51 protein-coding genes and 1 riboswitch (2 of these 52 running past the window's edge) are annotated in these 57,292 nt (G+C 64.9%); of the genes, 24 read left to right on the top strand and 27 right to left on the bottom strand.

Translation table 11 applies throughout. The features are described 5' to 3' along the window. The 8 genes from ACSU04_RS05910 to ACSU04_RS05875 form a co-directional block, all read left to right on the top strand. On the top strand, positions 1–1,127 hold the 3' portion of the coding sequence (locus tag ACSU04_RS05910; protein ID WP_439283809.1) for an MFS transporter. It extends 247 nt beyond the left edge of the window; 1,127 of the gene's 1,374 nt are visible here — the last part of the coding sequence; the start codon falls outside the window, past its left edge; it ends in the stop codon at positions 1,125–1,127. A gap of 63 nt (positions 1,128–1,190) precedes the next feature. Then, positions 1,191–3,044, top strand: coding sequence for an FAD-dependent monooxygenase (locus ACSU04_RS05905; RefSeq protein WP_439288737.1), 1,854 nt, complete (start codon positions 1,191–1,193; stop codon positions 3,042–3,044). A gap of 118 nt (positions 3,045–3,162) precedes the next feature. Continuing rightward, on the top strand, positions 3,163–4,119 hold the full coding sequence (locus ACSU04_RS05900; RefSeq protein WP_439283805.1) for an ABC transporter ATP-binding protein: 957 nt from the start codon (positions 3,163–3,165) through the stop codon (positions 4,117–4,119). 2 nt (positions 4,120–4,121) lie between these two features. Beyond that, complete coding sequence (locus ACSU04_RS05895) at positions 4,122–4,883, top strand: ABC transporter permease (RefSeq protein ID WP_439283803.1); 762 nt, start codon at positions 4,122–4,124, stop codon at positions 4,881–4,883. 10 nt (positions 4,884–4,893) lie between these two features. Further along, entirely contained in the window at positions 4,894–6,075 is a 1,182-nt protein-coding gene (locus ACSU04_RS05890; RefSeq protein WP_439288736.1) for a sensor histidine kinase, read from the top strand. Continuing rightward, positions 6,072–6,692: a response regulator gene (locus ACSU04_RS05885; protein WP_439288735.1), complete on the top strand. Its 621-nt coding sequence runs from the start codon at positions 6,072–6,074 to the stop codon at positions 6,690–6,692. The genes ACSU04_RS05890 and ACSU04_RS05885 overlap by 4 nt, the downstream gene beginning before the upstream one ends. An 80-nt stretch (positions 6,693–6,772) precedes the next feature. Further along, on the top strand, positions 6,773–7,153 hold the full coding sequence (locus tag ACSU04_RS05880) for a VOC family protein (RefSeq protein ID WP_439283797.1): 381 nt from the start codon (positions 6,773–6,775) through the stop codon (positions 7,151–7,153). A gap of 115 nt (positions 7,154–7,268) precedes the next feature. Beyond that, positions 7,269–9,029 carry a Na+/H+ antiporter gene (locus ACSU04_RS05875; RefSeq protein WP_439288734.1) on the top strand — a complete coding sequence of 587 codons (1,761 nt, stop codon included), beginning with the start codon at positions 7,269–7,271 and terminating at the stop codon, positions 9,027–9,029. Positions 9,030–9,047: 18 nt separating this feature from the next. Here the strand turns inward: ACSU04_RS05875 and ACSU04_RS05870 are convergent, their stop codons facing one another. Then, positions 9,048–10,781, bottom strand: coding sequence for a thiamine pyrophosphate-binding protein (locus ACSU04_RS05870; RefSeq protein WP_439288733.1), 1,734 nt, complete (start codon positions 10,779–10,781; stop codon positions 9,048–9,050). A 151-nt stretch (positions 10,782–10,932) separates the two neighbouring features. Here ACSU04_RS05870 and ACSU04_RS05865 point away from each other — a divergent pair, with 151 nt between their 5' ends. Continuing rightward, positions 10,933–11,436: a phosphoribosyltransferase gene (locus tag ACSU04_RS05865; RefSeq protein WP_439283791.1), complete on the top strand. Its 504-nt coding sequence runs from the start codon at positions 10,933–10,935 to the stop codon at positions 11,434–11,436. Positions 11,437–11,486: 50 nt separating this feature from the next. Here the strand turns inward: ACSU04_RS05865 and ACSU04_RS05860 are convergent, their stop codons facing one another. Next, positions 11,487–12,344, bottom strand: coding sequence for a MurR/RpiR family transcriptional regulator (locus ACSU04_RS05860; protein ID WP_439283789.1), 858 nt, complete (start codon positions 12,342–12,344; stop codon positions 11,487–11,489). A 140-nt stretch (positions 12,345–12,484) separates the two neighbouring features. Between ACSU04_RS05860 and ACSU04_RS05855 the strand changes: the two genes are divergently transcribed. Continuing rightward, the gene (locus ACSU04_RS05855) at positions 12,485–13,381 is read left to right on the top strand and encodes an N-acetylglucosamine kinase (RefSeq protein ID WP_439288732.1); all 897 of its coding nucleotides are present in this window, start codon (positions 12,485–12,487) and stop codon (positions 13,379–13,381) included. Then, the gene (gene murQ, locus ACSU04_RS05850) at positions 13,371–14,306 is read left to right on the top strand and encodes an N-acetylmuramic acid 6-phosphate etherase (RefSeq protein ID WP_439288731.1); all 936 of its coding nucleotides are present in this window, start codon (positions 13,371–13,373) and stop codon (positions 14,304–14,306) included. Before ACSU04_RS05855 ends, murQ begins: the two co-directional genes overlap by 11 nt. Here murQ and ACSU04_RS05845 read toward each other — a convergent pair. Beyond that, on the bottom strand, positions 14,299–14,952 hold the full coding sequence (locus ACSU04_RS05845) for an HAD-IA family hydrolase (protein WP_439288730.1): 654 nt from the start codon (positions 14,950–14,952) through the stop codon (positions 14,299–14,301). The two genes, murQ and ACSU04_RS05845, sit on opposite strands and share 8 nt — an antisense overlap. A 126-nt stretch (positions 14,953–15,078) precedes the next feature. Here ACSU04_RS05845 and ACSU04_RS05840 point away from each other — a divergent pair, with 126 nt between their 5' ends. Then, positions 15,079–16,527 (top strand): glyceraldehyde-3-phosphate dehydrogenase, encoded by a 1,449-nt coding sequence (locus ACSU04_RS05840; RefSeq protein WP_439288729.1) that lies wholly within the window; start codon positions 15,079–15,081, stop codon positions 16,525–16,527. 42 nt (positions 16,528–16,569) lie between these two features. Beyond that, positions 16,570–17,637: a winged helix DNA-binding domain-containing protein gene (locus ACSU04_RS05835; RefSeq protein WP_439288728.1), complete on the top strand. Its 1,068-nt coding sequence runs from the start codon at positions 16,570–16,572 to the stop codon at positions 17,635–17,637. A 93-nt stretch (positions 17,638–17,730) separates the two neighbouring features. On the opposite strand, the gene ACSU04_RS05830 is transcribed toward ACSU04_RS05835, so the two are convergent. Then, entirely contained in the window at positions 17,731–19,173 is a 1,443-nt protein-coding gene (locus tag ACSU04_RS05830; RefSeq protein ID WP_439283777.1) for a helix-turn-helix domain-containing protein, read from the bottom strand. 109 nt (positions 19,174–19,282) lie between these two features. On the opposite strand from ACSU04_RS05830, the gene ACSU04_RS05825 reads away from it, so the two are divergent. Further along, positions 19,283–21,148, top strand: coding sequence for a phosphoenolpyruvate carboxykinase (GTP) (locus ACSU04_RS05825; protein ID WP_439288727.1), 1,866 nt, complete (start codon positions 19,283–19,285; stop codon positions 21,146–21,148). 207 nt (positions 21,149–21,355) lie between these two features. On the opposite strand, the gene ACSU04_RS05820 is transcribed toward ACSU04_RS05825, so the two are convergent. The 5 genes from ACSU04_RS05820 to ACSU04_RS05800 form a co-directional block, all read right to left on the bottom strand. Continuing rightward, a complete protein-coding gene (locus ACSU04_RS05820) occupies positions 21,356–23,251 on the bottom strand; it encodes an ABC transporter ATP-binding protein (protein ID WP_439283773.1) in 1,896 nt (631 codons plus the stop codon). A gap of 101 nt (positions 23,252–23,352) precedes the next feature. Next, positions 23,353–24,021, bottom strand: coding sequence for an NADPH-dependent F420 reductase (locus ACSU04_RS05815; protein ID WP_439283771.1), 669 nt, complete (start codon positions 24,019–24,021; stop codon positions 23,353–23,355). 88 nt (positions 24,022–24,109) lie between these two features. Next, positions 24,110–24,616, bottom strand: a complete 507-nt coding sequence (locus ACSU04_RS05810) for a hypothetical protein (RefSeq protein ID WP_439283769.1) — start codon at positions 24,614–24,616, stop codon at positions 24,110–24,112. Then, a complete protein-coding gene (locus ACSU04_RS05805; RefSeq protein ID WP_439288726.1) occupies positions 24,616–24,810 on the bottom strand; it encodes a hypothetical protein in 195 nt (64 codons plus the stop codon). The genes ACSU04_RS05810 and ACSU04_RS05805 overlap by 1 nt, the downstream gene beginning before the upstream one ends. Positions 24,811–24,837: 27 nt before the next feature. After that, on the bottom strand, positions 24,838–25,281 hold the full coding sequence (locus ACSU04_RS05800) for a VOC family protein (RefSeq protein ID WP_439283765.1): 444 nt from the start codon (positions 25,279–25,281) through the stop codon (positions 24,838–24,840). A gap of 122 nt (positions 25,282–25,403) precedes the next feature. On the opposite strand from ACSU04_RS05800, the gene ACSU04_RS05795 reads away from it, so the two are divergent. Next, positions 25,404–25,952: a CGNR zinc finger domain-containing protein gene (locus tag ACSU04_RS05795; RefSeq protein WP_439288725.1), complete on the top strand. Its 549-nt coding sequence runs from the start codon at positions 25,404–25,406 to the stop codon at positions 25,950–25,952. Positions 25,953–25,968: 16 nt separating this feature from the next. Here the strand turns inward: ACSU04_RS05795 and ACSU04_RS05790 are convergent, their stop codons facing one another. After that, complete coding sequence (locus ACSU04_RS05790) at positions 25,969–26,175, bottom strand: AsnC family protein (RefSeq protein WP_439288724.1); 207 nt, start codon at positions 26,173–26,175, stop codon at positions 25,969–25,971. Positions 26,176–26,285: 110 nt separating this feature from the next. Between ACSU04_RS05790 and ACSU04_RS05785 the strand changes: the two genes are divergently transcribed. From ACSU04_RS05785 to ACSU04_RS05775, 3 genes are read left to right on the top strand one after another with little or no spacing between them, the layout of a single operon-like run. After that, positions 26,286–26,549, top strand: a complete 264-nt coding sequence (locus ACSU04_RS05785; RefSeq protein WP_439283759.1) for a FitA-like ribbon-helix-helix domain-containing protein — start codon at positions 26,286–26,288, stop codon at positions 26,547–26,549. After that, the gene (locus tag ACSU04_RS05780) at positions 26,543–26,920 is read left to right on the top strand and encodes a type II toxin-antitoxin system VapC family toxin (RefSeq protein WP_439288723.1); all 378 of its coding nucleotides are present in this window, start codon (positions 26,543–26,545) and stop codon (positions 26,918–26,920) included. The genes ACSU04_RS05785 and ACSU04_RS05780 overlap by 7 nt, the downstream gene beginning before the upstream one ends. A 43-nt stretch (positions 26,921–26,963) precedes the next feature. After that, complete coding sequence (locus tag ACSU04_RS05775; protein ID WP_439288722.1) at positions 26,964–27,992, top strand: S66 family peptidase; 1,029 nt, start codon at positions 26,964–26,966, stop codon at positions 27,990–27,992. A 2-nt stretch (positions 27,993–27,994) separates the two neighbouring features. On the opposite strand, the gene ACSU04_RS05770 is transcribed toward ACSU04_RS05775, so the two are convergent. The 12 genes from ACSU04_RS05770 to ACSU04_RS05715 all read right to left on the bottom strand — a co-directional run bounded on the left by ACSU04_RS05770 (position 27,995) and on the right by ACSU04_RS05715 (position 40,198). After that, a complete protein-coding gene (locus ACSU04_RS05770) occupies positions 27,995–29,218 on the bottom strand; it encodes an alpha-hydroxy acid oxidase (protein WP_439288721.1) in 1,224 nt (407 codons plus the stop codon). After that, on the bottom strand, positions 29,215–29,940 hold the full coding sequence (locus tag ACSU04_RS05765) for an ABC transporter ATP-binding protein (protein WP_439283752.1): 726 nt from the start codon (positions 29,938–29,940) through the stop codon (positions 29,215–29,217). The genes ACSU04_RS05770 and ACSU04_RS05765 overlap by 4 nt, the downstream gene beginning before the upstream one ends. Before the next feature lie 2 nt (positions 29,941–29,942). After that, the gene (locus ACSU04_RS05760) at positions 29,943–31,685 is read right to left on the bottom strand and encodes a branched-chain amino acid ABC transporter ATP-binding protein/permease (RefSeq protein WP_439288720.1); all 1,743 of its coding nucleotides are present in this window, start codon (positions 31,683–31,685) and stop codon (positions 29,943–29,945) included. Next, a complete protein-coding gene (locus ACSU04_RS05755; RefSeq protein ID WP_439283748.1) occupies positions 31,685–32,560 on the bottom strand; it encodes a branched-chain amino acid ABC transporter permease in 876 nt (291 codons plus the stop codon). Before ACSU04_RS05755 ends, ACSU04_RS05760 begins: the two co-directional genes overlap by 1 nt. A gap of 27 nt (positions 32,561–32,587) precedes the next feature. After that, complete coding sequence (locus ACSU04_RS05750; RefSeq protein WP_439288719.1) at positions 32,588–33,772, bottom strand: ABC transporter substrate-binding protein; 1,185 nt, start codon at positions 33,770–33,772, stop codon at positions 32,588–32,590. Positions 33,773–33,968: 196 nt separating this feature from the next. Beyond that, on the bottom strand, positions 33,969–34,319 hold the full coding sequence (locus ACSU04_RS05745; protein ID WP_439284009.1) for a Fe-S protein: 351 nt from the start codon (positions 34,317–34,319) through the stop codon (positions 33,969–33,971). 167 nt (positions 34,320–34,486) lie between these two features. Next, complete coding sequence (gene ribH / locus ACSU04_RS05740) at positions 34,487–34,963, bottom strand: 6,7-dimethyl-8-ribityllumazine synthase (protein ID WP_439288718.1); 477 nt, start codon at positions 34,961–34,963, stop codon at positions 34,487–34,489. Then, positions 34,960–36,234, bottom strand: coding sequence for a GTP cyclohydrolase II (gene ribA, locus ACSU04_RS05735; protein WP_439288717.1), 1,275 nt, complete (start codon positions 36,232–36,234; stop codon positions 34,960–34,962). Before ribA ends, ribH begins: the two co-directional genes overlap by 4 nt. Then, positions 36,231–36,860, bottom strand: a complete 630-nt coding sequence (locus ACSU04_RS05730) for a riboflavin synthase (RefSeq protein WP_439288716.1) — start codon at positions 36,858–36,860, stop codon at positions 36,231–36,233. Before ACSU04_RS05730 ends, ribA begins: the two co-directional genes overlap by 4 nt. Further along, complete coding sequence (gene ribD / locus ACSU04_RS05725) at positions 36,860–37,918, bottom strand: bifunctional diaminohydroxyphosphoribosylaminopyrimidine deaminase/5-amino-6-(5-phosphoribosylamino)uracil reductase RibD (protein ID WP_439288715.1); 1,059 nt, start codon at positions 37,916–37,918, stop codon at positions 36,860–36,862. Before ribD ends, ACSU04_RS05730 begins: the two co-directional genes overlap by 1 nt. Before the next feature lie 54 nt (positions 37,919–37,972). After that, positions 37,973–38,117, bottom strand: a riboswitch (FMN riboswitch). Positions 38,118–38,262: 145 nt separating this feature from the next. Continuing rightward, complete coding sequence (locus tag ACSU04_RS05720; protein WP_439288714.1) at positions 38,263–39,126, bottom strand: Fpg/Nei family DNA glycosylase; 864 nt, start codon at positions 39,124–39,126, stop codon at positions 38,263–38,265. Positions 39,127–39,190: 64 nt separating this feature from the next. Continuing rightward, positions 39,191–40,198, bottom strand: coding sequence for a LacI family DNA-binding transcriptional regulator (locus tag ACSU04_RS05715; protein WP_439283734.1), 1,008 nt, complete (start codon positions 40,196–40,198; stop codon positions 39,191–39,193). 116 nt (positions 40,199–40,314) lie between these two features. Between ACSU04_RS05715 and ACSU04_RS05710 the strand changes: the two genes are divergently transcribed. From ACSU04_RS05710 to ACSU04_RS05695, 4 genes are all read left to right on the top strand, one after another. Further along, positions 40,315–41,427 carry a carbohydrate ABC transporter permease gene (locus ACSU04_RS05710; RefSeq protein WP_439288713.1) on the top strand — a complete coding sequence of 371 codons (1,113 nt, stop codon included), beginning with the start codon at positions 40,315–40,317 and terminating at the stop codon, positions 41,425–41,427. Then, complete coding sequence (locus ACSU04_RS05705; protein WP_439288712.1) at positions 41,424–42,311, top strand: carbohydrate ABC transporter permease; 888 nt, start codon at positions 41,424–41,426, stop codon at positions 42,309–42,311. The genes ACSU04_RS05710 and ACSU04_RS05705 overlap by 4 nt, the downstream gene beginning before the upstream one ends. Before the next feature lie 85 nt (positions 42,312–42,396). Continuing rightward, positions 42,397–43,770 (top strand): extracellular solute-binding protein, encoded by a 1,374-nt coding sequence (locus tag ACSU04_RS05700; protein WP_439283730.1) that lies wholly within the window; start codon positions 42,397–42,399, stop codon positions 43,768–43,770. 83 nt (positions 43,771–43,853) lie between these two features. Continuing rightward, positions 43,854–46,472: a glycoside hydrolase family 2 protein gene (locus ACSU04_RS05695; RefSeq protein WP_439288711.1), complete on the top strand. Its 2,619-nt coding sequence runs from the start codon at positions 43,854–43,856 to the stop codon at positions 46,470–46,472. A 6-nt stretch (positions 46,473–46,478) separates the two neighbouring features. Here ACSU04_RS05695 and ACSU04_RS05690 read toward each other — a convergent pair whose 3' ends face one another. Beyond that, positions 46,479–47,093 (bottom strand): TetR family transcriptional regulator, encoded by a 615-nt coding sequence (locus ACSU04_RS05690; protein WP_439288710.1) that lies wholly within the window; start codon positions 47,091–47,093, stop codon positions 46,479–46,481. A gap of 72 nt (positions 47,094–47,165) precedes the next feature. Next, positions 47,166–47,735, bottom strand: a complete 570-nt coding sequence (locus tag ACSU04_RS05685; protein ID WP_439288709.1) for a GNAT family N-acetyltransferase — start codon at positions 47,733–47,735, stop codon at positions 47,166–47,168. Positions 47,736–47,785: 50 nt separating this feature from the next. Here ACSU04_RS05685 and mfd point away from each other — a divergent pair, with 50 nt between their 5' ends. Beyond that, the gene (gene mfd, locus ACSU04_RS05680; protein WP_439288708.1) at positions 47,786–51,310 is read left to right on the top strand and encodes a transcription-repair coupling factor; all 3,525 of its coding nucleotides are present in this window, start codon (positions 47,786–47,788) and stop codon (positions 51,308–51,310) included. A gap of 24 nt (positions 51,311–51,334) precedes the next feature. Beyond that, positions 51,335–51,931 carry a gamma carbonic anhydrase family protein gene (locus ACSU04_RS05675; RefSeq protein ID WP_439283718.1) on the top strand — a complete coding sequence of 199 codons (597 nt, stop codon included), beginning with the start codon at positions 51,335–51,337 and terminating at the stop codon, positions 51,929–51,931. Positions 51,932–51,956: 25 nt separating this feature from the next. Here the strand turns inward: ACSU04_RS05675 and ACSU04_RS05670 are convergent, their stop codons facing one another. The 3 genes from ACSU04_RS05670 to ACSU04_RS05660 all read right to left on the bottom strand — a co-directional run. Next, positions 51,957–53,069, bottom strand: a complete 1,113-nt coding sequence (locus ACSU04_RS05670; RefSeq protein ID WP_439288707.1) for a hypothetical protein — start codon at positions 53,067–53,069, stop codon at positions 51,957–51,959. A gap of 168 nt (positions 53,070–53,237) precedes the next feature. Further along, positions 53,238–54,605 carry an NADP-specific glutamate dehydrogenase gene (gene gdhA, locus ACSU04_RS05665; protein ID WP_439283714.1) on the bottom strand — a complete coding sequence of 456 codons (1,368 nt, stop codon included), beginning with the start codon at positions 54,603–54,605 and terminating at the stop codon, positions 53,238–53,240. 143 nt (positions 54,606–54,748) lie between these two features. Beyond that, positions 54,749–57,292, bottom strand: the 3' portion of a protein-coding gene (locus ACSU04_RS05660; RefSeq protein ID WP_439289432.1) for a phosphoenolpyruvate carboxylase. It continues 54 nt past the right edge of the window; only the last 2,544 of its 2,598 coding nucleotides appear in the window; its start codon lies off the right edge, out of view; the stop codon is at positions 54,749–54,751.

The raw sequence follows: 57,292 nt of genomic DNA, 5'->3' as shown, positions 1-57,292 counted from the left end.
GTCACTTCGGCGACAAGCTGGGACGCAAGCGAGTGCTGATGTGGACGCTGATCCTGATGGGGGCCGCGACAGCCCTGATCGGCGTCTTGCCGACAGACGAGGTCATCGGCATCGGTGCCCCCATCCTGCTCGTGATCCTGCGCATTCTGCAGGGCATCTCGGCGGGTGGCGAATGGGGCGGCGCCGTCCTGATGGCCGTCGAGCATGCGCCGAAGAAGCGCCGCGGCATCTTCGGTGCCTCGCCGCAGATCGGCGTGCCGCTGGGACTTCTGCTGGCATCCGGTGTCATGGCGATCATGACCGCGATCGCACCCGGGGAGCAATTCCTCGCGTGGGGCTGGCGCATTCCGTTCCTGCTCAGCGTCGTACTGATCCTGGTCGGCTACTACGTGCGTCGCAACGTCGAGGAGAGCCCGGTATTCCTTGAGCTCGCCGAGCGCAAGGAGAAGGCGAAGATGCCGATCGTGCAGCTGTTCCGCAAGCACACGCCGCTCGTCATCATCGCCGCGCTCGTCTTCGCCGGAAACAACGCGATTGGCTACATGACCACCGGCGGCTTCGTCCAGCGCTACGCGACTGCCGAGGACGGACCGATCGCTCTCGAATTCGGACCCGTGCTCTGGGCGGTTACCGGCTCCGCTGTCACCTGGCTGCTGAGCACGCTTCTCGGCGGATGGATCTCCGACAAGATCGGTCGCCGCAATACCTATATCACCGGCTGGGTCCTGCAGCTGGTGGGTGTCTTCCTCCTGTTCCCGCTCGTGAACACGGCAAACGTCTGGCTGTTGTTCCTCGGTCTTGCGATTCTCACGATCGGGCTCGGCTTCACCTATGGTCCGCAGGCGGCGCTGTACACCGAGTTGTTCCCCGCATCCATTCGGTTCTCTGGGGTCTCGATCTCGTACGCGATCGGCGCGATCGTCGGCGGTGCGTTCGCTCCGACGATCGCCGCGGCGATCGTGAAAGCGACCGGCTCGACCGACATGGTGACCTGGTACCTCGCCGGGATGACGGTGATCGGCCTGATCGCCACGTTGCTGCTGCGTGATCGCAGTGGTATCCCGCTCGGTCCTGACCACGAGGAAGAGCAGGCGAAGAGCCCGATCTACGGCTTCGCGAGGGCCTGAATCTCATCAGGGGCGGATGCCTGTGGCATCCGCCCCGTCTCTCGATTTTCTGAAGGAGTTTCGATGCAGTTCCACCACCACGGCTACGTCTCGCAGGACCCACGCATCGTCGAGGCGTCTGGCACCGGGGTCGATCGCCCTGGCGAACTGCCGGATGAGACGGACGTGCTCATTGTCGGCTCCGGCCCCGCTGGCATGCTGTTGGCTGCACAGATGTCGCAGTTTCCGGACATCACCACCCGGGTCATCGAGAAGCGCGATGGCCGCCTCGTGCTCGGCCAGGCCGACGGCATCCAGCCACGCAGCGTCGAGACGTTCCAAGCCTTCGGCTTCGCAGAGCGGATCACGGCCGAGGCGTACAACATCGCCTACATGAACTTCTGGGGACCTGACCCGGAGAACCCTGGCGACATCATCCGCACCACGCGTACCGAGGACTACGGCCTCAAGATCAGTGAGTTCCCGCACCTGATCGTGAACCAGGCCCGCGTGCTGGACTACTTCGCGGAGGCCGCCGCGCACGGCCCTGGACGGATCATTCCGGACTACGGCGTGGAGTTTCTCGGGCTGACGATCACAGACCAGGGTGAGCACCCGATCGAGGTGCGCGTGCGGGATGCTGCGGGCGAGCGCACCATCCGAGCCAAGTATGTCGTCGGTAGCGATGGCGCGCGCAGCGGCGTGCGCGAGGCGATCGGACGCACCCACGTCGGAGAGTTCTCCGCGCATGCCTGGGGCGTCATGGACGTGCTCGTGAACACCAACTTCCCGGATTGGCGCACCAAGTGCGCGATCAACGCACAGGCCGGTAACATCCTGCATATTCCGCGCGAGGGCGGCTATCTCAGCCGGGTCTACGTCGATCTGGGTGAGGTCGCCGAGGATGATAACCACCAGGTGCGCCAGACTCCGATTGAGGCGGTCATCGCCAAGGCCAACGAGATCCTGCATCCGTACTCGCTGGATGTGAAGGAGATCGCCTGGTCGAGCGTGTACGAAGTCGGGCACCGCGTCACTGATGGTTTCGACGATGTCGGCGGCGACGTCGATCGTCACCCGCGTGTCTTCCTTACCGGCGATGCCTGCCACACGCACAGCGCCAAGGCAGGGCAGGGGATGAACGTGTCAATGCAGGACGGATTCAACCTGGGTTGGAAGCTCGGATCGGTGCTCGCCGGACGCAGCCCCGAGTCGCTGCTGTCGACGTATTCAGCCGAGCGGCAGCCGGTCGCGCAGCAGTTGATCGACTTCGATCGTGAGTGGTCTTCGCTGATGGCGCGTAAACCGGAGGAGATCTCCGACCCGCAGGAGTTGTCGAATTATTATCTGGCCACGGCCGAGTTCCCGTCCGGTTTCATGACGCACTACACGCCGTCGGCGATTACCGGCTCCGATGAACACCAGGCGCTCGCCGCCGGGTTCCCGATCGGGCGGCGCTTCAAGTCGGCCGAGGTGGTTCGGGTGTGCGACGGGAATATCGTGCATCTCGGCCATCACGCCAGGGCCGACGGGCGTTGGCGTGTGTACGCCTTCGCGGATGCCGCGGGGGAGAAGCTCGCGCCGTGGGCGTCGGCCGTCTCGCCGGTCCTCGCCCGGTACACGCCGGCGGACGCCGATGCGGATGCCGTGTTCGACGTGAAGGCGATTTATCAGCAGGCGTTCGAAGACATCGACATTCTTTCGGTGCCGGCACTGTTGCTGCCGAAGACGGGGCCGCTGGGGCTGACCGACTGGGAGAAGGTCTATACCGCGGCTCCCAATGCGTGGTCGAAGACGGACATCTTCTCTGAGCGCGAGCTGTCACGCGATGGCGTCGTCGTGGTCGTGCGCCCAGACCAGTACGTCGCCGCGGTGCTGCCGCTGGAGGCGACGGACGAGCTGGACGCATTCCTATCGGGGGTCTTCCTCCCCGCCTGACCCGTGCTCCGCCCGTCGCGCTCGGCTGCGAGAAGTCGGTGAGAACGTGACACGTGTCATGTGAACGACGTGACAGCGCCCTCCGGAATCGAGCGGACGCACCAGCCAGGCTGTAAGCATGAGCACAGCACAGGAAACCCTGGCCTCCCCGCGACTCAGCGCCACCGCATCCGACACCGTCATCGCCATCGAAGGGCTGCAGAAGCACTTCGGCGCTGGCGACCGAGCCGTGAAAGCGGTCGACGGCCTGAATCTCAGCATCCGCCGCGGCGAGGTAGTCGCTTTGCTCGGCCCTAACGGTGCCGGAAAGACGACCACGCTCGACATGCTGCTCGGCCTCGCAGACCCCAGCGGCGGCACCGTTTCGGTCTTCGGCGAGCAACCGGCGAAGGCGGCAAAGTCTGGTGCCATCGCTGCAGTGCTACAGACCGGCGGCCTGCTGTCAGACCTCTCTGTCCGCGAGACGGTCGAGGTCATCGCATCCCTGCACGGCCCTGAGGCGCTCGGCCGCGTACCCGAGGTACTCGCCGCCACCGACTTGGAGCCGCTGGCTCGCCGCCGGATCGCGAAGTGCTCGGGCGGCGAGCAGCAGCGTGTGAAGTTCGCACTCGCGCTGGTCGCCGATCCGGACATCCTCGTCTTGGACGAGCCGACCGCAGGTATGGACGTCACCGCCCGTCGACACTTCTGGGACGTCATGCGCGCGGATGCGGATGCCGGGCGCACCATCATCTTCGCAACGCACTACCTCGAAGAAGCAGAACAGTTCGCCCGCCGCACCGTGGTCATGCACCACGGCCGCATCGTGGCGGATGCCCCTACCGCTCAACTACGCGCGAACCTCGGCGGGCGCACACTTGCCGCGAACCTTCCGGCGACCGACGCGGATTACCTGGTGCGGACGCTGAATGAGACCGACGGAATCACAGAAGTGCGCGTCGACGGTGAGCGCGTGAGCCTGCGCGCGACGGACTCGGATGCCGCAGCATCCGTTCTCTTGAATTCTGGGGCGCACGATCTAGAGATCGCCGCACCCACCCTTGAAACCGCCTTCACAGCCCTGACGGAGAACTGATCATGACCATGTCGATCTCACCCACGATGCTGCGCATCGAAGCACTGCGCCAGATTCGCAACCCCTACACACTCGCATTCACGCTCGGGATGCCGGTGGCGATGTACCTGCTGTTCGGCGCGAGCATGTCCTACGGCTCGACGTCCATGGGGCACGGCAACGTCGCGTTCTACGTGATGGTGTCTATGGCCGCATACGGAGGTGCCGTCGCGATGAGCTCGATCACCTCGCTTGCCGCCTCCGAATCGAAGCAGGGCTGGGGTCGGCAGTTGGCGATGACTCCGCTCGGCACAGTGGGGTACGCGCTGACGAAACTGGTGACCGCAGTGGCATTCGCGGCGCTCGCTGTGCTGGCGGTCTTCGCCGCTGGCATGCTGACCGGCGCCGAGAGTACTGACGCCTGGCGCTGGGGAGCATCGGCGGGGATCATCCTCGGGCTCGGGCTGATGTACGGCCTGTATGGACTCGGTGTCGGGCTGTTCTTCAATCCCGACACGGCGGCGGCGCTGGCATCCATCTCGATGACGTTCTTCGCGTTCTTCGGCAACGTCTTCATGCCCCTCGACGGCGTGATGCTCGACATCGCCCGCTTCACCCCGCTGTATGGTTTCGTCTCGCTGAGCCGTTGGCCCCTCACCGATGGCGCGCTCACGACCGGTCAGTCCGACCCGCTGTGGGCGGTCGTGCTGAACATCATCGTGTGGCTCGCGTTGTTCGCTGTACTCGTGGCGGCTGGCATCAAGCGCTCGCGTTCTCGCCGATAGGGTCGAAACCATGACGGATGATGTGACTCAAGGCGCGCGTGAAGCATCAGCGGCGGCCGCGGCCGGTGTCGCGCCTGCCGCGTGGGCGGCGCCGTTCAGCCGTCATGACCGTGCCGGCGCAAGCTCGCCCTGGGAGCGGTTCGGTTGGGTTATGGCGGCCGTCTGGCTGGTCTTCCTGGTGTATCCGGTGTTGGCGCTGCTGCGCGCGGACGCCGCGCCGGCCTGGATCGCTACTGGTTGGGTCGCGCTGGGTGCTTTTGTCGTGATCTACGTCGCCGGCTTCATGAACGGGATGAGCTTCGGCGGCGGCGGACTGACATCGCCGCCGAAGCCGATTCAATGGGCAGTTTTCGCGTCACTGATTGTCTGCACGGTTCTGACGGTTCCGGCAGTCGGCGGATCGGCGTTGAGTTTTCTCCCATTCATCATGTCGTTCGCCTCATACGGACTTACGCGCATCGCACACTGGGTCACCAGCGGTGCAGGTATCGCGGTGACCGCAGCAGTGGTGTTCCTTACTCCAGGCGGGATGACATATCTGACAGTGCTTGCGATCATGGTGCTGCTCGCCGTAGTCAACACCGTTTCGACGACGCTGATCATCCGCTCTGCCGAGGCCGAGAACCTGGGACTCGAGCTCGCGACGAGCGAGGGGCGCGAGGCTGTCGCTCGCGATGTGCACGACCTGGTTGGTCATTCGCTGACCGTGGTGAGCTTGAAGGCGCAACTCGTCCGCAGGCTCATCGACAGCGACCCGGAACGTGCCAAGGCTGAGCTGGCCGATATTGAATCTCTCACGGCAGAGGCCATCGCGGGTGTCCGTGCCACGGTCGCGGGCGTGCGCAGCGCGGCGCTGATCGAACAAATGACCTCGTGCCGCGACGCGCTGCAGTCCGCTGATGTGGCGATGGAGGTGGAAGGGGATGCTCGCGTGCTCTCACCCGCGCAGTCGTTGACAGCGAGCTGGATCCTCCGTGAGGCGACAACCAACGTGCTACGGCACGCAGGAGCGCAGACGGTGACGGTGCGCATCAAACCGGGCAGCTTAGCCGTGATAGATGACGGACGCGGCTTCGCCGGCGGCGAGGGCAATGGTGTGCGCGGGATGCGCGAGCGCGCGACGATCGGCGGCGCAACGCTCACCGTGCGTTCGGGCGAGACCGGTGGTACTCACGTGGAGGTGGCCTGGTGACCGATGCGAAGCAGATCAGACTGGTGATCGCGGACGATCAGGCGATGCTGCGCGGCGCGCTCGCCGCATTGCTGGAGCTTGAGGATGATCTCACTGTCGTGGGTGTCGCCGGAGACGGTGAGGCCGCCGTGGAGCTGGTCGCACAGACGGCGCCGAATGTGTGCCTGATGGACATCCAGATGCCCGGTATGGACGGCATCGCGGCGACGCAGGCCGTGCGTGCTGCCAGTGCGAATACACGCGTCCTCATCGTGACGACGTTCGCCAGGCCCGGCTATCTGCGTGCGGCATTGGACGCCGGTGCCAGCGGCTTCGTGGTGAAAGACGCCCCGGTCGAGCAGCTCGCCGATGCCGTGAGACGTGTGCACGCCGGTCTGCGAGTCGTCGATCCGGCGCTTGCCGAGGCGAGTCTGTTCGAGGGAGCGAATCCGCTCAGCGAGCGTGAGCGGCAGGTGCTGCGGCTCGCCGCCGACGGGCGCAGCGCTGCGGCAATCGCATCCGAAGTATTCCTTTCTGCCGGAACGGTGCGCAATAACCTGTCCGCGGCGATCGGCAAAGTTGGAGCGGCCAACCGCGCGCAGGCCGTGCGGATGGCACAGGACAAGGGCTGGATCTGACGCTGCATCTGTTCGATGTCGGACCCCGCGCGTAACTTTGATGCTGGTCGGGCGACGACGCTCACCAGAAGGAGAACATCATGGATTGGAAAATAGAACTCATCTTTGTGCCGGTCACTGACGTCGACCGCGCGAAAGACTTCTACCTAAAGATCGGTTTCAACGCTGACCACGATCAAACTCCCGTCGAGGGACTGCGCTTCGTTCAGATGACGCCGCCCGGATCAGCCTGCTCGATCGCGTTCGGGACGGGCCTCGGCAACGATCTCGAGCCGGGACAGCAGAACACGATTCAGGTTGTGGTGCCGAACGCTGATGAGGCATTGGCGCAGCTGCGCGAGGCCGACGTCGCGGCTGAGGGTGTCGACGAGCAGGCGTGGGGCCGTTTCGTCACCTTCGACGACCCTGACGGCAACACCTGGACGCTTCAGGAGCTGCCGGACTACAGCGCCTCGAGCTGACCGTCTCGTCGGCGGAAGGCCTTTCGCCGACTGCGGGGTGGGAATACCGTGAGCATGACGGGTGCTGTGTCCTGAGCACGTTGCGCTCGTCTGCGACGGCAGATCGGGTGGCCGCATGGAAGGTCTTGAGATCACGGTCCTGCTCGGGCTGACAATCCTGGCAGGAACGATGCTCGCGCCGCGGGTGCGCCTTGCGCTCCCGCTTGTGCTGGTCATCTTCGGTCTGCTGCTCGGATTCGTGCCGGCGCTACGCGAAGTGCAGTTGCCGCCGGAGACCGTGCTGCTGCTGTTCCTGCCGGTGATGCTGTTCTGGGAGAGCCTCACGACGTCGCTGCGCTCCATCCGGCGGGACTTCCGCTACATCCTGCCGATGAGCACGCTGCTGGTCGTTGCCTCGGCGTTCGCAGTCGCTGGAGTGGCAGTGCTTTTCGGTCTGCCGTGGGAGATCGCCCTCATCCTCGGGGCGGCCGTGGCACCGCCGGATGCGACGGCCGTCGCAGCCCTCGGTCGATTGCTGCCACAGCGTGCATTCATGAAGCTGAAGGCCGAGAGCCTCACGAACGACGGCACCGCGCTCGTGTTGTACGCGATCGCGATATCCCTCGCGGTCGGCGGCAACGTCACACCGCTCATGGTCACCTGGACGGTCGTGGTCTCCTATCTCGGCGGCATCGCTGTCGGGGTGGTGGCCGCTGCGGCTGCCTGGTTGCTGCTGCGGCGAGTGCGTACGACGATCACGATCAACGTGACCATGCTGCTGTTGCCGTTCACCAGTTTCCTGATCGCCGAGATGATCGGGGCCTCCGGGGTGCTCGCTGTGGTGGTCGCGGGACTGATCGCGGCGTACCTCAGCTCGCAGGTCACCACCGCAGCCTCGCGCCGTCAGGCCGAGGCGGCTTGGCCCTTCGGTGTCTTCATCCTCAACGGCGCGCTCTTTGTGCTGATCGGGCTGGAGGTGCAGTGGGTCGTGCACCAGACCTCCTTCCGTATGATCGGATGGCTGACGCTGGCCACGGTGGCTGCCTGGATCACGCTGCTTGTGGTGCGCTTTCTCTTCCAGCTTCTGGCTGTGCCGTTCCAGCTCATCGGCGGAGGCACGGCGCACCCGAGGGGTCTTCGCACTCGCATGCAGATCGTCAGCACCGTCGCCGGAATGCGTGGCGGCGTCTCTCTGGCGATTGCGCTTTCCGTCCCGCTCGCGATGCCCGACGGCTCCGCACTGGTCGGACGCGACGAGATCCTCTTCGTGACCGCCGGCGTGATTTTACTGAGCCTGCTCGTACAGGGGCCACTGCTTCCTGCGGTGGTGCGCTGGGCCGGGTACCCGGTCGATCATGCCCAAGACGAGGAATTCGAGCTCGCCGAACGTGCGATCTCTGGAGCCGCGATGGCCGCACTCGATCAGCTGGCGTCCGAGCACGGAATCAGCGATGAGGTGCGTGATCGAGTTCGCCGCGACGGGTACGAGATGCTCGAATTGGCGAATGCTCGCTCGATGGCCAGGGAGCGCGCGCTCATCGATGCCGAAGTCGGTGCGATGGAAGACCTGCTCGGCGCACCGGATCCGCTCGTCGGTACGTCCGAGGTGCTGGCTGATTCGAGTGGTGGTGTGGGCGCAGCCGTCGGTGACGACGTCGGAGATGGCACGACGTTGCAGATGATCGCCACCTCGACAGACGTCGATATGGCGCAGCGTTCACCACTCACACATCATGAGGAACTCGTCCGACTCAAGCTTGCGGTGCTCGAGCACGAGCGAGTGGTGTTGCGGGAACTGCGCCGCGCAGGCACAGTCGATGATCTCGTCGTTTATCGGATCTCGGCTCGGCTAGATCTCGAGCAGATCCGCATGGAGGGCATCGAGCAGCTCGATTGATGGCTGACCGCGTGCCGATCAGCTGTTCACGCGGATGATCTCCTGCTGGTACGGGGCGACGACGTCGCCGGAGATCCGCAGATCCAGCAGCAGGAAGCGTCGGGTCGTGGCGTCCTCTGCAGCCCACGTGCCCAGACGATCGAGGTCTTCGACCGTGCGCACTACGACGCCTTCTGCTCCGACGGCCGCACCGAACGCCGCGAAGTCGACCTCGGGGATACGCATCGGCGCCTGCGCGAGGCCCTTCAGGCCGTACAGATTGACCTCGGCGCTGTAGGCGGCGTCGTTCCAGATCACCGCGCAGCCGTGCCCGGCGGCGGCGCGAACCGCGGATTCGAGATCGGCGATCGCCATGAGCCCTCCGCCGTCGCCCGAGGTGAGCACCACGGTTGACTCCGGGCGCGCCCTGGTCGCGCCGACGACGCTGGGCCAGCCCTGTCCGATCGCCTGGAACGCGGTGCCGATCATCATCATGCGGTCCGGTGCCGCCACCGGCCAGTACATGTTCGCCCAGCCGATGAAGTGCCCGCCGTCGGAGACCACGACGCGGTCATCCGGCAGCAGCTCGGCGATGCGTCGCGCCGCCGAGCGGGGGTCGAGCCGTCCGTCCGCGGCGAGGTCGTCGCCTGGTTCGTATGCCCGAGCTGCTCCAACATCGACCCGTTCGCGCCAGCCCCCGTGCACAACTTCGGAGCTCGCATCCGACACGCCGTCTTCCGGCGTGGCCGACCCGGCGTGTCCTGCGGCAGCTCCGAAGTTGTGCTCGGCGGGGGCGGCCGTGAGGCGGGCGACCAGTGCGTCGGCCACGACCCGGGCGTCGCCGCGGACGAAACCGCCGACGTGCGCGTGCGTTGCTGCGGGCGTCACATCGACCTGGAACACCCGCGTACCGGGCGCAAACAGCTCGCCGAAGCGCATCGTGAACTGGTTCAGCGAGGCACCGAAGACGACGGCGACATCGGCCTGGCGCACCAGCTCCATCGCACCCTCCGCCCCGAAGCCTCCGGTGACTCCGAGGTCATATTCGGATGCCGGGAAGATTCCGCGACCGAGAGCAGTGGATGCCGTGAGCGCACCCGTCGCGTCGGCCAGTGCGCCGAGCGCGTCTCCCGCACCGGCGAGCCAGGCGCCACGACCGGCGAGCAGGAACGGCCGATCGGCTTCGCGCAGCGCCTCGGCGATGTCATCCAGCATCCCCTCGCTGAACTCGCCCTTCGGAATGAGTGGCGCGGGGACACGGGGCGTGGGCGCTGCGGGAACCGGCCCCGCCTCCAGCGCCGCCACGTCGTACGGAATCGCCAGCACGACCGGGACCCGATACGTGAGGGCGTGCTCGATGGCGATGATGGTGGTCGCCGCGGCATCCGTTCGCCCGACGGTATACGTGCGAGCGCCGACGGCCGATGCGAGCGCGATCTGGTCGACATCCCACGGCCGCGGGCCCGACGTCGGCTCATCTCCGACGACGAGCACGAGCGGGATGTGCGCCTGCACCGACTCGGCAAGAGCGGTCAGCGTGTTGGTGAATCCCGCGCCATAGGTGGTGGTGGCCGCCGCGATGCGGCCGGAGGCGCGGTGATGGGCATCGGCGGCGACCACGGCGCCTTGCTCATGGCGCACCGCCGTGAACTCCGCAGAAGTCTGGCGTTCGAGCGCATCGAGGAAATAGGCGTTCCCATTGCCCATCACGCCGAAGACGGCGTCGATGTGCTGGGCGAGAGTGCGGGCCACATGGGCGGAGACAGAGGGCATGGGAGTGCCTTTCGAGACGGTATCGGTGAGGAATTCCGTATGTGTCTCGCGCGGCGCATCCATGCGTCGTCGACGTCGTGCCCTTTTTTCGAGCACCGGTGGCAAACCGGACGCGTCGATCGTACCGCGTGAAAGGGGAGACAATGGAGACATGACAGCTATCGAGCGGGAAACGCTCACCTGGGACGGATTCGGATCAGCAACACGAGACCTTGCTCGGAGAATTCTCGAGAGCGGTTTCCAGACAGAGGTCGTCGTCGCGATCGCTCGCGGTGGATTGTTGCCTGCGGGAGCAATCGCCTACGGGCTGGGTGCCAAGAACTGCGGCGCGATCAACGTCGAGTTCTACACCGGGATCGGAACGGTTCTGGATGCTCCTGAGGTGCTCCCTCCCGAGCTCGACATGGCGTACCTCGACGGCCGACGAGTGCTGCTCGTCGACGATGTCGCCGACTCCGGTCGCACGCTCGCGCTCGCGGTACAGCTACTCAAGGACAAGGGCGCCGATGTGCGTTCGGTGACGATCTTCACGAAGCCGTCGACGATCATCCAGCCGGACTTCGCCTGGAAGGACACCGACCTCTGGATTGACTTCCCCTGGTCATTCCAGGGCACCGTTCGTGAAGAAGACCTCGGGCTCGCTCCCTCGGCGTGATCGCTGTCGCCGGCACCGTCACACGACGTGCCGGCGCGGAGGCGCAATTTTCAGTCACGCAGCGCGCGGGTGGCCTCGCGAGTGCGCTGTAGTGCGTCGACGGTTTCCGCGAAGCGGCGTTTGGCGACACCCACGAATAGGCAGTCGATCAGTGCCAACTGGGCGATGCGACTGACCATGGCGCCGGCGCGGAATGACGATTCCCGGACCTCGGTGAACAGCGCGTGATCGGCGCCGAGGGCGAGGCGAGAACCCTTTGCCGAGGTGACGGCGATCGTCGAGGCGCCGTTGACGCCTGCGGTGTGCAGAAAGCGCACTGTTTCGTTGGTCGCGCCGGAGTGTGAGAATCCGATGGCGACGGTCGGGCCGGCATTGAGGACAGTTGCGGCGATCGCCTCATGTGGGTCTGTGAGCACGTGCGCGTTCCGGCCGACGCGAAGGAGTTTGTGGGCGAGGTCTTCCGCCACGAACTGGCTGGCGCCGATGCCATAGAGAAGGATGCGCTCAGCGCGGTCGATATCGTCGATCGCCGCTTCCAGCACTTCGAAGTCGAGCTGTCCGATGGTCTCCTCGATGGCGAGCAGCTCGAGGGCCGCGAGCTTTGAGACAGCCTCACGCAGGGAGTCGCCGTCGGAGATTTCCGAACCGGAGGCTCCGCGGGTGGGGAACTGGGCGGCTTCCTTGCCGAGTTCCGTGGCGAGCGCCATCCGCAGGGGGGCGTAGCCGCTGAAGCCGATCGCACGGCAGAATCGCACCACGGAGGCAACGGACGTGCTGCACTCCAGGGCGAGCTCGTTGATCGTCATGTGGATGACGACGGAAGGACTCTCCCGCAGGACTGCCGCAATGCGGGCGAGGGACGGTGGCAACGTCGAAGCGGCGGCTTCGATCGTGGACTGGATGCTCATCCGTGCTCCTTTGATGGTGTGGGATAACAATAAGCCGCTGCCGAGCAGTCGGCGCGGTAAATTCTTTTCATAAAGTCTAACTTGGCTGTAGAGTCTTTTCGAGAAGTGCTGACCAATGTCGTCGATGTGAGAGTTGAGAGATGCCGATCGTGCAGACCACTGTCGCAGTCGATCTCGGTAAATCCCGCTGCAGGGTTGCCGTGATCAGTGCTGAAGGACGCACCGTGCGCGCGGGGACGGGCTCGCCTGGCCTCGCGACGGGTGACGGTGTCGAGACGTCTCTCGCTGCGATTCTTTCGGTGCTTCCGTCGCGCGGAAGTATCAGCAGACTCGGCGTCGGCGCCGCAGGTGCGTGGACCGCACCAGAATCGGCGGCCGAGCTCGCCCGAAAACTGGTTGAAGCGACCGGCGCCCGTGTCGCGGTGACCTCTGACGTGGTGGCAGCGCATGCCGGTGCGTTGGAAGGCGCACCGGGAACGCTCCTGATCGCGGGCACTGGAGCGGCGGCGCTCGGCGTTGACGCGGATGGCGTACGACTCGTGGACGGGTGGGGCCCGGAACTCGGCGACCTCGGCAGCGGATCGTGGATCGGGCGCGAAGGAGTCCGCGCGACGTTGCGATTCCGGGACGTGCTCGGGGCCGAGACCGCGCTCACCGATTCCGTACGTGCACACATCTCGCCCGCCACTGACGTCATCACCTGGCTCGCAGGCGACGTGCCGACTGCGCGCCAGTTGGCGACCGTCGCACCTCTCGTACTCGATGCTGCCGAGGCAGGGGACAGCGTGGCATCCGAGATCGTCTGGGAAGCGCTCCGTCTGCTCACCGCATCCGCTGTCGCCGCATCCGATGTGCCCGATGTCATCGTCCACGGTGGCCTCACCGATCACTCCTGGTTCCGCAGCGAACTCACGCGCTCACTCACGACAGCCGGCCGCACCGTCGTGCCCGCCGTCGGCGACGCCTTCTCCGGCGCCGCACTTCTCACTTGCCGCACCGACCTGCCCCACGAAAGGTTCGTCCACCGTGCCGAATGACTCATCCCGCCTTGACGCTCTGCTCGAAGTGCTCGCGCAGCTGGACACCGAGGCTGTGACAAGCGAGCGAGGCGATCTCGACCTGCTCGACACGGCAGAGCTGGTGCGGCGGATGAACGCGGAAGACCAGGGGGTGTCGATCGCTGTCGCCGAGCGCGCCGACGAGATCGCACGCGCGGTCGACGGGATCACGCAGCGTTTCCGCCGCGGCGGTCGACTCATCTACATCGGCGCTGGCACCGCGGGGCGCATCGGCGTACTCGACGCCAGCGAATGCCCGCCCACGTTCGGCACCGATCCGTCGATGGTGGTCGGACTGATCGCCGGCGGTGACACGGCGATTCGATCGGCGGTCGAGGATGCCGAGGACGATGCCGATGCCGCCGAGCAGGAACTTCGTGCACTCGGGCTCACCGAGCGTGACACGGTCGTCGGCATCTCGGCATCCGGTCGCACACCATACGTCGTCGGCGGGCTGAGATACGCCCGTGGCATCGGCGCGCTCACCGCAGCCATCGCTTCGAACCACAACTCCGACATCGGAGCGGCAGCGAAGATCGCGATCGAAATCGTCACTGGGCCCGAGTTCATCTCCGGTTCGACGCGGCTGAAGGCAGGAACCGCGCAGAAGCTCGTCGTCAACATGCTCACGACACTGTCGATGATCAAACTCGGCAAGACCTACCGTGGCGTCATGGTCGATCTGGTCGTCACCAATGAGAAGCTGCATGCCCGATCGATTCGCACCGTGATGCAACTCGCCGGTGTCGGCATCGATGACGCGACGCAGGCGCTGCGCCTAGCAGGCGGATCGGTGAAACTCGCACTGCTGACGCTGGCGACAAGCGCCGACGTCGAGCGTGCCACGGCCGCGCTGGCCGAGTCCGACGGCATCCTTCGCGAGGCGATCCTCGCGCTCAGCTGATCTGAATCTCGAATCCGCCGGTGCCAGGTGTCGGCGTGATCGTCACATGCGTGAGGTCATCGACGTGATGCGTCGGCGAGAACCGGGGCGCGTGCGCGCCGACGCCGATCACCGTCATGCCGGCCGCCAGACCCGCCTGAATTCCGGCTCCTGAATCCTCAAAGACGACGCAGTCGGCGGGGGCGATACCCAAGACGGATGCTGCGAGCAGGAAGCCCTCCGGATCCGGCTTGCTCTTGGAGACGCTCTCCGCGGTGATCCGCTGCGCGGGGATGTTCAACCCGGCGAAGCTCATCCGTGCGGTCATTAGAGCGACATCTGCGGAGGTGACGATCGCGTGCGGGAGATGCTCGAGCGATTGCAGCAGCTGGGCAGCACCGGGGATTGCGACGACGCCGTCGACGTCCTCGCTCTCGCGCGCGAGCATCTGCACGTTCTCTTCGAGGTTGACCGCGTGGTCGCGCTCCGGCAGCAGGATCGCCATGCTTTGGTGTCCCTGCCGGCCGTGCACAGTTTCCAGCACCGTGTGCCTGTCGAGCCCGTGCGGGGCAGCCCATTCCCACCACAGTCGTTCGACGACGGCCGTGGAATCAACGAGTGTCCCGTCCATGTCGAGAAGTGCGGCGTGCGCGGTGATCGAAGTCATGGCATCAGGCTATCCCGGTCGGCAGTGGGTCATGCGGGCGACTATTCTGGAAGCATCCCCCGATGTTCCACCGGCAATTTGCGCGCTGGACGATCTTCGGCGCGCTTCACACATGCAAGGATGCAGATGAACGATTTCGCAGCGCACCGCGATGACTGGATGGCCAAGGAAGAACTCGCGGAGCGGATGATCCCGCTGATCGGAGCGCTCCGGCGCGAGCACGAAGTGGTGACTTCGTTGCATGGCCACCGTCTGCTCGGGCTCTCGACCACTGGCGTCATCGAAATGCACGAGCGTGTCGCTCAGCTCGGTCACGGACAGCTCGTTCTGGGCGAGACTCTCGCCGTGCTGCAGGCACTGAGCGAAATCGCACCCGGTGCCTCATCGATCGACGTCGCACGCCTGGTGGAAGGCCATGCCGGCAGTGATCAGCCGCTTGACGCGTATCTCCGTGAAGCGCTCGCGCCGGCGATGGGGGCGACACCTGCCGCTCCCACCGACGTCGTGCTGTACGGATTCGGCCGTATCGGCCGCCTGCTGGCACGCATCCTCATCGCCCACACCGGCGGAGGCAGCGGCCTGCGGTTGCGCGCGATCGTGGTGCGTCGAGGGTCGGACGACGACCTCGTCAAACGCGCATCCTTACTGCTGCGTGACTCGGTGCACGGCAAATTCGCCGGTTCCGTCACGGTTGACGAGGATGCCGAGCAGATCATCGCCAACGGCACGCGCATTCAGGTGATCTATTCGGATGATCCCGCCACTGTCGACTACACCGCCCACGGCATCCACGATGCGATCATCGTCGACAACACCGGGCGCTGGCGAGACGAGGAAGGCCTCAGCCGCCACCTGCAGGCGAAGGGTGTCGCTCGTGTGCTGCTCACCGCCCCAGGCAAGGGCGAGTTGAAGAACATCGTGCACGGGATCAACGATTCGACGATCCTCCCCGACGACCGCATTCTTTCGGCTGCATCGTGCACGACAAACGCCATCACACCGGTGCTGAAGGCGATCGACGAGGCTTATGGCATTGTGCGCGGGCATGTCGAGACGGTGCACTCATTCACCAACGACCAGAACCTGATCGACAACTTCCACAAGGGCGACCGCCGTGGACGCTCAGCGGTGCTGAACATGGTGATCGCCGAGACCGGCGCCGCGAAGGCTGTCGCCCGTGCGCTGCCTGAGCTTGCCGGAAAGCTGACCGGCTCTGCGATCCGCGTGCCCACCCCTGATGTCTCGCTCGCAGTGTTGCACCTGACGCTGGAAAACCCGGCCACCAAGGATGAGCTCAACGACTACCTGCGAAGGGTCTCGTTGCACTCGAAGCTGCGTCAGCAGATCGACTATGTCGAGTCTCCGGAGGTCGTCTCCACGGACTTCGTCGGCTCGCACCGCGCGGGCATCGTCGACGGGCTCGCGACGATCGCGAACGACAGCGACGTCGTGTTGTACGTCTGGTACGACAACGAGTACGGATACTCCTGCCAGGTCATCCGTGTGCTCGAGGTCATGGCGGGATCACATCCGGTCGTGCTTCCTCCTCGGCGTGAGGTGACGCTGCGCGCGTAGCGGCATCGCCGGAATGTCGGTGGCAACCGGCATGATGGGGTGATGGATCCGCATACTCTTCGTGCTGAGCGCTTGCGGTCACACCGGCTGACGGCCCCGGCGCGTTCTGTGGCGGATGCTGCGCGTCACATGCTCGCCGTTCAAGCACAGGACTTCTGGGCAGGGCGTTGGGCGCTGGCCGCGCGCACGACGGGCGCTCCGACGCTCCGAACAGTCGACCGGCTCTTCACCAGCGGCGTGCTCGTGCGTGCGTGGACGCAGCGCGGCACGCTGCACATCATTCCCGCCGAAGATCTGGCCTGGGTGCTGAGCGTGACGGGGGAGCGGCAACTGCGCATGGCGGCGCCGCGCTATCGCGAACTTGGGCTCGGCGTCGAAGAGATCGCCACGGTCGAACGCGTCATCCGCGCGGCACTCGAAGGCGGAAATGCTCTGACCCGGAGCGAGCTGCTCGCTGTACTGGAGCAGGCGGGGATCGACCCGGCCAACCAGCGTGGTCTGCACTCCGTGCAAAACCTCGCCATCCGAGGCATCATCTGCCAGGGCGCTGTCGTCACTCGGCCGGATGCTGTCTCTCGCGAGCAGCGGTTCGTTCTCAATGAGGAACACATCACGCACTCGGCACGCACCGAAGCCCCGGCGGCTGAGTTCTTCGTTCGCTACATCATCGGCCACGGCCCCGCCACAGCCGAAGACTTCGCATGGTGGGCAGGGCTGACGCTCGGCGCTGCGCGGGCAGCATCCGTAGCGTCCGCGGATGACGATCGCATTCACCAGGTCGAAGATGGACTGTTCACGGCGCGCACGCGTCCGCGGCGCAGTGCACGTGCGGCATCCGTTCTCGCACTCGGATCATTCGAGGAGTTCTACATCTCCTACACCGACCGCACGATCGCCTGCCCGCCCGAGCATCTGGCTGCGATCGGGCCGGGCAAGAACGGCATGGTGCGTCCGATCATCCTTGCCGACGGTGTCGTGGTCGGTGCCTGGCGGCATTCCACGGCCGTCGGTCGTCACACCGACATCCCGGTAGCAGAGATGTTCGCTCAGGTCGCCCCGCCCGAACTCGCCGCCGCACTATCCCGCTACGCCGCGTTCATCACTCACTGACTACCCCTTGCGAGTGGCCAGTTGTGGCTGTGTTTCCGGCGTGGAACGAGCCACAACTACCCACTCGCAAGGGGTGGAGTGAGGGTTAGGGGATCACTCGGCGGCGTGCTTGGCCAGGAACGCGTACACCTCGTTCTCGTCGACGCCGGGGAAGGAGCCACGGGGGAGCGGCGAGAACATGTGCGTGTGCACACGGGCGCTCGGCCATGCCTTGCTCGACCACTTGTCGGAAAGATCCGGCGCCGGTCGGCGGCAGCAGGCCTCATCCGGACAGGCCGAGACTGCGCGGTCTGCGGTCTCTCGCCCTCGCCACCAGCGGGCATCGTCGAAGGGCACGCCGACGGTGATGGAGTACTCACCGTCGTTCGCAGTTCCGGTCTGCGTCGCACACCAGAAAGTTCCTGACGGAGTGTCGGTGTATTGGTGGCGCTCGGTCGTACGGTTCTGCTGGGTAAACGCGGCCCGCGCCTGGAACTTGCGGCACACCGGCTGGCCTTCGACGGCTCCGGTGACATCCATGGGCAACGGGAGGCCGTCGTTCTCGTAGACGCGCGTGATCGCTCCGGCATCGTCAACGCGCAGGAAGTGCAGCGACATGCCAAGGTGCTCGGTCATCAGGTTCGTCATCCGCATTCCTGCGGCTTCGTGGGTGACGCCGAATGCATCGCGGAAGTCTTCGACGGCGAGGTTTCGATCCTTCTTCGCCTGCTGCAAGAACGCCACACCGGCCGTCTCAGGGATGAGGCAGCACGCGGCGAAGTAGTTGATCTCCAGGCGCTGCTGCAGGAAGTCGGCGTAGTCGGTCGGCGGTGTGTGGCCGAGCAGACGGTGCGCCATCGCCTGCAACGCCATCGATCGCAGACCATGCCCACCGGGAATGGATGCTGGAGGAAGGTAGATTCGGCTGTTTTCTAGATCGGTGACTGAGCGCGTGGAGTGCGGCAGGTCATTGGCGTAGATGAGTTCAAAGCCGAGCTTCTCGGCCATGATGATCACGGTGCGGTGAGTGAGTGCGCCGCTGACATGCCCTGCCGCCTTCAGCTGCTTCTCGGCGAGTTTTTCGATGTCGCCGATGTAGTTGCTCTGCGCACGCATCCGTAGACGAAGTTCGGTGTTCGCTCGTCGTGCCTCTTCGGGAGTCGCGATGGCCTCGCGTTCGCGCCGCTGCAGTTCACGGTGCAGCCCGAGAACCGACTCGATCGTCTCGTCTGGCATGCCTTTGGACACGCGCACGGGTGAAATGCCGAGTTGGCGGAAAACCGGGCTCGCTTGTGCGCGCTCCAGTTCGATCTCGAGGGCAGCACGGCGATTCGGCGGCTCTCCGGAGATGAGATCGGAGACGTCGGTGCTGGTGGCGTGGGCGATTGCCTGCAGCAGCGAGAGCTTGGGTTCCCGCTTGCCGTTCTCGATGAGACTGAGTTGGGAGCCTGCGACCCCGACCTTCGCGCCGAGCTCATCGAGCGTGAAGCCCTGTGCCACGCGATGGTGACGAATGCGATGACCAAGAGTCGTGAGATGTATGTCGGAGCCGCTCATTCCTTGAGCATAGCGAAAGAAGTGCGTTTCTTTAGACGTTGTTTCGCTGAAAGTATGTGTGTTGTCCGCTGAGAATAGACATAGTCATCACCTCTTCAAGGGAGCAGAAATGGTTATGGTCGACACCTTCACACCCCACGTTCCTGCCGTCGCACCGGCACGCGCTCTGGGTACGGCTCCCGCGTATGACACGCCAGCCATGGCGGAGCTGATCGCCTGGGTCGAAGAGATCCGCACGCTCACCCAGCCCGAATCGGTGCACTGGGTCGATGGTTCACCGGCCGAGAACGATGCGCTGCTGAGGGGCCTGGTCTCCGAGGGCAAGCTCATCAAGCTGAACCCGGAGTGGCGGCCGGGATCGTACCTCGCGCGTTCGCATCCCAGCGATGTCGCCCGCACAGAGGCGCGCACTTTCATCTCCTCCGAGCGCGAAGACGATGCCGGACCCACGAATAACTGGGCGCCCCCGGCCGAGATGCGCGAGAAGATGACGGAGATCTTCGCCGGCTCGATGCGCGGTCGCACCATGTTCATCGTGCCCTTCTCGATGGGCGCCGTCGGTGGCCCGCTCTCGCACATCGGTGTGCAGATCACCGACAGTGCCTACGCCGTGACATCCATGAGCATCATGACTCGAGTCGGCGACGCCGTCACCCGGCTGATCGCCGAGGGTGCGCCGTGGGTCAAGACTGTTCACTCCGTCGGTGCGCCGCTCGCTCCCGATGAGCAGGACGTCGAATGGCCCTGCAGCGACGAGAAGTACATCGTGCACTTCCCGGACACATTGGAGGTTTACTCCTACGGCTCCGGATACGGCGGCAACGCCATCCTCGCGAAGAAGTGCTTCGCACTGCGCATCGCCTCGGTGATCGCCCGCGACGAGGGATGGCTCGCTGAGCACATGCTGCTCATCCGCGTCATCGACCCGAAGGGCAAGGCCTACCATGTCGCCGCGGCCTTCCCCTCGGCATGCGGCAAGACGAATCTCGCGATGCTGCGTCCGACCATCCCTGGCTGGAAGGTCGAGACCCTCGGCGACGACATCGCGTGGATCCGCCCCGGCGAGGACGGGCGCATGTGGGCCATCAACCCTGAGGCCGGCTTCTTCGGGGTCGCACCCGGCACCGGCGAATCGACCAATGTCACCGCCGTTGAGACGCTCTGGGGAAACACAATCTTCACCAACGTCGCACTGCGCCCGGACGGAGACGTGTGGTGGGAGGGCCTGACCGACGCCGCGCCTGCGCACCTGATCGATTGGGAGGGCAAGGACTGGACACCCGACTCCGGCCGCCCGGCCGCGCACCCCAACTCACGCTTCACCGTCTCCGCAGCACAGTGCCCGCAGATCTCGGATGACTGGGAAGAAGCCGTCCCGCTCGATGTCATCCTGTTCGGCGGACGCCGCGCGACGAACGTCCCCCTCGTCGTCGAAGCGACCGACTGGACGCACGGCGTCTTCCTTGGCGCGACGATCTCCTCTGAGCGCACCGCCGCGGCGGAGGGCACGCTCGGTGAACTGCGCCGCGATCCGTTCGCGATGCTCCCGTTCTGCGGCTACAACATGGGCGACTACTTCGCCCACTGGCTCAAGGTCGGCCGCCAGCTACGCTTCGATCGCGCTCCGCGCATCTTCCAGGTCAACTGGTTCCGCCGCGGGGATGACGGCCGCTTCCTCTGGCCTGGATTCGGCGATAACTCGCGGGTCATCGACTGGATCATTCGCCGCATCAGCGGTGAGGTGGGCGCCGTCGATAGCGCGATTGGTCGTCTGCCGATCATCGATGACCTCAACCTTGATGGCCTCGACGTCACGCAGAAGGACCTCGATGAGCTGTTCGCCATTGACCCCGATGCCTGGTTGCAGGAGGCGGACTTGACCGAGGAGTTCTTCGACACCTTCGGCGACAAGCTGCCGGCGGCAATGCGCACAGAGCTCGCGTCGCTGCGGTACCGGCTCGCCCGGGTGCAGTAGCCCGCTCACCAAGACCCGCGACGGCGGGATGGCAAGGACATACCCATGGCTGAGTGGTCCCGCCATCCTGTCGGCGCGTATTTTCGGGCGCCCGCGTGCCCCATATGGCTGGGCCTGTCCCGGTCTGCTGACGTTTCGGGGGAATCAGTCAGCAGATCGGGACAGCGCCCGCAGATCGGGCGCCGGTTTCGGGCAGGGCCCCGGATGCTACGCGAGCAGCTGGTGCCGCGCCAAGTCGCGGTACAGCGGCGTGGTTTCGATGAGCTCGGAGTGCGTGCCCTGGCCGACAACTTCACCGTCTTGCAACACGATGATCAGGTCGCTGTCGACGACTGTGGACAGCCGGTGCGCGATCACGATGAGCGTGCGGTCGGTGGCGACCGCGTCGATGGCCTCGCGCATGCGCTGCTCGTTCACCCCGTCGAGTGAAGACGTCGATTCATCCAACAGCAGGATCGGTGCCTCGGTGAGCAGAGCCCGAGCGATCGCGAGACGCTGACGTTCGCCGCCCGAAAGCATCACGCCATCTTCGCCGACTGGCGTCTCGAGACCCAGCGTGCCTCGCTCGAGGACATCGCCGAGGTTCACTGCGCGCAGCACCCGTGCGCAGTCCTCGTCGGTGGCATCGGGGGAAGCAAGACGCAGATTATCGGCGAGCGTACCAGCGAGCGTGGGGGCATCCTGTTCGACGTAGCCGAAGTGGGCGCGTAGCTCGACGCGCGGGTAGGTGCGGATGTCGTGACCGTCGAGGCGAATGGACCCGCCGGTCGGATCGTAGAACCGCTCGATCAGCGACAGGATCGTGCTCTTTCCTGCACCGCTGGGGCCGACCAACGCGATGCGGGACCCTCGGGGGACCTCGAAGGAGACGCCGCGCAGAACGTCGCGGTCGGTGGGCTTCTCAGCATCCGTTTCGCTGACCTTGCGCTCGAGATGCGCGTCTACGAGGACGGTGTGTGCCTCCGTCTCGGCTGCCTCACGCGCGGCGATGACCACGTCGGGGTAGCGGAAGCGAACATCGTGGAAGGTGAGGGCGGCGCCCGACGAATCGACCGGCTCAGGGACAGTGAGCGACGCGGCGATCGCGGCATCCTCCTGGTCTTCGGTGGGAAGATCCAGCACCTCCTGAATGCGGCCGAGCGCGCCCAGCGCCTGATTGACCGAAGTGATGGCACCGAATGTGGTCGCCAGCGGCATGAGCATCATGAAGAGGAACATGACGAAGGTGATCAGGGATGCCACGGTGATGGCGCCGGCGGCGACACGGAATCCGCCCACGCCCAGCACTGCCAGCAACGACAGTTGCAGGGCGACGCCGGAGATCGGCACCACGAGGGCCGAGACCTTCGCGATCTGGACACCGATTCCGTATGCCTCACCGGCGAGTTTCGACACGGAAGCGGTCTCGCGCTCGGTGGCACCGGAGGCGCGCACGGTGCGGATCGATCCGACGGCTCGTTCCACTGCGGACGCCAGTTCTCCGACCTTGACCTGTTGTGCGCTGGAAGCGGAGCGGATGCGTCCGCTCAGGAGCACGACGACGCCCAATGACACCCCGACGACCGCGACGATGATGAGCAACAGGACCGGGTCGATGATGAGCATCGCGATCAGCGCGCCGAGGAACAAGACGCCGCTGCCGACCGCATCCGCGAGTCCCTGCGTGAGTACGGCGTAGAGCAGCGTCGTATCGGTGCCCACACGTGACACGAGATCGCCGGTGCGTCGGGCGTCGAATTCACGAATCGGCAGGTGCAGGATGCGGGCGATGAGCTGCCGGCGGCTGGAGTACACCACCGCGGTGCCCGTGCGCTGCAGCAGATAGTGCTGGTAGCCGGAGATCACGGATGACACGATCACGAAGCCGACGAGCAGCCACACCAGGATTCCCAGAGATCTGTTGGCTTCCACCGACACGATCAGCTGTCCGACCAGCAGCGGCTGCACGAGCGAGGTCGCTGCGCCAATGACACTGAGGATCGCTACGACGATCAGCGTGCGTTTGTGTTCGAAGAGGAACGGAAGAAGCTGACGGAACGTGGCGCGCGGACCAACCTGCGGTGCGCCGCGTCCGCGTCGGCGGCTGGTCGCCGTGCGGGACATACGAGACCTCGATCTGAGAGAGGGGAGTACTACGACCGTACTTGCTGTCTCGCGTTGTTCCTGACAGGTTCCGCGACGAGCGAAGTCCCACTCTCGTTCGCTTAGTGCTGCGTTGCTGACAGGAGGTTGCGGGCGAGGGCGTCGCGGCTCTGTCCTCCCCGAAGCGAGTGGTGCCACACGGGGGTGCCTGGGCCCGATCGCCAGGATTCACGCAGGGGGCTGTTGTCGACCGTGTCGTATCCGAACTGGTCGTAGAGTCCTGTCACGAGCAAAACGGCGTCGGGGTCATCGCTGGAGACCGACAATGCCAGTCGATCGGGGGAACCTGCGGGGCGGGCGAAGCGGAGCAGTGTGGGAGCTTGAATATGGGTGAACGCCTTGGCGATCTTCGACGCCGGCAGGTGCGCCTGGCGTAGCTCGTGCACAGTCTTCTCGCCAGAATCCACAACGGCGAAGTGCCCGTCACGCCAAGGCATGTAGTTGTTGGTGTCGAGCACAATCTTGCCGGCGAGCTCGTCCACAGGCATGTCGTTGACGAGCGTGAGTGGCACGGCGATGATGGCAAAATCGCTTACCGCGGCGGCATCCGAAGCTGTTGCTGCGCGAGCGGACGGCCCCAACTCTGCGATGAGATCGGCCAGGGTCTCCGGTCCGCGGGAGTTGGCGATGACGACTGTATATCCGCTTGCGATGGCTGCGCGGGCGAGCTGGGACCCGACTTCGCCGGCGCCGATGATCCCGATCGTCGTCATGCTGGTCGATTTGTCCATGTGGCAACTTTAAGTCGGTCCAGAGTGGTTAGGGAGGTCCTGTCAGACCCCAGTCTCAGGAGGGCTCTGAGGAGACCGTCAGTGGTGGTCAGTATCCTTCGTAGTCGAAGGCGTAGGGATCCACGTACTCCACGGCGGGGCGCACCTCCATTCCGTTCGAGCTGTCGCCTGAGAAAGCGGTGGGCAAGAACGCGATGCTGGCGACAAGTGCCACGATCGCCAGCGCTGTCCCAGCCAAGATGACGACGGGAGGCATGTCCTTGGAGAGTTCCCCGAAAAGTCGCTTCATCCATCCGCTCCGACCCGCTTCTGGTGCGACGGTGGGGTGTGCGGTGCCGAGGTCCGGCGCGGGAATCGCAGCCGGACCCTTCTTCGCCGGCGCGGCCTCGTCGATGACTGACGCGGCGAGGACATCCACTTGGCGGGGAGTGAGACGTTCGAATGCGTCGATAAGACGCATGTCCAGCGTTCCGTCTGAGTCGCGCAGCGTCACCAGGTACCGGGCAATGGCAGCCCGGTCGATGTCGGTGAGATCCTGATCACTGCTGGCAATGCCCGCGTCTGCTCCTGGCGACGCATCGTCGTCGCGGCGCATCACGACACCCGCGCGATCGTGTAGCTGGCGGCGGCGAGGGCATCCGCCATGTGCTGGGCGTACCAGTGAGCCCACTCCTCGTGGTGCACGCCGCCGAGCACTTCTGCTTCATACACTCCGTGTGCTGCCGCGGCGCCCGTCAAGAGGTCCAGAAACAGGAGTCGGCGTGCCTCGTGGTCGATGTTCATCATCATCTCGCTCTCAGTTCGCGCCTGCTCGACTCAGCGGCCAGGAGCGCGAGTGACGATCTGCTGCAGGATCCACTCATTGCCGTCGGGGTCATTGAATGACGCGAAGGTCGCGTAGCTGTCACCGGCTGTGCTCACACCAGACACGCGGTGCGCACCATCGGCCCAGTGGAAGATGCCGTCCTCGTCGTGCCAGAGATCGCTGATCGGCGCCCCTGCTGCCAACAGCTCGCGCCGCGCTTCGGCGATGTCCGAGGTGATCAGATGAAGCCCCCGGGCCGACCCAGGCTCGGCAGTTGTGAGGTTGTCTCCGAAGATGATCGACGCCTCTGAAGCGGGGGGAGTTACCTGTACGACCCGCAGGCCGCGGTCGGTGGCGAAGTCTGCGTCGAGCCTGAACCCGAGTCCTTCGTAGAACGCCTTCGAGCGATCGACATCAGCGACGGGCAGTACGACGATTTCAAGCTTGAGTTCCATGATTTCCTCCGTTTGATTAGTGTTACCTGTTTAGGTAGTAACGACAATGACAGAGGCTACGTTACCTGTCAAGGGGGTAACGAAAGTTTGTTGAAAAAGATGTCACCGTCTAGAGTGGTGACATGATTCATTCCTTCCCCTGCGGCGACCCGGCCCTCGACTTCGTCGGAACCTGGCAAGCGCGCCGCAATGAGTCACCGGCGGAAAAGCTGGGTACGCCCGCTGGTCTCGACGCATGGTTCGTCGAGTCGACGCTGGCGCCCGACGGCACGAGTCCCACGGCAGAGGATCTGGCAGCTGCGATCGAACTGCGAGAAGCGATCTATGCGCTCGTTCTGGCACGGCTCGAACGACACGATCTGCCCGAAGACGACATGACCACCGTGAACACGTACGCCGCGCACCCGCCCCTGCTGCGTGTTCTTCATCGGGATGGTCGTTCCAAGGAAGGCACCAGCGCGGCCGCGCTGTCCGAGATCGCTCGAGGTGCGATTGAACTGGTCGGCGGATCAGAAGCAGGGTTGCTTCGAGAGTGCGCTCGCCCTGAATGTACTCAGGTCTACATTGATCGCTCGCGAGGGCAGCGCCGCGAATGGTGCTCCATGAAGACGTGCGGAAGCCGAGTGAAAGTAGCCGCGTACCGCTCCCGGTTGAAGGCCGCCAACGGGTGAAGGTGTGGGCGGGTCGCTAGCTCCGGCCGAACCGGCGATGAGCCGCCTGTTTGCTCACGCCGAGGGCGCTGGCGACTGCCTGCCACGAGTAGCCCGCGTTGCGGGCGCGACGCGCCTGTGCTTCCTCGGCGCGGGAGATTTTGCGGCGAAGCTCAGTGAGGCGATGAAGCTCGGCGAGGGGTTCACCCTCCGGGTCGGCGGTGAGCGCGGTGTGTGTACTCATGAAGTCAATCTATGTTGACGTCGATCATTCGTCAAGCAGTGTTGACGCAGATGCGGGTTATCCACAGAATTAGTCACTCGCGCATGTGATCAGCATGCGATGATGGCATTATGTCTCGCATGCTTCAGGTGAGGAATCTTCCCGACGAGGTGCACGCGCGGCTCAAACAGCGCGCGTCAGCTGAGCGCATGAGTTTGTCGGACTACGTCGCCAGACAGCTCACCGAGCTCGTTCGCTATCGGAGCAACGCAGAGATCATCGCTGCATCACGGGCGCGTGCGGCAGCGAGCGGGGAGGCGCTCACGGCCGAACAGATTCTCGCCGCCCGTGACGAGGCTCGCACAGAGCATGACGAGGACGTCTCTGAATGGTGACAGCGGTAGTGCTGGACGCTTCGGCGGCGATCGATGCGAGTCTCGGACGTGGAACCTGGCCGGTGCCGGATTCACTCCACACACATGCAGGTCTCGACATCGAAGTGATGGCAATGCTGCGGCGCAAAGTTCTGCGCAATGAACTGTCGGCGAGCTTCGCCCGCGAGAGCATCGATGTCTTCGCCTCACTCGATGTGGAGCGCCATCCACTGACGCACCTGCTTTCTCGGATATGGGCGCTGCGCCATGACATCTCGGCCTACGATGCTGGGTACGTCGCATTAGCCGAAGCGCTCGGCATCCCCCTGCTGACGCTCGATCGGAAGCTCGCGAGAACGGCCCAACGCTACTGCGACGTGATCACTCCGTGAGCGGAGCCCGCGACTGACCGACGTCGTCCGGCAGAATGAATCGATGCCGTCAAAGCTCTTTCCCGGCGACCGGGTCGCCATACTGTCCCCGGCCTTCGCTGCCCCCGCCGTTGCGCCTGAGCTGCATGAGCAAGCGATGCGCCGGCTCAGTGAATTCACCGGGTTGATCCCGGTGGAGTATCCGACCACTCGCCAGCTCGATGCGAGCCCGAAAGCGCGTGCGGCAGACGTCAATGCCGCCTTCGCTGATCCCACGATCCGGGCAATCCTGGCGACGATCGGGGGTGACGATCAGATTCTCGTCGTCCCGCATCTCGACGCTGCGCTTGCGCAGGCCGACCCGAAGCCGTTCCTCGGGTACAGCGACAACACAAACATCCTGAACTGGCTGTGGCGGCTGGGTATCCCGGGCTACTACGGCGGATCGACTGCTGTGCACCTGGGGCCTGGCCCCGCAGTTGATGAGATCCATCTGCGCTCGCTGCGCGCTGCGCTGATGGGCGGCGGCCAGCTCGAGCTGACGGAACCCGGCGAATCAGAAGACGTCGGCCAGCGTTGGGATGACCCGCGCGCACTCACCGAATACGGCGACCGTATGCCGACTGAGCTGTGGACGTGGTCAGGGCCTGCGGCACATGTCGAAGGGCGAACCTGGGGCGGATGCCTCGAGGTGATCGACGGATTGGCGTTCGCGGATCGCCTGCCTGCGGCATCCGAACTCGAAGGATCGATCCTGATTCTGGAGACGAGCGAGGAGCGTCCGCCTGCCAGCTGGGTGGCCCGTTGGCTGCGCGGGTTGGGGGAGCGTGGCATCCTCTCGGCGGCTGCCGGTGTGATCTTCGCACGTCCGCCGGTGAGCGACTTCGAGTTCCACCCGACGCCCGACGAGGCGCAGGCGCTGCGCGACGCGCAACGTGATGTCGTCACCTCCACGGTCGCGCGTTACAACCCGGATGCCGTGGTCTGTGTCGGAGTGCCGTTCGGGCACACTCGTCCGCAGTGGATCGTTCCGTACGGCGGGCGCATCACGCTGGATGGTGCTGCGCGCACGGTCACTGCCGACTATCGCTGAGCTCAGGTCAGGCGCACGCGCCCACGCAGCTCCGACACGGTCGACACACCGGTCAGCTGCATCGTCCGCACGGCTTCCGCGCGCATGATCTCCAGCATCCGATCGACGCCACGCTCGCCGCCCGCCATCAGCCCGTACAGGTAGGCACGCCCGACCATGCAGGCATCCGCGCCGAGACCGAGCGCGGCGAGTACATCTGCGCCGGACAGGATGCCGGTGTCGAGGAAAACCTGCGCCTTGCCGTCGACGGCAGCAGCCACCTCAGGCAGCAGTCGCAGGGGAGTGGGAGCACGATCGAGTTGCCGCCCGCCGTGGTTGGAGACGACGAGCGCGTCGGCGCCGGCATCCACCACCTGACGGGCATCCTCGACGGACTGGATGCCCTTGACGACGAGCTTTCCCTCCCACTGCTCACGCAACCAGGCGAGATCGGCGAAGCTCAGTGTGGGGTCGAACATCTTCGCGACCAGCTCTGCGACGGTGCCGTCGAACGATCGCAGGCTCGCGAACTCGATCGGATCGGTGGTGAGTACATTGATCCACCAGTTCGGATGCAGCGCGAAGTCCCACATCGTCTTCAGGTTCAGCGACGGCGGGATGGTCAGTCCGTTTCGGGAATCTCGCAGCCGGTTGCCGGCGACGGGGGTGTCGACCGTGAGCACGAGGGTGTTGAAGCCGGATGCCCGCGCCTCCTCGATCAGCTTCAGCGTGCCGTCGCGGTCCTTCCACAGATAGAGCTGGAACCAGTTGTCACCAGGGGCCTCCTGCTGCAGTGCCCGCGGCGAGGTGGTCCCCATCGTCGACAGGCTGTACGGGATGCCTGCGCGCGCAGCCGCACGAGAGACGGCGATCTCGCCCTCGTGGTGCATCATCCGGGTGAAGCCTGTGGGCGCCAAGATCAGAGGGAACGATGCCGGCCGACCGAGGATGGTGGTGGAGGTGTCGACAGCGCCGACATCGCGCAGCACCCGCGGAGAGAACTCGACCGACGCGAAGGCCGACCGTGCACGTCGCACGCTCAGCTCGTCTTCTGCCGCACCGTGCACATAGTCGAACACCGAACGCGGAGTGCGCTGCCTCGCGACGTGGGCGAGGTCCTTTACCGTCAGCGCCGACCGCAGTCTTCTTTCGACAGGATCGAGCACCGGACGACGAAATCCGAGCAGAGGTGCGATCGCGCCCCACGTGGGAATGCGACGACGGATGCGCCGGCGATTCGTGCTCACTTCGTCGTGCCGCCAGTGCCGAGGTAGGCCTGGATGATGTCGTCATCTGCCAGCAGATCGGATGCCGCGCCGGAGCGCACCACTGCACCATTTTGCAAGATGTGTCCCTCGTCTGCGGCCTGCAGCGCCCGCCGGGCGTTCTGTTCGACCAGCAGCACGGTGGCACCGGTGGCGCGGATCTCGGAGATCACCTTGAACACCTCATTCACAATCTTGGGTGCCAGCCCCATAGATGGCTCGTCCATCAAGACCAGGCGGGGCTGCGCGAGCATCGCTCTGGCGATCGCGAGCATCTGCTGCTCTCCACCGGAGAGAGAACCGGCCGCCAGAGCACGGCGTTCGCCGAGCACCGGGAACCGCTGGTACATTTCATCAATCGCAGAGCCTGCGCCACGGCCCACAAAACGGGCGCCCATCTGCAGGTTCTCCGCGATGGTCATAGTTGCCAGAACCTGGCGGCCCTCCGGCACCTGCACCAGGCCACGAGGCACCAGTTTGTGCGAGCGCGTGCGCGTGATGTCATCGCCGTCGTAAGTGATGGTCCCCGATGTGGGGCGCACCAGACCGGAGATCGCATTGATGATCGACGACTTCCCGGCGCCGTTGGCGCCGACGAGCGTCACGAGCGAGCCGGGTGCGACGTCGAAGGAGACGCCGCGTACGGCCTCGACGCGCCCGTACGAGACGACAAGGTCCTTCACGCTGAGCAGTGATTCAGCCATGGTCATCGACCTCCGTCGGTGCTCGGGGCTTCGCGGGTGGCGTCCGCCTCCGCGGAGGCATCCGTCTCGGCATCCTCGGTGCTCTCAGCAGAGCCGAGATAGGCCTCGATCACGCGCTCGTCCGCGGCGATCTGCTCGGGCGACCCGTCTGCCAGCACCTCACCGAAGTTCAGCACGATGATGTGATCGCAGGTGCCGAGCACCATGCCGACGTTGTGTTCGATGAAGATGATCGTCAGACCGTCTTCGGCGAGCGAGCGGATGAGCGTCGACAGGCCCTCCGCCTCGACATGGTTCATACCGGCGGCGGGCTCGTCAAGAATCAGCAGTGAGGGGTCAGCGGCAAGAGCGCGGGCGATCTCCAGACGGCGCTGATCGCCGTACGACAGGGCCTTCGCTGTGATATCGGCCTTCTCGAGCAGTCCCACCCGGCGCAGGCACCGTGCGGCGTGCTCGAGTGCCAGACGCTCGTCACGACGTGCAGATGGCAGCCAAAGCAAGCGACGTAGGAACGTCGGCTTGGCGACCAGGTGCGCGCCGATGAGAACGTTCTCGAGTGCGGTCAGGCGATTGAACAGCTTGGAATGCTGGAAGGTGCGCGTCACACCGGCCGCGGCGAACTTGTGCACCGGCGTCTTGCCGATCTGCACGCCGAGCACGGTCGCCGTGCCCGCGGACGGCGGAATCAGGCCGCTGATCATGTTGACCAGAGTGGTCTTGCCCGCCCCATTAGGGCCGATCAGGCCGACGACCTCGCCACTGCGCACGGTGAGATCGACGCCGCGGACGGCATGCACCCCGCCGTACTCCTTCGACAGGCCCTTCAGCTCGGCGATGATCTCGCCCGCCACGGGGTGGCTGCGGCCGGTCGCCGGTGCGTCGATATCGAGTGCGCTGATGTCGATGCGTTGCTTGCGGCGCGGGATCAGGCTCGCGATGCCACCCGGCAGGTACAGGATGACGATGAGCAGCAGCAGACCAGACAGGAACGGACGGATCCAGCCCGCCTCAATTCCGATCATGCGCTGGATCTCGGGAAGCAGCGTCTGGAAGCCGCTGCCGAGGATGGGGCCGAAGAAGTTCGCGGTACCACCGACCACCGCAGTGACCAGGCCATCGATCGCGGTATCGAAGGCGAAGTCCTCCGGTGCGATGAGGCGCATGTAGTACGCCCACATGACGCCGTAAAGTCCGGCCAGCACACCAGCGGAGACGAATGCCGTCAGGCGGTGGCCACCGACGTTGATGCCGATCGAGCGGGCAGCGAGCTCGTCTTCACGGATCGCCTCCAGCGCACGACCGTAACGGGAGCGGGTCTGGCGCCAGAACCAGTAGGAAACGATGATCAGCACGATCCAGGCGATCAATGGCGTCATGATCTTGGGTACCGACATGCCCTGCGCGCCGCCGGTCCACTCGGCGTTCAGGATGAAGATGCGCATCGCCTCGGCGAATCCGAGCGTGGCGATCGCGAGGAACACCCCTCGTAGCTTCATCGTCGGCAGGCCCAGGATGAGCGCGGCCAGGGCGCCGACGACCATGCCGACGAACATCGAGAAAAGCAGCGTCGGGATCGGACCCCACTGGGTGGGCGCAGGGGCGATGCTGGCAGCGACGAACGCTGACAGACCCGCGAATCCGGCCTGGGCAAGGCTGAGCTGCCCGGCGATGAGCACCGCGTAGAACGAGAACGCAAAGACACCGTTCATCGCGATGAAGACGAGCGTCGACTCGGTGAAGAACATCAGACTTCTCGCACTTTCCGCTTGCCGAACAGCCCCTGTGGCCTGACCAGCAGGATCAGGAACAGCAGCGCGAATGCGATCAGGTCTCGCCAGCTCGATCCGACGTACTGGATCGTGAAGACCTCGGCGATTCCGAGTATCAGTCCACCGACCAGTGCGCCGGGCAAGGATCCCATGCCGCCGACGACGATGACAGCGAGGCCCTTGAGCTCGATCGCCGTTCCCATCCCGAGTTGTGCGCTGTTGACGTTCAGCGCGAACAGCACACCGGCGACCGCGCCGAGCGCGGTCGAGATCGCGAAGGTCATCGATGTCACCCGGTCAACGTTCACGCCGAGCACGCGGGCGGCGGTGGGGTTCTCCGCCACCGCCCGCATCGAGCGGCCCAGCGACGACCGCTTCACCAGAATCGTGAGCGCGATCATCAGACCGAGCGAGACGGCGAGGATCGCAAGCTGCAGGTAGCTTGCGGTCACGCCGCCGATCTCAACGGAGTCGTCCGAGACGGTGCCTGCGGGGAAGCGCCGCGTGTTGGGGCCGAAGAAGGCCTGAAGCAGCGCAATCACCATGCCGCCCAGCGCGATCGACGAGATCAAGCCGGCGAAGTGCGCGTCCGGCCGATCTCTGAGTGGCCGGAAGGCCACGCGCTCGATAAGCAGACCCAGGATCCCGCCGAAGAGGAACACAAGGATCAGTACGACGCCGATCGGGAGGTCGAAGGCATCTGTGAGCCAGATCCCGACGAACGCCGAAGCGGCGAACGCAGATGGGTGTGCCAGGTTCAGCCGATCCAGAATGCCGAACACCAGAGTGAATCCGATGGCGAACAGTGCATAGATCGAACCGAGGAACAGGCCGTTGAGCAGTTGCTGCATGGTGCTACCTCAGGGCTAGGGAGTCGGTCAGTTCATGACCGCGAAAGCGCCATCCTTGACGATCTGTACGACCGCAGGGTGCTCGGCGTCGCGGTCAGCGTTGATGGTCAGCGAGCCCAGCGGGGTCGCGAGGTCCTTCACCTGGGTGAGGCCGTCCTGGACATCGGTGCGCTCACCGGAGCAGTTGATGCGGACCGCGTGGTCGATGACCTTCAGACCTGTGTACGCCTGGGCCGCGAACTGGTCGGGCGCCGAGCCGTACTTCTCCTCGAATGCCGCCATGAAGTCGGTGTTCTCGGGGCTGTCAGATGCCGAGTTCCAGGCAGCGCCGACGATGACGCCTTCCGCAGCGTCGCCGCCATCCGCCATCAGCTGGGGGTTGTTGAAGCCGTTGCCACCGATGATCGGCTGGTCGATGCCGAGCTCGCGGGCCTGGGTGACCAGCGGGATGGCGGCTTCGATGAGAGCCGAGACGACGATCGCGTCGGGCTTGAGCTCCTTCGCGGCCGTCAGCAGGCTGCGGAAGTCGGTGTCGCTGACCGAGAAGGTCAGAGTGTCGAGGATCTCGACGCCCTGATCTTCGAGAGAGGACACCATGACGTCGTAGCCGGACTCGGTGAATGCGTCGTCGTTGCTGTACATCACGACGACCTTTTCCAGGCCGAGCTTTTCGGTGGCAGCCTCGATCGTCTGCGGGATGACCTGGCCCTCGGTGAGCGAGTCGCGGAAGACGAAGTCGCCCTGGGCGGTGATGCCTGCAGCGGTGTTCGAGATAGCAAGTACCGGAAGGCCGGCCTCCTGAGCAACGGGCTGTGCCTGGAACGCGGTGTTGGACAGGGTCGGTCCGATGACGATGCTGGTGCCGTTCCCGGCGAAGCCCTCGAAGACGCTGATGGCCTGACGCGGGTCGGTGCCATCGTCTTCGATGGTGAGGGCGTAGCTGACGCCCTCTTCGGCGTTGAGTTCCTCGACCGCGAGCTCGAGGCCCTTCTGCTGTGACTCGCCGTAGCTGGCCGCACCGCCAGTCAGGCTGAGGGCCGCGCCGACGGGGATGGCCGTGTCGATAACACAGCTGTCGCCGCTGCCGGATCCCGTCAGCGCACCGGCGTCACCACCGGATTCACCGGCCTCACCGCCGTCACTGGCGGCGCAGCCAGCGAGGACGAGGGCGGAAGCAGAAAGGACGACGGCGGTGCGAAGCAGATAGCGCATGAGATTCTCCGAACGTGAGGCGTGGATGGTTAAGCCGCGGATCGGTTCCGTTCCGACGCGTCGGCGGAGCTTCTCGTGAGTTGCAGCGCCTCAGCCTCTGTGATGGGCGCGCGTTACGGCAACGGGTCGATTATAGGAAAGATACAGCGACGGCTGTGAGCGGCCGCGGCCTGTCGTCACGAGCGATGCGCGACTGTTACCAGAGAACAGCGATGCCCGCGTTGACGAGCGTGAGGATACCGACGAGCCAGAACAGTGCGGGCGCGACGCTACCGGTCTTCTTCTGCTTTGATGTGCCGATGCCGAGCAGCGCGCCGATGATCAGCAGCACGACGAGCTTGACGCCGATCTTGGCGTAGTTCATCTCGCCTTCGATGCCCCACGGCGCAGCAAGGATCAGACCGGCGACTGCCGCGATACTCAAGCCGATGCTCATGAGCCGCGTGAACTCACGCTTCCCGCCGAATGCCTGCACAGCCCAGGCCCCGAAGAGCGTGGCGAAGCCGATGAGGTGGACGAAAACGACGACGTGGCGCAGGGTCTCCATGCCCTCACAATAGGCCCGGCCGCGGATATTCTCCAGCAAGGGGAGACTCACCTGCCAACATCCACGGCACGCCTGCAGGTCCGATGCACGGATGCACGGCGACACGCCGGCGTTTCGCCATACATCCGTTCGATCGCCCTGCAGGTGTGCGGGGCTGTCGGGCCGGTTCAGCCGCGAAGAGTCTTGATGACCAGGGCCGTGCGCAGCGCGGCATCCGCAGCTTCGGCGCCCTTGTCTTCCTTGGACCCTTCGATGCCTGCGCGATCCAGACCCTGCTGCTCATCGTCGAGGGTGAGCACGCCGAAGCCGACCGGCTTGCCGGCATCCAGCGCCACACGGGTGAGCCCGTCGGTCGTCGCCGCTGACACGTACTCGAAGTGCGGGGTGCCGCCGCGGATGATGACGCCGAGCGCGACCACGGCATCCGCACCACCAGCGAATGCGGCCTGGGCGGCGACCGCCAGCTCAAACGACCCGGGCACGCGCACGAGCCGATGCGTTGCGTGTGCGGCGTTGAGAACCCGCTCGGCCCCGGCGATCAAACCGTCAGTGATGACGTCGTGCCAGGTGCCGGCGATGATGACGACGTTCAGGCCCGTCGCGTCGATCTGCTCCGCCGCTGTGGGTGCTCCTGCGCCGCTCATACGTTGTCCTTTCCGAGGGCGAGCGCCGCGGCCAGCTCGGCTTCGCCGATGATGTGCCCCATGCGGTCGCGCTTGGTCTCGAGGTACTGGTGGTTGTTGGGTCCAACGCCGACGATCAGCGGCACCTGCTCGACGACATCGAGGCCGAGTTCGCGCAGCTGGTTCACCTTGTCGGTGTTGTTGGTGAGCAGACGGATCTTCGAGATGCCCAGATCGCTGAGGATGCCGGCGGCAGCCGCGTACTCGCGAGCATCTGCCGGCAAGCCGAGGGCGAGGTTCGCATCGACCGTGTCGAGCCCCTCTTCCTGGAGGCTGTATGCGCGCAGCTTGTTGATGAGCCCGATGCCTCGACCCTCGTGGCCGCGCATGTAGATCACGACGCCGCCGTTCTTCTCGATCGCGTTGAGCGCGGCGTCCAGCTGCGGGCCGCACTCGCACTTGAGCGATCCGAAGGCTTCACCGGTCAGGCACTCCGAGTGCACGCGCACGAGTGCCGTGTCATCCAGCTCGCCTGAGACGACGGCGATGTGATCGGTTCCGGTGACGCGGTCCTTGTAAGCGAGGAACCGGAAGGTACCGTGCGAGGTCGGCACCGTCGCATCCGCTCGCAGGCTCACACGACGGCGGCCCTCTCGTGACGAGGTCACCGGCGCATCCAATGGGTCGATCTGGTTGAGATGCGCGATCAGCTGTTCGATCGTGATGACCGGCACATTGTCACGCTCGCCCAGTTCGATGAGGCCAGGCATGCGCATCATGCTTCCGTCTTCGGCGACGACCTCGGCGATCGCGCCGACCGGCTGCAGGCCCGCAAGGCGCATCAGGTCCACGGCGGCCTCGGTGTGTCCGCTGCGTTCGCGCACGCCGCCGTCGACGGCGCGCAGAGGCAGCACATGGCCGGGACGGATGAGGCTCGTCGCAGTCGAGGAAGGGTTCGCGAGCACGTTCAGCGTGTGTGCGCGGTCGTGGGCGCTGATGCCGGTCGTGACGCCTTCTGCGGCATCCACGCTCACGGTGTACGCCGTCGAGCGGGCATCTTCGTTCGTCTCCACCATCGGTGGCAGATTCAGCGTGTCGGCCAGGTCGGCTGGCATCGGCGCGCAGATGAAGCCGGATGACCAGCGCACGGTCCAGGCAACCCATTCTGGGGTGGCGAGTTCGGCCGAGAGGATGACGTCGCCCTCGTTCTCTCGGTTCTCATCGTCGGCGACGAGGACCGGACGGCCCGCACGCAGCGATTCGAGAGCTTCTTCGATGGTGGAAAGGCTCATCGCGAGCCTCCTTCCGAGACAGCCCGGAACGCGAGCAGGCGCTCAACGTGACGGGCGAGGATGTCAGTTTCAAGATTTACGTGGTCGCCGACGATGCGGGATCCGAGGGTAGTTGCGGCAAGCGTCTCTGGGATGAGCGAGATCTCGAACCATGCCTCATCGGCTGTGGCGGCACTCACCGCACTGACCGTGAGCGAGGTGCCATCGACCGAGATCGATCCCTTGTCGACGACCAGGGGTGCGAGATCTGCGGGCAGCGAGACGCGCAGCACGCTCCACTCGGCGCCTGGTCGAACGTCGATCACGACACCTGTGCCGTCGACGTGGCCCTGCACGATGTGTCCGCCGAGCCGTGCACCTACCGGCATGGCCTTCTCGATGTTGATCTTCGTGCCGATGGATGCCGTGGCGAGAGCCGACACATCGAGCGTCTGCTTCATGACATCGGCGTCGAAAGTGTCTGTCGTCGAGCCGACAACGGTGAGGCACACGCCAGAGACGGCGATCGACTCGCCGTGCACCGCGTCGTGCGCGGCTTTCGGCGCGCGAACGGTGAGGCGCCAGCCGTCACCTGACGGCGCGATGGCGGTGATCTCGCCGATCTCCTCGATGATTCCGGTGAACATCAGCGGACTCCTTCGTTCAGGTCTGGTTCATTCACGTGTGGGTCGTTCTCGCTCATGCGGGCGACGGCGAGCAGATCAGGGCCGAGCGGTACCCATTCTTCGACGGTGAGCCGAAGTGCGCCGTCGATCGTGGGAACCCCGATATCGGTGAGTGCGAGGCGGTCGCCACCCAGCAGCACCGGTGCGATGTACGCGAGCACGCTGTCGGCGAGTCCGGCCGCGAGGAACGCGCTGGCGAGCGTCGGGCCACCCTCGATGAAGACGCGCTGGATGCCGCGGCTCTGAAGACCCGCGACCACCGCGTGGAGGTCACGTGTGTCGTAGAAGAGCGGCTCATGCGGGTGACGGCGCACCACGGCATCCGCCGGCGTCGTGCGGGAGCCGATGATCACCGGGATCGGCTGGTGTTCGTACAGGGCGTCGCCGTCGCGTGCCGTCAGTGCTGGGTCATCGGCGAGCACGGTTCCGGTGCCGACGACGATCGCGTCCGCTGCTGCTCGGCGGCGGTGGACATCGGCGCGCGCGAGGGGCCCGGTGATCCACTGGCTGGTGCCATCGTTTGCGGCGGCGCGCCCGTCGAGGCTCTGCGCCCACTTTACGGTGATGTGCGGGCGGCCCAAACGATGTGCGGTCAGCCAATCGGCGATCACTGCGCGTGCGGTGTCAGACTGCTCACCTGATTCGACTTCGACCCCGGCATTCCGAAGTCGCTCGGCTCCACCGCCAGAGACGACGCCCGGATCATCGAGCGAGTAGATGACGCGCGAGATTCCGGCATCGATGAGCGCGAGAGCGCAGGGACCTGTGCGGCCGGTGTGGTTGCACGGCTCGAGGGTGACGACAGCGGTCGCGCCGCGCGCGGCGCCTTCAGCAAGCTTCGATAAGGCATCGACCTCGGCATGCGGGGTGCCTGCGCCGTGATGCCAGCCTTCGGCGAGGATCTCGCCCGTGGGGGAGAGGATGACGGCGCCGACCTGCGGATTGATGCCTCTGGGGCCACCCGCGGCGAGTTCGAGCGCACGCGTCATCGCGCGGCGTTCCGTCTCGTGCACTGCCATCCGTCGTCCTTAGTTTTTCAACTCCGGGGATGACAGACGGCGCGCTTTTCGCGCATCGTGCTGCCTCCCTTCCGGACTAGCGAGATTTCTCTCGCATCACCGTCGGTCCCGGAATTTCACCGGATCAGCACTTCGGAAAACCGAGGCACTCGCGGACTGTCACCGCCGGTTCGGATTCACACCGACCCCGGAGCACGTTGATGCTCAGTGTACTCAACGCGGTCGCGCGCATTTCATTCCATGTCGGTTCGATCGGAAAACGGAGACGAGTCGGCGTGTCGACGGAGTGTCCGACTGTGGCGCGCCGCCGACACGCCGGACGGTCTCTGTTTTCCGGATGCCGGTCACTTCAGCAGCCGCGACAGCCGCCGATCGGCGAGTGGTTTTCCGCCGGTCTGGCACGTCGGGCAATACTCCAATGACCTGTCCGCGAAGAACACGCTGCGCACGGTGTCGCCGCAGACCGGGCACGCCTCGCCGCGGCGAGCGTGCACCTGCATCCCGCGCCGCTTGGCATCCTTGAGGTCGGCTGGTGGCTTTCCGGATGCCTCGGCCACAGCATCCGTCAGCGTCAAACGCATCGCAGTGAACAGCCGATCGATCTCGTCATCGCCCAGCGCTGCGGCGATCGCATACGGTGACATCTTGGCGGCATGCAAAATTTCATCGGAGTAGGCGTTGCCGATGCCGGCGATCACGGACTGGTCGCGCAGGAGGCCCTTGATCTGCGTGCGGCGCCCATTCAACAGTGCAGCGAAGGTGGTCCGGTCGAACGACTCTTCCAGCGGATCAGGGCCCAGCCGAGCGATGCCGGGCACATCCTGAGGGTCACGCACCACATACACGGCGAGCGACTTCTTCGTCCCCGCCTCGGTGAGATCGAATCCGCTGTCGTCATTGAGCGCGATGCGGAGGGCGATCGGTGACTTCCCTGGCTTGATCAGCGTCGTCGGTAGCATCTCGTACCAGCGCAGCCAACCCGCCTTCGCGAGATGGAACACAAGATGAAGGTCCTCGCCGCAGGAGAGAACGATGAATTTGCCGAGACGAGCGGATGCCGTGATCGTTGCCCCGTGCAGTGCGGTGTTCGGCGGATCGTAGGTCTTCAGTGCCGCGATGGCGCCGACGCTCGTGCGTGTGATCGTGCGGCCCACGGCGCGCTCGCCGAGGAACGCGACCAGCCCCTGAACTTCCGGCATCTCCGGCATGGATCCATCATGTCACCGGCATCCGACAGGTGGGAAGACCGGCATCCGACAGGTGGGAAGGAGGTCAGTCCCGCCCCGAACTCTCCCGCACGATCAGCTCATATCCGATGTCGATGTTCGTCGGCTCGCGAGTGTCATCGTCGAGCAGCGCGAGCAGTGAATCCACGGCCTGGTCGGCGATCGCCTGCTTGTTCGGCGCGATCGTCGTCAGCGACGGTACCGAGAACTCCGCCTCCTGGACATCGTCGATCGAGGCGATTGCGACATCCTCCGGCACGCGCACACCGAGGTCTGCGAAGGCGCGGATCGCACCGAACGCGAGCAGATCGGTGAAGCACACGAGTGCATCGAAGCGGGTGCCGTCCTTCCACGCCTGGGTGATGCCCTCAAGCCCTGCCTGCCTGCCGAAGCGGTCGGTGTAAAGCACAAGCGCAGGGTCGAACGGGATTCCGGCATCCTCGAGCGCCTGGCGGTAGCCGCTCAGTCGCAGCCGCGAGCTGCGGTAAACGTCGGAGTGGTAAGCCCCCAAAGTGGCGATGCGACGGTGTCCACGTTCGAGCAGGTGGCGCGTGATGTCAGCGGTCGCCGACACGTTGTCGATCGCGATGTTCGTGTAGCGGGAGCTCGAGATCTGTTCGCCGATCAGCACCGTCGGCACGTTCGGGGGAGTGAGATACAGCTCCTCCTTCTCCATCGTCATCGGCGAGAAGACCAGTCCATCGACGATGTGCGAGCCGAGATCACGCAGCACGCGCACCTCGTTCTCGCGGATGCCGCCGGTCTGGGCGGCGATCACGGTGTAGCCGCGCTTCTGAGCTGCGATCTCGACGAGCTCGCTGAGTTCTGCGAAGTAGGGCTGGGAGAGCTCAGGAACGGCGAAGCCAAGAATGCGAGTGCGCCCCTGCCGCAACCGCCGCGCAGAGATGTTCGGGCGGTAGCCGACTTCTTCGATCGCGGCGAGCACGCGCTGCCTTGTGGTGTCGCGCACGTGCACGAAGTCATTTACGACGTTCGAGACCGTGCGCGGCGAGACGCCAGCCAGCTTGGCTACGTCGTTGAGGCTCGCGCTCATCCGGATCCTTTCTCGGTCACGGTTCGGTCCCATCCTGTCAGAGTCATTTGACAACTCGTATGCAACGTGGCAAAAATGATCCTATTGCAATTTGCAACGTGGCAAAAGGAGTACGGATGGCGAGCCCCTCGACGGTCGAACGCAACAGTCTTCGCCGCGCATCACAGCGCAGCGGCAGTGGACTCAAGTACGGCATCGCCTTTACCGCACCGTTCCTGGTGCTGTATCTGATCTTCGTCATCTACCCCGTGCTTCAAGCGGTGTGGATGAGTTTCCACGACTGGGATCTGCTCGGTGCCACCCGCGACTTCATTGGTCTCGCCAACTTCGAGCGGATGCTGTGGGGCAACGAGATCACGTGGTCGATGACTCATCTCCCCGTGCCCAGAGTTCTTCTGCTCATCGCCGCCATCGCGCTGCTGATCAAGCCGCTGCTGCGTCGTCGACTCACCATCGGTGTGGGCCTCGGCGTCGTGGGAATCCTGGCGATCGTCGTGGCGCTCGGCTTCCACCCCGCCGAGGGTGGGTTCTGGTTCGATCCTGAATTCTGGGTCGCGCTGCAGAACACGTTGCTGTTCACCGCAATCTCGGTGCCGCTCATCGCCGGTCTCGGTCTGGTCATGGCGCTCGCACTGCAGGGCAACCGTCGCGGCACCCGCATCTACCAGATGGTGTTCTTCGTGCCATACATCCTGCCGGTGTCGGTCGTGACGCTGGTGTGGACATACTTCCTCTCGCCGAACCAGGGACTGCTCTCTGCGCTCCTCGAACCTCTCGGCATCGATCCGATCCCGTGGCTCTCCAATCCGAGCACTGCGATGTTCGCCGTCATCGCCACAACCGTGTGGTGGACCGTTGGCTTCAACCTCGTGCTGTTCGCGGCCGGCCTTCAAGATGTCGATCCCGCGCTCTACGAGGCCGCATCGCTTGACGGTGCCGGCGCCTGGCGCAAGTTCGTGAACATCACTCTTCCCGGCATCAAACACGTGCTGCTGTTGGTCATGGTCATGCAGGTGATCGCGTCGTTCCAGGTGTTCGGACAGGTCAACATCATGACCGGCGGCGGGCCTGGTACCTCGACCTCGGTGCTGATCCAGCACATCTACGAGGCCGGCTTCCGGGACTTCGAACTCGGCTACGGATCGGCGATGTCGCTGTTCCTCTTCGCGGTGATGCTCGTCGTCTCCGTCATCCAGATGCGGACCCTCGGCAAGGACGACAGCAAATGAGCGCGCAGACGATGGCCATGACCGTTCCCGAAACGACGAATCGACCGCCGCGCATCCGCCGCAGCGGCGTCGTGACCGCCTGGTACCACGCCGCGATGATCGTCGCCGCGGTCGTGTGGCTGATTCCGATGCTCTGGATGCTCTCGCTCTCACTGAGCGACAACCAAGCTCTGACCAAAGAGACGCAGACGCTGATCCCGCAGGGCTTCACCCTGGAGAATCTGCTCGGGGTGTTCAGCGTCGGCCTCACCAGCCGATGGTTCATCAACAGCGCGATCGTGACGATCTTCACAACAGTCCTCACAGTGCTGCTGTGTGCCATGGCAGGCTACGCGTTCGCACGTTTCACCTTCCGTGGCAAGACAATTGTCTATGCGAGCGTGCTCGCGGGACTCATGATCCCCAAAGAGGCGATGTTCATTCCGCTGTTCACGATGGTGGCGGATGTGGAGATGCACAATACCTACGCGGCGCTGATCCTGCCTCGTATCGCAGCCCCACTCGGGGTGTTCCTGATGACGCAGTTCTTCTCGCAGGTTCCGGCCGAGGTCGAAGAAGCCGCACGCATCGACGGTGCGGGCCCGTGGCGAACCTTCTTCTCGGTCATGCTGCCGTTGGCTCGACCATCCATGATCGCGTTGGCGATCTTCACCTTCGTGCAGACCTGGAACGACTACCTGTGGCCGTTGGTCTCCGCGACGAAGTCGGAGATGTTCACCATCACCACCGGTCTCGCCTCTCTGCAGGGCAACTTCGCACAGGCAACAGAGCTCGGCAGCCTGATGGCGCGTGGCCTGGTCGGTTCGCTTCCGCTGCTGCTGGTGTTCATCTTCTTCCAGAAGCACCTCATCCGAGGAATCTCCATGGCGTCCGGAAGTAAGTGACGCCACCCAGACTCCGGCCATGACGGCCGAACGGCTGCTGCCCAGCGGCCACGGACAACATCGTCCACCCCACGAGAGGAAAACCATGCGAAAGACCAAAACTGCCGTTGCGGCAGCCTCGCTGACGGCAGCGGCGTTGCTGCTCACTGCCTGCGGCACCGGCGCGGATGCCGGATCGGGCGCAGACAACGGCGACCTGAACGACCAGATCGCCGCCGTCACCGCAGAGGAGCTCGACGGCACCACGATCACCATGTCGCGCATGTTCGGCGACTGTGAGGGAACCACCGAGGGCGTCACCGACCCGGCGTTGGCGACCACGGAGTGTGAGGCGATTCAGATCCTCACCAACAAGTTCAACGCCGAGAACGAGAACGGCATCACCGTCGAGCGGCTGGGCGGTACCGACTGGAACTCGTACTACGACGCGTTCAACGCATCCGTCGCCGGTGGCGAGCCCGCGAACATCGCGAACCTGCACGACTACTCGATGTCGGACTACGCCACGCGCGACCAGCTGCTGGCATTCGATCCAGAGGCGCTCGACATCGATATGACAGATGCCACCGAGCAGGCCCAGAAGTCTGTGATGTGGGATGGCTCCACATATGCCGTGCCCTTCGACGCACACGCGCTCGTGATGCACGTGAACACCGATGTGCTCGCGGAGGCGGGCTACATCGGCGAGGATGGCCGCCCTGTGCTGCCGACCAGCCCCGACGAGCTTCTGCAGATGGGCAAGGACGTCAAAGACAAGACGGGCCTGATGCTGTTCTCCGCCGGCTTCGCCAACGACGACATGGCGTGGCGCTTCTTCTACTCGCTGGTGCGCCAGCAGGGCAGCGATGTGCTCTCCGCCGACGGTAGTGCTGAGGTTGACACCGAAGCTGCCGCTGAGGCACTCAACCTGATCAATGACATGCTCGACGCCGGATACATGCACACCGATGCGGACTACGCCGGTTCGATCGATGAGTGGAAGAGCCAGCAGTCGGCGATCCTGCTCAACGGCGTGTGGGCGATCAACGAGTACGCTTCGACGCTTGACTTCGGCTACACGGTCACCGATCTGCCGACAGTGTTCGACGCGCCGGCAGCATGGGCCTCGTCGCACATGTGGGTGCTCCCGCGTCAGAAGGGCGACGACCCGGTGCAGTACCGTGCTGCGCTCGAGTTCGCGAAGTTCCTCTACGACAACACCGCCTCCTGGTCGATCGCAACCGGGCACATCGCCCCGCGCGTCTCGGTCGTCGATTCCGAGGAGTACCTGGCCGCGCCCGAGCGTGCGAACTACACCGAGACAGCACTGACCGGCATCAGCTTCGTGCCGCAGGTCGAAAACTGGACGTCGATCAAGTCGCTCATCCACGCACAGCTGGACGAGGTCTGGTTCAGCGACAAGGACATCGCGGATGCCCTCAGCGAGGCGCAGGCACGCGTCACGCAGGAACTCAAGTAACACAGGAATTCACGTAACACAGCAGTCCCGAGGGGTGGGGTCGAACCCGATCCCACCCCTCAAACTTTCTGGAAGTAGGCCTCATGTCGACCGCCCACCGCGCCGCCGTCAGTCTCGACGGTGCCTGGATCCTGCACCTTCCCGGCGACACAGAAGCCCGAGAGGTCTCGGTGCCGGGAACCTGGACCACCCAGGTTCCTGGTTACGGCGACTCACACGAAAGTGTGCGCTTCGAGCGCACTTTCGAAGCGGCGCCGCTCCAGGGGCAGCGCGTGATTCTGCGCTTCGGCGCAGTGAATCACACAGCCGACGTGCGGGTGAACGGCATCGAGGTCGGATCTCACTCCGGCGCGTGGGAAGCCTTTGAGTTCGACATCACGGACGCCGTCACCGACGGTCGCAACACCGTCGAGGTGACCGTCTCCTATCCACCCCGCTACGGATCAGATGTCGAAGCTGGTTTCCTCGAGCATCCTGTCGGAAAGCAGTCCTGGTACGGCACGACAGCAGGTATCTGGCAGTCGGTGGTACTCGAGGAGCGGCATCCGGCCCACGTGCGTGCGCTGTCGGTGAGAGCGGATGCCGCCAGCGGTGCCATCGCGATCACCGGCGTACTCGCATCCGACGCCGTGGACGGCGCGACCGCGCGAGTGTTGCGTGCTGGTGAGGTCGTTGAGACGGCCGCACTTGATATCAGCGACGGCGAACTGTCCGGTTCAGTGACGGTGGTGGCTCCCGCACTCTGGGACCTAGACGCCCCGAATTTGTACACGGTCGAAGTTTCACTCCAGCACGCAGGAGAAACCATCGACGCGGTCAGCCGCGAGACTGGTTTCCGAAGCTTCCGCACCGATGCGGGACGCTTCTACCTGAATGACCGCGAGATCTATCTGCGCGCCGTGCTCGACCAGGACTATCACCCCGAGGCCAGCTCCGCTCCGGAGGATTTCGCTGCCTGGGAGGGCATGCTGCGCGAGACCAAGGCGCTCGGCTTCAACATGCTGCGCGTGCACATCAAGCGACCCGATCCTCGCTACTACGAGATCGCCGACCGCATGGGCATGCTGGTGTGGACGGAACTGCCCAGTTGGATGACCTGGACACCCGAGACCGCAGCTGACGGCCACGCACTGTTGCGCCGCCTCATCGATGAGGACGGCCACCACCCCAGCATCGTGATCTGGACGATCATGAACGAGTCGTGGGGAATCGATCTCGCCAGTGCCACGCAGCGCGCCTGGCTGCGCGAGGTCTTCGATGACATCGAGCAGCACGCGGCCGGCTCCCTCGTCGTGGACAACTCTGCCTGCGAGCCGAACTTCCATCTGCGCACGCACATCGACGACTTCCACGTATATCGAGGCATCCCTGAGAGCCGCCCGGTGTGGGACGCGAAGATCGCGGACTTCGCCTCGCGGCCAGAGTGGACCTTCTCGCCGCACGGGGATGCCGAGCGCACCGGCGCGGAGCCGCTTGTTCTCAGTGAGTTCGGCAACTGGGCGCTACCTCATGCACTCGACCAGTACGACGCTGATGGCGGCGAGCCGTGGTGGTTCGCGCTCGGTGCTGACTGGGCGTTCGGCGCGGCCGAAGGCACCGGACTGATGTCGCGTTTCCAGGCACTGGGCTTGGGCGCTGCGTTCGGGTCGTGGGATGCGCTTGTCCGTCAGCTGCACCGTGCGCAGCTTGTCGCCAACCGCTACCAGACCACGAGCATCCGCCTGCATGACGACATCAGCGGGTATGTTCTCACGCAACTCAGCGATGTGCAGTGGGAGGCCAACGGCCTGTTCGACATGAACCGCACGCCCAAGCAGTACACGGCGGAGTTCGCGCTGGCTAACGGCGAACATGCCGTGGCATTGCGAGTCGAGGCCTACAGCGTCTACTCCGGTGAGGACCTTGGCCTCACGGTGACATCGCTTCCTTCGCCGGATGGCCTGCCGGCAGACGCCGTGATCCGCATGCGTGTCAACGGCGAGACTGTCGCCGAATTCGCTGTGCCGACAGAGCGCGAAGAGCAGACAATGCGCATTGCTCTGCCCGCCGAGAACGGGCAGAGCCTCGTCGAAGCTGAGTTGCTCGCCGGGGGAGCGCTGCTCGCCAGAGACGCCGCAGACGTGCTCGTCGTCGACCCGACAGCATGGACCGGCGGCGCGGTGCGCGCCGGAGACCGCGAGGTGACCAATTGGCTCGGCGCGCTCGGTGTGCCAGTGACGCGCGATGGCGAGCTGCTCGTCGTGCGCACCTTCACTGCGGAGGCACAACAACACGCGCGCTCCGGTGGGCGAGTGCTGCTGCTGGCCGAGCAGGCGGATGCGCTCGGAAGCGCCTTCGACTACCTGCCATCTGCCCGGCTCACCTCGCGTGCCGGTGACGGCGACTGGGTGCCGCGCACCGAGTGGCTGGACCGCAGTGGAGCATTCGCTGAAGTTCCCGGCGAAACTGTCCTTGGCATCGCCTTTGAAGATGTGCTCGGCGAGTTCGTCATCAGTGGCATCCCCGGCCCGTTGCGCTCGGCCATCGTGCATTCGGCGATCTTCTCCGGATGGTTGCGAGGCGCGGCCACGAGCACGGCGACGGTGCGCTGGAGTCAGGGATCGGTGACGATCAGCACCATGCGCGTGCGCACGGCGTTGGACAAGGCTCCTATTGCACGCTCGGTCGGCCTCGCATTGCTGCGTGCGGCAAACGGTGGATGACGCGCGTCAGACGGCGCTGTGCAACAGCCGAATGCTCGCGGCCCCTACCCGCGTGACAGCGTCCAGGTCTCCGCGCAGGAACGCGATCAGCGAGTTGAGGAAGATCCCGTCAAACAGCGCGTAGGCGGAGCCGGGGTCGATGCCGGGTACCGTGTTCTCGAGTTCGGCGTACCGCTTGACCACGGCCCAGACCATGTCGGTGAGGAGCTGGTCGATTGCGATGATGGTGTCGCGAAAGCCGCTTTCGAAGAGCGATTGGTTGCGCAGGTCGTACCAAAGCCTGTGCATGTCGGTTTCATCGCGAAGCGTGGCTGACATCTCTGTCCCGAAGCGTTCCGCGAGTTCGTCGCCCGTGCGGGCCGTCTCGACGATCTCGTCGTACCGTCTGGCGCACTCTGACTTGTACTGCCAGATTGCCTGGCCGATCAGATCGTCTTTGTCTTCGAAGTAGTAGTGCAGGATACCGAGGGAAAGGCTCGTGTGTGCGGCGACGTCGCGTAGCCCGGTCTGCGCGAAGCCGCGCGTCGCGACCGCGGCAAGGGCTGCGTCGGCGAGTTCGTGTCGACGGCGCGCGAACTTGCCCGCCCCCGAGCGCCCAGTATGCACGACAGAGTCGACCATACTTCCTCCAGGGGGGTAAGGGTGGGGGTAGGCGCGATCTTACCCCTGGTCGACGAGAAATTCGAGGGGTCCTCAGCCGAGGGGGATCGGCCAATCGACCGGAACGCGCTCGTCCTCGCGCAAAAGTCCGGCCACCCACCCGTCGTCACGGCCGCGCGGGCTGGTGAGCACCTGCCGCATCGTGCCTTCGTAGCGGAAACCGAGGGCACGGGCCGTGCGGGCCGATGGGATGTTCCCGACGACCGCCCGCCAGTTGAGGCGCGCGAGCTTCAGCTCCGCGAGCGCCCAGTCGATCACTGCGCGGGAGGCCTCAACCATGAAGCCCTGGCCGCGCGACTCGGCGGTGGCCCAGTAACCCAGATCGGTCGAACCTCCACTGGAGTGCGGTGCGATGTGATGTAGGCCGACCACTCCGACGAGCACCTCATCATGGAAGACGCCCCAGGCTACCTGGCTGTCGTCGGCCCACCACTGAGCGATCAACCCGACGAAGCCTTCGGCGTGCTCACGCGTGTACGGGCTCGGAACGGTAGTCCAACGGGGGATCTCCGGATCCTGGCATGCCGCCGTGATCGCATCGATATCTGCGGCCGTAGGCGCTCGCAGTTCGAGGCGTTCGGTGTGCAGTGTGACCGGCTCCATCACGGCATCCTATGGGAGCCGCTGTCTGAGGTGCGCATTAGACTCTTCAGGTGACTGTTCCGGGGATTCTGCGCGCCTTGGAAAAGGCGACTCTGTACCACGACGCCCTCACCTGGGCGCAGACCGATGCTGACCTTGGACTCGTCGACGGCCTCGATGCCCCGACGATCGCGGGGTTACTCGAGAAACGCACCGCCGCGGGGCATCCCGCATCCATGCTCGTCATCGCGCCGACCGGGCGCCGGGCGGAGTCTCTCGCGGCGGCGCTCGGCTCCTATGTGCCGGATGCCGAAATCCTGAACTTTCCCGCATGGGAGACGCTGCCGCACGAGCGACTGAGTCCGAGCCCCGACACTGTCGGGCGACGCCTTGAGACGCTCCGCCGCATCACGACCTGGGAGGGCCAGCGTCCGCTCGTCGTCGTCGCCTCGGTGCGCGCCGCTCTGCAGCCGATCGCTGGCAACCTCGGCGACACCGCGCCGCTAGAGCTCGTTCTCGGCGGCCGCGACTTCGAACTCGAGGATGCCGTCGAACACCTTGTCGAGCGCGCGTACTCGCGCGTCGACATGGTGTCGCGTCGGGGTGAGTTCGCTGTGCGCGGTGGCATCCTCGATGTGTTCCCTCCGACGAGCGAGCATCCGTATCGCGTCGAGTTCTTCGGCGACGAGATCGATCAGATCCGTGCATTCTCGATTGCAGACCAGCGATCTTTGCCCGGTGATATCGACCGGGTCGACCTGCCCGCGACCCGTGAGCTGTTGCTCACCACCGATGTGCGTGATCGTGCGCGCGCGCTGATCGCTGGTTTCCCTGCCATCGCCGGGATGCTGGAGAAGATGGCCGAGGGCATCCCCGTCGAGGGTATGGAATCGCTGCTGCCTGCGGTCTCCGGCCCACTGAAGTCGCTCGCCGAATACTTCCCGCCCGGAACTGCCACCGCCCTCGTTGATCCGGAGCGCTCGAGCGCGAGGGCGCAGAGCCTCGGCGACACGAACCGTGAGTTCCTCGATGCCGCGTGGAGCGCAGCCACATCAGGAGCATCCGCGCCGATCGATCTCGGTGCCGGTGACTTCCTCACCGTCGCACGCCTGCGCGAGATCGTCCGCGAGCGCGACGGCGTCTGGTGGCGGTTCAGCCCATTCGCCACGGATGACACGGATGCCGCGAATATCCACTCGTCGATCATCCCGTCCTTTCATGGCAACGTCGACGGCGCGATCGATTTCGTCGCGTCCCGCCTCAGCGACGGCTGGCGCGTGGTCGTCGTCGCCTCCGGTGCGGGGCTCGTGGACCGCGCCAGGGATGTGCTCTCCGACCGAGGCCTCGCCGCTCGTGTCGTCGACACGCTCATCGACGCCCCCGATCCCGGTGTCGCCACTCTTGTACTCGGCGCGCTCGAATCCGGATTCCAGGTGCCGGAGGCGAAGCTCGCCGTCCTCACCGACAACGAGTTCTACGGCCGCACGATCGGCGGAGACCAGCGAGTCGTCAAGAAGCTCGCCTCGCGTCGCAAGAACGTCGTCGACCCGCTGCAGCTCAAAAACGGCGACCACGTCGTACATGCCACACACGGCATCGCACGATTCGTCGAGATGACGAAGCGCGAGGTCTCCTCCGGCGGGCGAAACCCCACGAAGACAACCCGCGACTACCTGGTGCTGGAATACGCACCGTCCAAGCGCGGATTCCCCGGCGACAAACTCTACGTGCCCACAGATCAGCTCGATCTGCTGTCCAAGTACGTCGGCGGAGAGGCACCCACACTCTCGAAGATGGGCGGCAGCGACTGGTCTGCGGCGAAGGGCAAAGCACGCCGCGCCGTACGCGACATCGCCGTCGAACTCGTGAAGCTGTACTCGGCGCGCATGTCGGCGAAGGGCCACGCATTCGGGCCTGACACCCCATGGCAGCGAGAGCTGGAAGAGGCATTCCCGTTCGCGGAGACCCCCGACCAGCTGCAGACGATCGACGAGATCAAGGCCGACATGGAAAAGCCGATCCCGATGGATCGGCTGCTGTCCGGAGACGTCGGCTTCGGCAAGACCGAGGTCGCCGTTCGGGCGGCGTTCAAGGCTATTCAGGACGGCAAGCAGGTCGCCATGCTCGTGCCGACCACGCTGCTGGTCAAGCAGCACATCGAGACGTTCACCGAGCGTTTCGCCGGGTTCCCGGTGAAGGTACGCGCGCTGTCGCGCTTCCAGACCGACAAGGATGCCCGCCTCACGCTCGAGGGGCTGCTCGCCGGCTCGGTCGACATGGTCATCGGCACGCACCGGATCCTCACTGATCAGGTCATGTTCAAAGACCTGGGACTGCTCATCATCGACGAGGAGCAGCGCTTCGGCGTCGAGCACAAGGACAAGCTCAAGAAGCTGAAGACGAACGTCGACATTCTTGCCATGAGTGCCACGCCGATCCCGCGCACGCTCGAGATGGCAGTGACCGGCATCCGCGAGATGTCAACATTGGCGACGCCGCCCGAGGACAGGCATCCGATCCTTTCCTTCGTGGGCCCCCGTAGTGACAAGCAGATGGCCGCGGCGATCAGGCGCGAGATCCTGCGTGAGGGGCAGATCTTCTTTGTGCACAACCGGGTGCAGTCGATTCAGCGCGTGGCTTCGGAGCTTGCTGAGTTGGTGCCGGAGGCGCGAATCGCTGTTGCCCACGGGCAGATGGGCGAGCACCAGCTCGAGCAGGTCGTCGACGACTTCTGGGAGCGCAAGTTCGACGTGCTCGTCTCGACGACAATCGTGGAAACTGGCCTCGATATCTCGAACGCGAACACGATCATCATCGACAAGGCTGACAAGTACGGCCTCAGCCAGCTGCATCAGCTGCGTGGACGCGTCGGTCGCGGTCGTGACCGGGCATACGCGTACTTCCTTTACGACGACGCGAAGCCGCTTTCGGAGACCGCGGCAGACCGTCTGCAGACGATCGCGGTAAACAACGAGCTCGGTTCGGGTATGCAGGTGGCATTGAAAGACCTCGAGCTGCGCGGCGCAGGTAACATGCTCGGCGGCGAGCAGGCCGGACACATCGCCGGTGTGGGCTTCGACCTCTATCTGCGGATGGTGGGCGAAGCTGTTGCGACCTTCCGTGGTGAGGACGTCGAGACGGGCAATGAACTGCGGATGGAACTGCCGGTGGATGCGCGCATCCCCGAGACCTACATCGACAGCGAGCGCTTGCGCCTTGAGGCATACCAGAAGCTTTCTGCCGCGGCCGCGGCGACCGCGAAGGACGACGCCATCGACCTCGTGATCGAGGAACTCACCGACCGTTACGGTGCACCGCCGGAAGAGGTCGCCGGTCTGGTTGCGATCGCGCGGCTGCGTCGCCGTGCCGCGCGCGCGGGGCTCACCGACGTCGTGGTGATGGGTTCGAACTTGCGTGTGGCGCCCGCACACCTGGCGGACTCGATGCAGGTTCGGCTGCGGCGGCTGTATCCCACGGCGAAACTGGTCGCTGGGGGAGACGCGCTCGTCGTGCCGCTTCCGACTGATGTGAAGATGCTGGAGTGGGTGGCGCAGCTACTGACGGCGTTGTTCCCCGAGCCGGTCGCCACCGCCTGAAACGAGGGGTAGTAGGGTGGCGGCATGTTGTACGAGCACCTCGGGGCTCGGCCCCGGATACATGACACTGCCGTCATCGCACCCACTGCCGTCATCTCAGGAGACGTGGAGATCGGCGCGCACTGCCAGGTGCTGCACGGTGCCGTGATCACGGCGGAGGGTGGTCCGATCACTCTCGGCGAGCACGTGATCGTCATGGAGAACGCCCTCATCCGTGCAACTGCGGCGAATTCCGTGCACATTGGCGATCACACGCTGCTGGGTACGCTGGCGAGCATCGCCGGCGCGACTGTGGGCGAGGAAGTGTTCTTCGCATCGGGGGCACGCGTCTTCAACGGCGCGATCGTCGGTCCGCGCTGCGAGATCCGCGTGAATGCGATCGTTCATCGCCGTGCCGTGTTGCCGGAAGGCACCGTCGTTCCGATCGGCTGGGTGGCAGTGGGCGACCCGGTGCAGTTGCTCTCACCCGATCGAGAAGCGGAGATCTCCGCAGCACAGCCCGAACTCGACTTTCCCGGTCACGTCTTCGGCGTCGATCGTGACACCCCAGATCTCATGGTGCAGCTGACCGAGCGGTACGGATCATCCCTCGCGCGGCATGCGGACGATCATCCCGCCTGAGACCCGTGCGTGACTCGACTGATGGTCAGCTGGCGCTGAATGACTCACTGGCGAACATAGCCATCACATTCACGATGAACTCCGCCAGCGCGATCGCGGCAGGGCCCAGAAGGAGAACGCCGATGATGATCCTGCTACGCACATCCAACGTGTTTCCGGGCAGATGATTGATCCGCACATACGCAAAATTCCGCCACGCGATGATCACGGCAATCAGCCACAGAACGAGTGCAACGAACTCAAATAATGGTGCGGCGAAGTTCAGCGGATTATGGACCCCGATCACGTTGAAGATCACGGCATTGAGAATCTGGACGGCCAACGCGATCACAGTCGCGACCTGAAGTGCCCATGTGCCCGACTGGGATTCCTCCCGTTCGTTGCCTACCCGTGCGCTATCGCGATGCGCGAGCAGTCGGATGAGGCCCCAGATTCCGAGGATGATCGGCAACGCAACCGACATGACGATGTCCTTGGCGCGCGTGCCCAGGAGGTCGAAAGCCATCACGTAGAAGGCCGCTGATCCCTCAAGCTCCTGGCTATCCTGCGTCATCCCGCTCGCGCCCGTCGAGGCGAGGCCCAGCACGCCGCTGGCGGCGAGGCTGAAACCTGTGACGAGTAGTGCGATGGCCAACGCGTCAAGTTTGAGCAGAACGACCATCAACGCCGGCACCAGCACCATCAGGGAGATGACCAGCGTCGCCACAGCGAGGATGAGCAGCACCATCTTGAACGAGCCGTCGATCGAGGCCTGCCGCACCGTGGAGATGGGCGCGTATCCGAAGACGAAACCGATGCCGCCCGCGGCGATGCGCAGCCAGAGCCCGTCATGGTGACTGATTGCGAGGGCCGCACCGATGCCCAGGATGGAAAGGCCAAGGATCTGATGGCCCAGCAGCCCGATGCTGAACATCAGGATCATCACGGCGCCGGCCACGACTAAACCGATGATCCGTAGCACTCGGTGTGGTCTGAACGAATTTCCGATCAAACCGGACAATCCGGCGAGCCCTACAAGGTACACCGGGCCGACAAGGATGAGGTCGAGTGAGACCAGCACCGCCATGCCCACGCCAGTAAGCGCGATGCTCAGCGCGAGAATCTGGCTGAGGCGCAATCGTGTCCGCGTGGATTCCATTTGATCCGTCACCTAACTGTTCGTGGAGAAGTCCGGTTCATTCTGACGCGCCACCGCATAGGGATCCTCGCCCGACACCTGTCCGATGAAACGACAGATGCACGAGGAATCCTGAAGATTCCTCGTGCATCCGTCACACGATCGTGCAGGTGTCATCCCGCGAAGGGGTCAGATGACGCCCTGAGCGAGCATGGCCGTGGCGACACGCTGGAAACCGGCGATGTTGGCACCGGCGACGTAGTCACCGGGAGCGCCGTACTTCTCGGCTGCCGTGAACGCGGCGTCGTGGATGTCGGACATGATCTCGCGCAGCTTGTTCTCGCTGTCGCCGAAGGTCCAACGCTGACGCGAGGCGTTCTGGCTCATCTCCAGCGCAGAGGTGGCCACCCCGCCGGCATTCGCAGCCTTACCCGGCGCGAACAGGACGCCCGCCTGCTGGAATGCCTCGACGGCCTCCGGCACACAGGGCATGTTCGCGCCCTCTGACACGGCACGCACGCCGTTCGCGATCAGTGCTTCAGCGTCGGCGAGGCTGACCTCGTTCTGCGTGGCGGAAGGCACTGCGATGTCGACGGCCACGTCCCAGACGCTGCCCCCTTCGACGAATCGTGCACCAGGACGACGGTTCGCGTACTCGACGATGCGGCCGCGCTCGACCTCCTTGATCTGACGGAGCAGTTCGAGGTCGATACCGGCGTCATCGACGACATACCCAGAAGAGTCGGATGCCGTGACGGCAGTCGCACCGAGCTGAGTGGCCTTCTGGATGGCGTAGATCGCGACGTTACCCGAGCCGGAGATGCCGACGCGCTTGCCTTCCAGTGACTCGTTGTGCACGGCGAGCATTTCCTGCGCGAAGAACACTGCGCCGTAGCCTGTGGCTTCGGTGCGTACTTCGGCGCCGCCCCATCCGGTGCCCTTGCCGGTGAACATTCCCGACTCGTGGCGGTTGGTGACCTTGCGGTACTGGCCGAAGAGGTAGCCGATCTCGCGTCCACCGACACCGATGTCTCCTGCGGGAACGTCAGTGTGCTCGCCGAGGTGGCGGTACAGCTCGTTCATGAACGACTGGCAGAAGCGCATGACCTCCGCGTCGGAACGGCCGTGCGGGTCGAAGTCGCTTCCGCCCTTGCCGCCGCCGATGCCCTGACCGGTGAGCGCGTTCTTAAAGATCTGCTCGAAGCCGAGGAACTTGATGATCGACAGGTTCACCGAAGGGTGAAAGCGCAATCCGCCCTTGTACGGGCCGAGCACGGAGGAGAACTGGATGCGGTAGCCGCGGTTCACGTGCAGCTTGCCTGCGTCATCCACCCACGGCACACGGAACATGATCTGCCGCTCCGGCTCGACCAGTCGCTCCAGGATGCCGCCTTCGACGTACTCCGGGTGCTGCTCGAGCACCGGCGCGATCGAGTGCAGTACCTCGTGCACGGCCTGGTGAAACTCCGGCTCGTACGGGCTGCGGGCGAGCACGGTATCGAAGATGGGCTGCACAGCGTCGGCGAGCGGGTGGAATTCGGGGTGAGTTGTGGTCACGCGGAATGGCTTTCTGAAGAGTATGGCTGAGGGGCGATCGTGTCGCGTGAAGAAGGCGTGCAGGGTCGGGCACGAGTTCTCACTTTACCCCGCAGGATTCTGGGAGATGACACGCGGTGTTTCGACCGAAGATCGGGTGGCGGTTACCCGGTGTTCTGTAGGCCTGCGGCGACACCGCTGACCGACAGCAGCAGCAGGCGACGCTGTTCGTCTTCGGTGCCGGATCCTGCGGCGGCCGGTCCGGCGGAGCGCAGCTCACGAAGAGCGCGCAGCTGCAGCAACGACAACGCATCCACATAGGGGCTGCGCAGCGTCACTGCTCGCTGCAGGATCGGCTTGTTTTCGAGGAGCCCGTTGCCACCGGTGAGGCGGATGACCCATTCCTTTGTGAGGGTGAGCTCATCGAGAACGAGCTGTGCGAGGTCGTCGCGGTCGCCGAGCGCGAGGTAGCGACGGGCGATACGCTCGTCTGTCTTCGCCAGGCTCATCGCGACGTTGTCGATCATGGTGCGCAGCAGGGGCCAGTCGCGGTAGGCCTGGATGAGGAGAGCCTCGTCCCCGACCGCTTCGAGCGCCGTTCCCAGACCGAACCAGCCGGCCAGGTTGATGCGCGCCTGCGTCCATGCGAATACCCACGGGATGGCACGTAGATCTTCCAACGACTCCACGGAGAGTCCTCGGCGGGCAGGGCGCGAGCCCAGGGCCAGCAGGCCGATCTCCTCCAGCGGGGTCACCGTGGCGAACCAGGGCGCAAATCCTTCTGCTTTCACGAGAGAGAAGAAGCGCTCACGCGAGGAGGCATCCATCACGTTCGCGACGTCAGCGAAGCGTGCGGCAGCACCGCTCGTGCGCTCTTCGACACCAGGGGAGGATGCCAGCAGTGTGGCTGCGGCGACCTGATCAATGTGTCGCATAGCGATCGCCGGCTCGCCGTAGCGGGCGAAGATCGTTTCGCCCTGCTCGGTGAGCTTGAAACGTCCGTCGACGGAGTGCGGCGGCTGCGCGAGGATCGCGGAGTTGGCGGGGCCGCCACCGCGACCGAGAGCACCACCACGGCCATGGAACTGGGTCAGCTCGATGTCGGCATCCTTCGCCCACAGGGCGATCTTTTCCTGCGCCTCATAGAGCGCGAGTGTCGCGGCGACGGGTCCGACGTCCTTCGACGAGTCAGAGTAGCCGAGCATGACCTCGAAGCGGTTCCCCGTCTCGGCCAGGCGCGCCTGGAACTCCGGGAACGTGATGACCTCGGCGAGGATCCCGGGGGCTGCCTGCAGGTCGGCGAAGGTCTCGAACAGCGGCACGACGTCGAGAGCCGGAACGTTATCGCCGAGCGCGTAGCGAGCGAGACGGTGCACGTTTGCGAGGTCGGCGGCCGATGTCGTGAACGACACGACATAGCGGCCCGCGGCACGCAGGCCATAGGTGCGTTGGATCTCAGCGACCGCGCGGAAGACCTCGAGGACCTCCTCGGTCCGCTCGCTGAGTTCGCCGCCCGCCTCGAGCTCTGCGAGAGCCTCACGATGCACCTGCGAGTGCTGGCGCACCTCGAGCTCGGTGAGGTGGAAACCGTAGGTCTCAACCTGCCAGATCAGATGCTGGATGCCGCCGAATGCGTGGCGCTTCGCACCGGATGCGGCGAGCGATTCCTGCACGGCGCGCAGATCAGAGAGCAGTTCCTCCGGTGCGCCGTATCCGCCTTCCAGTCTGAGGCGGGTCTCGGCGACGCGACGCGCGAGGGCCAGCAGCACACGACGGTGCGGCTCCTCGGGGGAACGTGCGGCGATCTCCGCGGCGGTGGTTTCGTCGGACGCAGAAAACGCCTCCCAGATCGCGGTGACCGTGCTGCTGGGGGGAGTGCCTTCCGCGTCGAGAGTCAGGCCGCGGCCGATGCGATCGATCGCGCGCTCCAGGCCGCGAAGCACGTGGTCGGAGGCGATCTGCGCGGCTTCGCGAGTGACGGATGCCGTGACGGAGGGGTTGCCGTCGCGGTCACCACCGACCCACGAGCCGATCCGTACGAAGGCAGGAACGACCGGAGCGCTCGCGCCGGACTCTTCGCCGCGGAGGGCATCGTCGATACGACGGTAAACGTGCGGGACGGTGGTGAAGAGAGTCTCATCGAACACCGACATGACCGTACGCACCTCGTCGGTGGGTGAGGGCTTACTCGACCGCAGAGGGGCCGTGCGCCAGAGGGTGTCGACTTCTTCCAGCATCCGGCGGTGTGCGCGGTGCTGCTCGGCTCCGCCTTCGCTGGTCGAGTCGTGCTGGGTCAGCAGCTCCGAAAGGCGACGGATGCTGGCGGATACCGCGCGACGGCGGGCCTCGGTGGGGTGTGCCGTGAAGACCGGCTGGAAGCGCAGGCTTTCGAGTCGGCGCTGTGCTTCTTCGTCGCCGACCTCGCGGCGCAGCTGTGCGTACGCAGTGGCGACCGTGTCAACGGCGTCTTCGTGACCGGGCCGGCCGGCCCGCTCACGGAGGATGCGCACGCGCTGGTGTTCCTCGGCGAGGTTCACGAGATGGAAGTAGGAAGTGAACGCACGAGCGACTTCGTCAGCGCGCTGGACCGTGAACGAGTCCGCGATCTCGGTGGCGCGTTCGAACGCGTGAGTGCTCTCTTCTTCGTATGCCTGGATCGTGGCCAGGCGCAGGCGTTCGACGTCTTCAAACAGGCCTGGGCTGCCGCA

This window comes from Microbacterium sp. A84 (assembly GCF_051842815.1).
Lineage (GTDB): Bacteria > Actinomycetota > Actinomycetes > Actinomycetales > Microbacteriaceae > Microbacterium.
Note: the sequence above shows the minus strand (reverse complement) of the source record. Positions and strands in the feature narration are given on the sequence as shown.

Coding starts and splice junctions, on each gene's coding strand:
- ACSU04_RS05905 (WP_439288737.1), top strand. CDS start 1,191: ATGCAGTTCCACCACCACGGCTACGTCTCGCAGGACCCACGCATCGTC.
- ACSU04_RS05900 (WP_439283805.1), top strand. CDS start 3,163: ATGAGCACAGCACAGGAAACCCTGGCCTCCCCGCGACTCAGCGCCACC.
- ACSU04_RS05895 (WP_439283803.1), top strand. CDS start 4,122: ATGACCATGTCGATCTCACCCACGATGCTGCGCATCGAAGCACTGCGC.
- ACSU04_RS05890 (WP_439288736.1), top strand. CDS start 4,894: ATGACGGATGATGTGACTCAAGGCGCGCGTGAAGCATCAGCGGCGGCC.
- ACSU04_RS05880 (WP_439283797.1), top strand. CDS start 6,773: ATGGATTGGAAAATAGAACTCATCTTTGTGCCGGTCACTGACGTCGAC.
- ACSU04_RS05875 (WP_439288734.1), top strand. CDS start 7,269: ATGGAAGGTCTTGAGATCACGGTCCTGCTCGGGCTGACAATCCTGGCA.
- ACSU04_RS05870 (WP_439288733.1), bottom strand. CDS start 10,781: ATGCCCTCTGTCTCCGCCCATGTGGCCCGCACTCTCGCCCAGCACATC.
- ACSU04_RS05865 (WP_439283791.1), top strand. CDS start 10,933: ATGACAGCTATCGAGCGGGAAACGCTCACCTGGGACGGATTCGGATCA.
- ACSU04_RS05860 (WP_439283789.1), bottom strand. CDS start 12,344: ATGAGCATCCAGTCCACGATCGAAGCCGCCGCTTCGACGTTGCCACCG.
- ACSU04_RS05855 (WP_439288732.1), top strand. CDS start 12,485: ATGCCGATCGTGCAGACCACTGTCGCAGTCGATCTCGGTAAATCCCGC.
- ACSU04_RS05845 (WP_439288730.1), bottom strand. CDS start 14,952: ATGACTTCGATCACCGCGCACGCCGCACTTCTCGACATGGACGGGACA.
- ACSU04_RS05840 (WP_439288729.1), top strand. CDS start 15,079: ATGAACGATTTCGCAGCGCACCGCGATGACTGGATGGCCAAGGAAGAA.
- ACSU04_RS05835 (WP_439288728.1), top strand. CDS start 16,570: ATGGATCCGCATACTCTTCGTGCTGAGCGCTTGCGGTCACACCGGCTG.
- ACSU04_RS05830 (WP_439283777.1), bottom strand. CDS start 19,173: ATGAGCGGCTCCGACATACATCTCACGACTCTTGGTCATCGCATTCGT.
- ACSU04_RS05825 (WP_439288727.1), top strand. CDS start 19,283: ATGGTTATGGTCGACACCTTCACACCCCACGTTCCTGCCGTCGCACCG.
- ACSU04_RS05820 (WP_439283773.1), bottom strand. CDS start 23,251: ATGTCCCGCACGGCGACCAGCCGCCGACGCGGACGCGGCGCACCGCAG.
- ACSU04_RS05815 (WP_439283771.1), bottom strand. CDS start 24,021: ATGGACAAATCGACCAGCATGACGACGATCGGGATCATCGGCGCCGGC.
- ACSU04_RS05810 (WP_439283769.1), bottom strand. CDS start 24,616: ATGCGCCGCGACGACGATGCGTCGCCAGGAGCAGACGCGGGCATTGCC.
- ACSU04_RS05805 (WP_439288726.1), bottom strand. CDS start 24,810: ATGATGATGAACATCGACCACGAGGCACGCCGACTCCTGTTTCTGGAC.
- ACSU04_RS05800 (WP_439283765.1), bottom strand. CDS start 25,281: ATGGAACTCAAGCTTGAAATCGTCGTACTGCCCGTCGCTGATGTCGAT.
- ACSU04_RS05795 (WP_439288725.1), top strand. CDS start 25,404: ATGATTCATTCCTTCCCCTGCGGCGACCCGGCCCTCGACTTCGTCGGA.
- ACSU04_RS05790 (WP_439288724.1), bottom strand. CDS start 26,175: ATGAGTACACACACCGCGCTCACCGCCGACCCGGAGGGTGAACCCCTC.
- ACSU04_RS05785 (WP_439283759.1), top strand. CDS start 26,286: ATGTCTCGCATGCTTCAGGTGAGGAATCTTCCCGACGAGGTGCACGCG.
- ACSU04_RS05780 (WP_439288723.1), top strand. CDS start 26,543: ATGGTGACAGCGGTAGTGCTGGACGCTTCGGCGGCGATCGATGCGAGT.
- ACSU04_RS05775 (WP_439288722.1), top strand. CDS start 26,964: ATGCCGTCAAAGCTCTTTCCCGGCGACCGGGTCGCCATACTGTCCCCG.
- ACSU04_RS05765 (WP_439283752.1), bottom strand. CDS start 29,940: ATGGCTGAATCACTGCTCAGCGTGAAGGACCTTGTCGTCTCGTACGGG.
- ACSU04_RS05760 (WP_439288720.1), bottom strand. CDS start 31,685: ATGTTCTTCACCGAGTCGACGCTCGTCTTCATCGCGATGAACGGTGTC.
- ACSU04_RS05755 (WP_439283748.1), bottom strand. CDS start 32,560: ATGCAGCAACTGCTCAACGGCCTGTTCCTCGGTTCGATCTATGCACTG.
- ACSU04_RS05750 (WP_439288719.1), bottom strand. CDS start 33,772: ATGCGCTATCTGCTTCGCACCGCCGTCGTCCTTTCTGCTTCCGCCCTC.
- ACSU04_RS05745 (WP_439284009.1), bottom strand. CDS start 34,319: ATGGAGACCCTGCGCCACGTCGTCGTTTTCGTCCACCTCATCGGCTTC.
- ribH (WP_439288718.1), bottom strand. CDS start 34,963: ATGAGCGGCGCAGGAGCACCCACAGCGGCGGAGCAGATCGACGCGACG.
- ribA (WP_439288717.1), bottom strand. CDS start 36,234: ATGAGCCTTTCCACCATCGAAGAAGCTCTCGAATCGCTGCGTGCGGGC.
- ACSU04_RS05730 (WP_439288716.1), bottom strand. CDS start 36,860: ATGTTCACCGGAATCATCGAGGAGATCGGCGAGATCACCGCCATCGCG.
- ribD (WP_439288715.1), bottom strand. CDS start 37,918: ATGGCAGTGCACGAGACGGAACGCCGCGCGATGACGCGTGCGCTCGAA.
- ACSU04_RS05720 (WP_439288714.1), bottom strand. CDS start 39,126: ATGCCGGAGATGCCGGAAGTTCAGGGGCTGGTCGCGTTCCTCGGCGAG.
- ACSU04_RS05715 (WP_439283734.1), bottom strand. CDS start 40,198: ATGAGCGCGAGCCTCAACGACGTAGCCAAGCTGGCTGGCGTCTCGCCG.
- ACSU04_RS05710 (WP_439288713.1), top strand. CDS start 40,315: ATGGCGAGCCCCTCGACGGTCGAACGCAACAGTCTTCGCCGCGCATCA.
- ACSU04_RS05705 (WP_439288712.1), top strand. CDS start 41,424: ATGAGCGCGCAGACGATGGCCATGACCGTTCCCGAAACGACGAATCGA.
- ACSU04_RS05700 (WP_439283730.1), top strand. CDS start 42,397: ATGCGAAAGACCAAAACTGCCGTTGCGGCAGCCTCGCTGACGGCAGCG.
- ACSU04_RS05695 (WP_439288711.1), top strand. CDS start 43,854: ATGTCGACCGCCCACCGCGCCGCCGTCAGTCTCGACGGTGCCTGGATC.
- ACSU04_RS05690 (WP_439288710.1), bottom strand. CDS start 47,093: ATGGTCGACTCTGTCGTGCATACTGGGCGCTCGGGGGCGGGCAAGTTC.
- ACSU04_RS05685 (WP_439288709.1), bottom strand. CDS start 47,735: ATGGAGCCGGTCACACTGCACACCGAACGCCTCGAACTGCGAGCGCCT.
- ACSU04_RS05675 (WP_439283718.1), top strand. CDS start 51,335: ATGTTGTACGAGCACCTCGGGGCTCGGCCCCGGATACATGACACTGCC.
- ACSU04_RS05670 (WP_439288707.1), bottom strand. CDS start 53,069: ATGGAATCCACGCGGACACGATTGCGCCTCAGCCAGATTCTCGCGCTG.